59 protein-coding genes, 2 tRNA genes and 2 pseudogenes (1 of these 63 only partly in view) are annotated in these 56061 nt (G+C 49.6%); 21 read left to right on the top strand and 42 right to left on the bottom strand.

Annotated elements, in window-relative coordinates; translation table 11 throughout:
- Window positions 1–883, bottom strand: partial view of an alginate export family protein gene (locus NSMM_RS06305; RefSeq protein WP_090285714.1) — the 5' portion only. The gene continues 599 nt to the left of window position 1, outside the view; only the first 883 of its 1482 coding nucleotides appear in the window; it begins with the start codon at window positions 881–883; its stop codon lies off the left edge, out of view.
- A 393-nt stretch (window positions 884–1276) separates the two neighbouring features.
- On the opposite strand from NSMM_RS06305, the pseudogene NSMM_RS15585 reads away from it, so the two are divergent.
- Window positions 1277–1445, top strand: a pseudogene (locus NSMM_RS15585) (ISNCY family transposase); the annotation flags it as partial.
- Window positions 1446–1555: 110 nt separating this feature from the next.
- On the opposite strand, the gene NSMM_RS06300 reads toward NSMM_RS15585, so the two are convergent.
- The 9 genes from NSMM_RS06300 to NSMM_RS06260 are packed head-to-tail and all read right to left on the bottom strand — an operon-like array spanning window position 1556 to window position 8603.
- Window positions 1556–3310, bottom strand: a complete 1755-nt coding sequence (locus NSMM_RS06300) for a complex I subunit 5 family protein (protein ID WP_176753874.1) — start codon at window positions 3308–3310, stop codon at window positions 1556–1558.
- On the bottom strand, window positions 3310–4794 hold the full coding sequence (locus NSMM_RS06295) for a complex I subunit 5 family protein (RefSeq protein ID WP_090285710.1): 1485 nt from the start codon (window positions 4792–4794) through the stop codon (window positions 3310–3312). Before NSMM_RS06295 ends, NSMM_RS06300 begins: the two co-directional genes overlap by 1 nt.
- The gene (locus NSMM_RS06290) at window positions 4791–6278 is read right to left on the bottom strand and encodes a complex I subunit 5 family protein (protein WP_090285709.1); all 1488 of its coding nucleotides are present in this window, start codon (window positions 6276–6278) and stop codon (window positions 4791–4793) included. Before NSMM_RS06290 ends, NSMM_RS06295 begins: the two co-directional genes overlap by 4 nt.
- Window positions 6279–6284: 6 nt before the next feature.
- On the bottom strand, window positions 6285–6602 hold the full coding sequence (locus NSMM_RS06285; RefSeq protein ID WP_090285706.1) for an NADH-quinone oxidoreductase subunit K: 318 nt from the start codon (window positions 6600–6602) through the stop codon (window positions 6285–6287).
- Window positions 6599–7285, bottom strand: coding sequence for an MnhB domain-containing protein (locus NSMM_RS06280; RefSeq protein ID WP_090285703.1), 687 nt, complete (start codon window positions 7283–7285; stop codon window positions 6599–6601). The genes NSMM_RS06285 and NSMM_RS06280 overlap by 4 nt, the downstream gene beginning before the upstream one ends.
- Entirely contained in the window at window positions 7285–7563 is a 279-nt protein-coding gene (locus NSMM_RS06275; RefSeq protein WP_090285701.1) for a Na(+)/H(+) antiporter subunit B, read from the bottom strand. Before NSMM_RS06275 ends, NSMM_RS06280 begins: the two co-directional genes overlap by 1 nt.
- Window positions 7548–7850: a monovalent cation/H(+) antiporter subunit G gene (gene mnhG / locus NSMM_RS06270; protein ID WP_090285698.1), complete on the bottom strand. Its 303-nt coding sequence runs from the start codon at window positions 7848–7850 to the stop codon at window positions 7548–7550. Before mnhG ends, NSMM_RS06275 begins: the two co-directional genes overlap by 16 nt.
- A complete protein-coding gene (locus NSMM_RS06265) occupies window positions 7834–8124 on the bottom strand; it encodes an MrpF/PhaF family protein (protein ID WP_218121028.1) in 291 nt (96 codons plus the stop codon). Before NSMM_RS06265 ends, mnhG begins: the two co-directional genes overlap by 17 nt.
- A gap of 14 nt (window positions 8125–8138) precedes the next feature.
- The gene (locus tag NSMM_RS06260) at window positions 8139–8603 is read right to left on the bottom strand and encodes a Na+/H+ antiporter subunit E (protein ID WP_176753873.1); all 465 of its coding nucleotides are present in this window, start codon (window positions 8601–8603) and stop codon (window positions 8139–8141) included.
- Window positions 8604–8879: 276 nt separating this feature from the next.
- Here NSMM_RS06260 and NSMM_RS06255 point away from each other — a divergent pair, with 276 nt between their 5' ends.
- From NSMM_RS06255 to NSMM_RS06240, 4 genes are all read left to right on the top strand, one after another.
- Window positions 8880–9524, top strand: coding sequence for a peptidoglycan-binding domain-containing protein (locus tag NSMM_RS06255; protein WP_090285691.1), 645 nt, complete (start codon window positions 8880–8882; stop codon window positions 9522–9524).
- A gap of 75 nt (window positions 9525–9599) precedes the next feature.
- The gene (locus tag NSMM_RS06250) at window positions 9600–10829 is read left to right on the top strand and encodes an aspartate kinase (protein WP_090285688.1); all 1230 of its coding nucleotides are present in this window, start codon (window positions 9600–9602) and stop codon (window positions 10827–10829) included.
- Between the two features lie 67 nt (window positions 10830–10896).
- Window positions 10897–10988, top strand: a tRNA-Ser gene (locus NSMM_RS06245).
- A gap of 144 nt (window positions 10989–11132) precedes the next feature.
- Window positions 11133–11360, top strand: coding sequence for a sulfurtransferase TusA family protein (locus NSMM_RS06240; protein WP_090285685.1), 228 nt, complete (start codon window positions 11133–11135; stop codon window positions 11358–11360).
- 189 nt (window positions 11361–11549) lie between these two features.
- Here the strand turns inward: NSMM_RS06240 and NSMM_RS06235 are convergent, their stop codons facing one another.
- Entirely contained in the window at window positions 11550–12707 is a 1158-nt protein-coding gene (locus NSMM_RS06235) for a patatin-like phospholipase family protein (RefSeq protein WP_090285683.1), read from the bottom strand.
- A complete protein-coding gene (locus NSMM_RS06230) occupies window positions 12704–12955 on the bottom strand; it encodes a hypothetical protein (protein WP_090285681.1) in 252 nt (83 codons plus the stop codon). The genes NSMM_RS06235 and NSMM_RS06230 overlap by 4 nt, the downstream gene beginning before the upstream one ends.
- Window positions 12956–13364: 409 nt before the next feature.
- On the opposite strand from NSMM_RS06230, the gene pip reads away from it, so the two are divergent.
- Window positions 13365–14324 carry a prolyl aminopeptidase gene (pip, locus tag NSMM_RS06225; protein WP_090285679.1) on the top strand — a complete coding sequence of 320 codons (960 nt, stop codon included), beginning with the start codon at window positions 13365–13367 and terminating at the stop codon, window positions 14322–14324.
- Here pip and bioD read toward each other — a convergent pair.
- The 5 genes from bioD to bioB form a co-directional block, all read right to left on the bottom strand.
- Complete coding sequence (gene bioD, locus NSMM_RS06220) at window positions 14311–14982, bottom strand: dethiobiotin synthase (protein ID WP_176753872.1); 672 nt, start codon at window positions 14980–14982, stop codon at window positions 14311–14313. The two genes, pip and bioD, sit on opposite strands and share 14 nt — an antisense overlap.
- Window positions 14983–14985: 3 nt before the next feature.
- The gene (gene bioC / locus NSMM_RS06215) at window positions 14986–15885 is read right to left on the bottom strand and encodes a malonyl-ACP O-methyltransferase BioC (RefSeq protein ID WP_090285677.1); all 900 of its coding nucleotides are present in this window, start codon (window positions 15883–15885) and stop codon (window positions 14986–14988) included.
- On the bottom strand, window positions 15875–16660 hold the full coding sequence (gene bioH / locus NSMM_RS06210) for a pimeloyl-ACP methyl ester esterase BioH (protein WP_090285675.1): 786 nt from the start codon (window positions 16658–16660) through the stop codon (window positions 15875–15877). Before bioH ends, bioC begins: the two co-directional genes overlap by 11 nt.
- On the bottom strand, window positions 16657–17823 hold the full coding sequence (gene bioF, locus NSMM_RS06205; protein WP_090285673.1) for an 8-amino-7-oxononanoate synthase: 1167 nt from the start codon (window positions 17821–17823) through the stop codon (window positions 16657–16659). Before bioF ends, bioH begins: the two co-directional genes overlap by 4 nt.
- A gap of 159 nt (window positions 17824–17982) precedes the next feature.
- Window positions 17983–18930 (bottom strand): biotin synthase BioB, encoded by a 948-nt coding sequence (bioB, locus tag NSMM_RS06200; RefSeq protein WP_245654712.1) that lies wholly within the window; start codon window positions 18928–18930, stop codon window positions 17983–17985.
- 297 nt (window positions 18931–19227) lie between these two features.
- Between bioB and NSMM_RS06195 the strand changes: the two genes are divergently transcribed.
- On the top strand, window positions 19228–19788 hold the full coding sequence (locus NSMM_RS06195; protein ID WP_245654703.1) for a ComF family protein: 561 nt from the start codon (window positions 19228–19230) through the stop codon (window positions 19786–19788).
- Between the two features lie 16 nt (window positions 19789–19804).
- A complete protein-coding gene (locus NSMM_RS06190) occupies window positions 19805–20281 on the top strand; it encodes a tRNA (cytidine(34)-2'-O)-methyltransferase (protein WP_090285667.1) in 477 nt (158 codons plus the stop codon).
- 6 nt (window positions 20282–20287) lie between these two features.
- On the opposite strand, the gene NSMM_RS06185 is transcribed toward NSMM_RS06190, so the two are convergent.
- The 5 genes from NSMM_RS06185 to NSMM_RS06165 all read right to left on the bottom strand — a co-directional run bounded on the left by NSMM_RS06185 (window position 20288) and on the right by NSMM_RS06165 (window position 25319).
- Entirely contained in the window at window positions 20288–22294 is a 2007-nt protein-coding gene (locus NSMM_RS06185; protein ID WP_245654702.1) for a type IV pilus secretin PilQ, read from the bottom strand.
- 146 nt (window positions 22295–22440) lie between these two features.
- A complete protein-coding gene (locus NSMM_RS06180) occupies window positions 22441–22971 on the bottom strand; it encodes a pilus assembly protein PilP (protein ID WP_090285664.1) in 531 nt (176 codons plus the stop codon).
- On the bottom strand, window positions 22968–23585 hold the full coding sequence (locus NSMM_RS06175) for a type IV pilus inner membrane component PilO (RefSeq protein WP_090285662.1): 618 nt from the start codon (window positions 23583–23585) through the stop codon (window positions 22968–22970). The genes NSMM_RS06180 and NSMM_RS06175 overlap by 4 nt, the downstream gene beginning before the upstream one ends.
- Window positions 23585–24184, bottom strand: coding sequence for a PilN domain-containing protein (locus NSMM_RS06170; protein ID WP_090285659.1), 600 nt, complete (start codon window positions 24182–24184; stop codon window positions 23585–23587). The genes NSMM_RS06175 and NSMM_RS06170 overlap by 1 nt, the downstream gene beginning before the upstream one ends.
- A gap of 1 nt (window position 24185) precedes the next feature.
- On the bottom strand, window positions 24186–25319 hold the full coding sequence (locus NSMM_RS06165; protein ID WP_090285656.1) for a pilus assembly protein PilM: 1134 nt from the start codon (window positions 25317–25319) through the stop codon (window positions 24186–24188).
- Between the two features lie 220 nt (window positions 25320–25539).
- On the opposite strand from NSMM_RS06165, the gene NSMM_RS06160 reads away from it, so the two are divergent.
- Window positions 25540–27843: a penicillin-binding protein 1A gene (locus NSMM_RS06160; protein ID WP_090285653.1), complete on the top strand. Its 2304-nt coding sequence runs from the start codon at window positions 25540–25542 to the stop codon at window positions 27841–27843.
- A 429-nt stretch (window positions 27844–28272) separates the two neighbouring features.
- Here NSMM_RS06160 and hemB read toward each other — a convergent pair whose 3' ends face one another.
- The 4 genes from hemB to NSMM_RS06140 form a co-directional block, all read right to left on the bottom strand.
- The gene (gene hemB, locus NSMM_RS06155; RefSeq protein WP_090285650.1) at window positions 28273–29277 is read right to left on the bottom strand and encodes a porphobilinogen synthase; all 1005 of its coding nucleotides are present in this window, start codon (window positions 29275–29277) and stop codon (window positions 28273–28275) included.
- A gap of 163 nt (window positions 29278–29440) precedes the next feature.
- Window positions 29441–30106: a ribosome biogenesis GTP-binding protein YihA/YsxC gene (gene yihA / locus NSMM_RS06150; RefSeq protein ID WP_090285647.1), complete on the bottom strand. Its 666-nt coding sequence runs from the start codon at window positions 30104–30106 to the stop codon at window positions 29441–29443.
- Window positions 30107–30169: 63 nt separating this feature from the next.
- The gene (locus NSMM_RS06145) at window positions 30170–30937 is read right to left on the bottom strand and encodes a type III pantothenate kinase (RefSeq protein ID WP_245654701.1); all 768 of its coding nucleotides are present in this window, start codon (window positions 30935–30937) and stop codon (window positions 30170–30172) included.
- Window positions 30934–31965 (bottom strand): biotin--[acetyl-CoA-carboxylase] ligase, encoded by a 1032-nt coding sequence (locus NSMM_RS06140; protein ID WP_245654711.1) that lies wholly within the window; start codon window positions 31963–31965, stop codon window positions 30934–30936. Before NSMM_RS06140 ends, NSMM_RS06145 begins: the two co-directional genes overlap by 4 nt.
- Before the next feature lie 93 nt (window positions 31966–32058).
- Here NSMM_RS06140 and NSMM_RS06135 point away from each other — a divergent pair, with 93 nt between their 5' ends.
- A complete protein-coding gene (locus NSMM_RS06135) occupies window positions 32059–32481 on the top strand; it encodes a hypothetical protein (RefSeq protein ID WP_090285644.1) in 423 nt (140 codons plus the stop codon).
- Window positions 32482–32483: 2 nt separating this feature from the next.
- Here the strand turns inward: NSMM_RS06135 and dapE are convergent, their stop codons facing one another.
- Entirely contained in the window at window positions 32484–33623 is a 1140-nt protein-coding gene (dapE, locus tag NSMM_RS06130; RefSeq protein ID WP_090285641.1) for a succinyl-diaminopimelate desuccinylase, read from the bottom strand.
- A 21-nt stretch (window positions 33624–33644) separates the two neighbouring features.
- Complete coding sequence (locus NSMM_RS06125) at window positions 33645–34421, bottom strand: ABC transporter ATP-binding protein (protein ID WP_090285638.1); 777 nt, start codon at window positions 34419–34421, stop codon at window positions 33645–33647.
- A gap of 323 nt (window positions 34422–34744) precedes the next feature.
- Between NSMM_RS06125 and NSMM_RS06120 the strand changes: the two genes are divergently transcribed.
- Genes NSMM_RS06120 through NSMM_RS06110 form a run of 3 tightly spaced genes read left to right on the top strand, consistent with a single transcriptional unit; the run spans window position 34745 to window position 37027 of the window.
- Window positions 34745–35410, top strand: coding sequence for a dioxygenase family protein (locus NSMM_RS06120; RefSeq protein WP_090285635.1), 666 nt, complete (start codon window positions 34745–34747; stop codon window positions 35408–35410).
- Between the two features lie 30 nt (window positions 35411–35440).
- Window positions 35441–36394 (top strand): thioredoxin-disulfide reductase, encoded by a 954-nt coding sequence (gene trxB, locus NSMM_RS06115; protein WP_090285632.1) that lies wholly within the window; start codon window positions 35441–35443, stop codon window positions 36392–36394.
- Window positions 36395–36430: 36 nt separating this feature from the next.
- A complete protein-coding gene (locus NSMM_RS06110) occupies window positions 36431–37027 on the top strand; it encodes a Smr/MutS family protein (protein ID WP_090285630.1) in 597 nt (198 codons plus the stop codon).
- A 22-nt stretch (window positions 37028–37049) separates the two neighbouring features.
- Here the strand turns inward: NSMM_RS06110 and NSMM_RS06105 are convergent, their stop codons facing one another.
- The 4 genes from NSMM_RS06105 to NSMM_RS06090 form a co-directional block, all read right to left on the bottom strand.
- The gene (locus NSMM_RS06105) at window positions 37050–37346 is read right to left on the bottom strand and encodes a protein phosphatase CheZ (protein WP_090285628.1); all 297 of its coding nucleotides are present in this window, start codon (window positions 37344–37346) and stop codon (window positions 37050–37052) included.
- A gap of 79 nt (window positions 37347–37425) precedes the next feature.
- Window positions 37426–38379, bottom strand: coding sequence for an IS1595 family transposase (locus NSMM_RS06100; RefSeq protein WP_090285626.1), 954 nt, complete (start codon window positions 38377–38379; stop codon window positions 37426–37428).
- A 323-nt stretch (window positions 38380–38702) separates the two neighbouring features.
- Window positions 38703–39098 carry a chemotaxis response regulator CheY gene (cheY, locus tag NSMM_RS06095; RefSeq protein ID WP_090285624.1) on the bottom strand — a complete coding sequence of 132 codons (396 nt, stop codon included), beginning with the start codon at window positions 39096–39098 and terminating at the stop codon, window positions 38703–38705.
- 120 nt (window positions 39099–39218) lie between these two features.
- The gene (locus NSMM_RS06090; protein WP_090285855.1) at window positions 39219–40157 is read right to left on the bottom strand and encodes a LysR family transcriptional regulator; all 939 of its coding nucleotides are present in this window, start codon (window positions 40155–40157) and stop codon (window positions 39219–39221) included.
- A 176-nt stretch (window positions 40158–40333) separates the two neighbouring features.
- Between NSMM_RS06090 and NSMM_RS06085 the strand changes: the two genes are divergently transcribed.
- The 5 genes from NSMM_RS06085 to NSMM_RS06065 all read left to right on the top strand — a co-directional run bounded on the left by NSMM_RS06085 (window position 40334) and on the right by NSMM_RS06065 (window position 45798).
- A complete protein-coding gene (locus tag NSMM_RS06085; RefSeq protein ID WP_090285623.1) occupies window positions 40334–41758 on the top strand; it encodes a form I ribulose bisphosphate carboxylase large subunit in 1425 nt (474 codons plus the stop codon).
- Window positions 41759–41824: 66 nt separating this feature from the next.
- Window positions 41825–42181 carry a ribulose bisphosphate carboxylase small subunit gene (locus NSMM_RS06080; protein ID WP_090285621.1) on the top strand — a complete coding sequence of 119 codons (357 nt, stop codon included), beginning with the start codon at window positions 41825–41827 and terminating at the stop codon, window positions 42179–42181.
- A 110-nt stretch (window positions 42182–42291) separates the two neighbouring features.
- Complete coding sequence (locus NSMM_RS06075) at window positions 42292–43095, top strand: CbbQ/NirQ/NorQ/GpvN family protein (protein WP_090285619.1); 804 nt, start codon at window positions 42292–42294, stop codon at window positions 43093–43095.
- A gap of 42 nt (window positions 43096–43137) precedes the next feature.
- Complete coding sequence (locus NSMM_RS06070; protein ID WP_090285618.1) at window positions 43138–45471, top strand: nitric oxide reductase activation protein NorD; 2334 nt, start codon at window positions 43138–43140, stop codon at window positions 45469–45471.
- A gap of 24 nt (window positions 45472–45495) precedes the next feature.
- Window positions 45496–45798: a hypothetical protein gene (locus NSMM_RS06065; RefSeq protein WP_090285616.1), complete on the top strand. Its 303-nt coding sequence runs from the start codon at window positions 45496–45498 to the stop codon at window positions 45796–45798.
- Here NSMM_RS06065 and NSMM_RS06060 read toward each other — a convergent pair whose 3' ends face one another.
- The 6 genes from NSMM_RS06060 to NSMM_RS06035 all read right to left on the bottom strand — a co-directional run bounded on the left by NSMM_RS06060 (window position 45799) and on the right by NSMM_RS06035 (window position 49101).
- On the bottom strand, window positions 45799–46212 hold the full coding sequence (locus NSMM_RS06060; RefSeq protein ID WP_090285614.1) for a hypothetical protein: 414 nt from the start codon (window positions 46210–46212) through the stop codon (window positions 45799–45801).
- Window positions 46213–46268: 56 nt separating this feature from the next.
- Window positions 46269–46345 (bottom strand) — tRNA-Pro (locus NSMM_RS06055).
- A 145-nt stretch (window positions 46346–46490) separates the two neighbouring features.
- Entirely contained in the window at window positions 46491–46925 is a 435-nt protein-coding gene (locus tag NSMM_RS06050; RefSeq protein ID WP_090285612.1) for a ferritin-like domain-containing protein, read from the bottom strand.
- A gap of 37 nt (window positions 46926–46962) precedes the next feature.
- Window positions 46963–48300, bottom strand: coding sequence for a response regulator (locus NSMM_RS15580; protein WP_176753871.1), 1338 nt, complete (start codon window positions 48298–48300; stop codon window positions 46963–46965).
- A gap of 68 nt (window positions 48301–48368) precedes the next feature.
- Complete coding sequence (locus tag NSMM_RS06040; protein WP_090285610.1) at window positions 48369–48659, bottom strand: PepSY domain-containing protein; 291 nt, start codon at window positions 48657–48659, stop codon at window positions 48369–48371.
- 85 nt (window positions 48660–48744) lie between these two features.
- Entirely contained in the window at window positions 48745–49101 is a 357-nt protein-coding gene (locus NSMM_RS06035) for a hypothetical protein (protein ID WP_090285608.1), read from the bottom strand.
- 298 nt (window positions 49102–49399) lie between these two features.
- Here NSMM_RS06035 and NSMM_RS06030 point away from each other — a divergent pair, with 298 nt between their 5' ends.
- Window positions 49400–49945: a DUF924 family protein gene (locus NSMM_RS06030; protein WP_041353761.1), complete on the top strand. Its 546-nt coding sequence runs from the start codon at window positions 49400–49402 to the stop codon at window positions 49943–49945.
- Window positions 49946–50079: 134 nt separating this feature from the next.
- Here NSMM_RS06030 and NSMM_RS06025 read toward each other — a convergent pair whose 3' ends face one another.
- Window positions 50080–51069 (bottom strand): integron integrase, encoded by a 990-nt coding sequence (locus NSMM_RS06025; protein WP_090285606.1) that lies wholly within the window; start codon window positions 51067–51069, stop codon window positions 50080–50082.
- A 138-nt stretch (window positions 51070–51207) separates the two neighbouring features.
- On the opposite strand from NSMM_RS06025, the gene NSMM_RS06020 reads away from it, so the two are divergent.
- Together NSMM_RS06020 and NSMM_RS06015 are read left to right on the top strand one after the other, a co-directional pair.
- Window positions 51208–51936 (top strand): hypothetical protein, encoded by a 729-nt coding sequence (locus NSMM_RS06020; RefSeq protein WP_090285604.1) that lies wholly within the window; start codon window positions 51208–51210, stop codon window positions 51934–51936.
- A 108-nt stretch (window positions 51937–52044) separates the two neighbouring features.
- Entirely contained in the window at window positions 52045–52713 is a 669-nt protein-coding gene (locus NSMM_RS06015; RefSeq protein ID WP_090285602.1) for a hypothetical protein, read from the top strand.
- A 266-nt stretch (window positions 52714–52979) separates the two neighbouring features.
- Here the strand turns inward: NSMM_RS06015 and NSMM_RS06010 are convergent.
- The 3 genes and pseudogenes from NSMM_RS06010 to istA all read right to left on the bottom strand — a co-directional run.
- A pseudogene (locus NSMM_RS06010) lies at window positions 52980–53564 on the bottom strand (IS91 family transposase); the annotation flags it as partial.
- A gap of 78 nt (window positions 53565–53642) precedes the next feature.
- Window positions 53643–54398, bottom strand: a complete 756-nt coding sequence (gene istB / locus NSMM_RS06005; RefSeq protein WP_090285598.1) for an IS21-like element helper ATPase IstB — start codon at window positions 54396–54398, stop codon at window positions 53643–53645.
- A gap of 25 nt (window positions 54399–54423) precedes the next feature.
- Window positions 54424–55962: an IS21 family transposase gene (istA, locus tag NSMM_RS06000; RefSeq protein ID WP_090285596.1), complete on the bottom strand. Its 1539-nt coding sequence runs from the start codon at window positions 55960–55962 to the stop codon at window positions 54424–54426.
- Window positions 55963–56061 lie beyond the last annotated feature (99 nt).

Here is a 56061-nt window from a genome sequence, read left to right as displayed (position 1 = left end):
CCCTAAATCCAGTTGTGGAAATATCTCGTTTTCTGCCTTTATTTCCTTCATTCAGTTCAAAAAAATACAAGTCTGCATTTGCCCAAGCCAAATCACGGCTCGTGATGTGTATACCAGAAAAGTAAGTCTCAGGGGTATTCCAATCTAAATGCGTAGGCTCGCGATTAACTGGACGTGTTCCAAATGCTCTAAGCCCCCATCCCTCCTGGTCTGTACCCAATCTCACCTGTACCCCGTCAAATGTGGGCGTTAAGGTACCCCATCGATGACCCGCTACCAAGCGTCCTTCTCCAAAATCCATAACCATGCGGCCGACTTCAAGCTTCGCGGCGTGGCCTGTCCCAAAAAAATCCTTAGTCACTAGATCAAGATGAAGCTGGGTAAAATCAAAATGATTGGAAAACACATTTGAGCTTGCTTGACCGTGGTGCGACATTGGCGCCCGTATATCGGTCAGTTCAAGTGTGAACTGAAGCGGATCGAGAATATTCTTGATTTCAAACAAGAATCTTGTCCGCTGATGAATCTGCTCATTATCACCCGGAATCCCTCTTGTAAAACCATTATCATAGGCTTCGAAACGTGTTCGATGTTCAATACCTATATTTAGCCAATCAGGTGTTAAGGCTGAAAGCGCGGACTCGTGCGTTTCCATGATATGAGCTAGTTTGTCAAAGTCACCTGGAAAACGACCTACAGCTCCCGAATTTGAGTTGGCACCTGTTGCAGCAAGTAAAGTTTTGTTTTTTAAAACAAAGGATTTTTTAGAATTTTCTGTTTCTGATATTTGTGTTTCTGCAGCGAATGAGTTGTTTCCCCAATATAAGCAACCTATAAATAAAAATATTATCGAGTAATTTAAAGATAATTTTTTTAGCACCATGGTTTCCACTTTATTAACATCAAAAAAAATTCAAGAAAAACTCACTAATTTAATAGCTTAGTTAAGAGATTAGGTTTTAAAGTATCAAATCTTGAGAATCTAAATCAAATAAGCAAATTTAGATACAATTTCAATATAGTTTGGTTGTTATATTTCATCGCTCTGTTATTTTGCCTTTCCTCTTTCAAAATCACCACAGCATTAAAAATCAATTAATTTAATATAATTCAAATATCTGTAAATTTTTGCGCTGTCTCGCCAGTTACTGTTCTAAGTAATTCTAACGCTTGAAAAGTGAAAATTATGTGATGTTTTGGATAAATGATGACTCTTTTGCGATTTTTTTATGCAAAAAGGAGATATGTGGTGTTTTAGAAAATTAAATTAGCTTTTAGGGTATTAGGAAGTTTGCAGTACCTGCACCTGAATGAAGTGCTACGTGAGCAGGTATTTGTGTTGCTTGAGAACGAGATCGCACCTGGGGTGGGCAAGCGCAATGGTCATCCGGGTGTGGACCTGTGGCGTGCTGCACCTGGATTTGAATATTGACTATGACCGCCTGTCGCTGGTATGGCGATGCTCGTATTCCAGCTCGCCGAGTTTTTGTTGTGTTAAGTGGTAACGATTTAACATGGACTGATTATAAACAAGCCAGTCGGTTATCGCACACGCCTAAATCAGCTTTTGATTAGCGAGAGGTATCAACCTGGTGAGGATGATCCCCAACAGAATTAGTCCACACAGCGCGACCGGCCAGTGGCAGAGCAGCTTTTCTGCCCGGTCGAGGTGGGCTGACCACGCGGACAAATCCAGCTTACGCAGGAGCATGTGCCGGGTTTTCTGCAGCCAGCAAGGAAGCTTTCGATCAAGCAGATGGTGAAGACGGGCTGAAGTGATCCGGATGCTATGTTCATACCAGGCCAGCATATCGCCTGGTGGAATTGCTAAATTGGCAATTCGCTGATTCAGTGGTGTGTCTCTGATAGCTTGCCGGTAAAAAAAATGGAAGAGCAGTCCAGCGAACATGAGCGGCCAGAGGCTGTTGATGATCAGTGACAATGAAATTTCAAAATCGCCCAGCCAGTTGGTTGCCAGTGGCATGATGGCAACCAGTAGCAGCAGAATTGCCCATGGCACAGAATGGATGTGGGCAGGGATGGGCAGGGTCTCGTCCGGTTTCACCCTGATTGCCAGCAGCATGAATCTTGCCATCAGTAACGCGGTGGCAACCGCGCTGGCTGGCAGCAGATTTTGCCACAGTATTTCCCAGTGGTCTGGTGCGTGCATAGCTTGTGTTTTCAGGAGCGATTTGGCGAGCCAACCGCTTGTCAGCGGTGCGCCGACCAAGGATAACGCCGGTAACGCTACCCCTGCCAGTAGCCATTTCCGTGATATCGGATGAGTATGCATCAGCATGCTGGTTCCCAGAAACAGTGCGCCTTTGGCAAATCCGTGATGCAGGCTGTAGATCAGAATCGTGGTTAGGATTTGCGGCCAGGCATGGGGTAGAATCAGACCGAGACCGACAGCGGCGGTCAACAGTCCCATCTGGCTGATGCTGGAATAAGCGAGCAGTGTCTTGGCGTCTCGTTGCGTAAGCCCGATAAGAACAGCGCAGAAAGCTGCCAATAGACCCAATACCATCCACCATTCGCCCCAGCTCTCCAGCGTGGCTTCTCCCAAAGGGAGCAGCCGCAGCCAACCGAGTAATCCTGCCTTGAGCATAATGCCGGAGAGCACGGCGCTGGCGGGTGGCGGCGCGACCGGGTGAGCGAGTGGCAACCAGACATGCAGGCCGATTGTGCCGACCTTGATGCCGAACCCGATCCAGGCGAGTAGCAGGATGGTATCCAGCCATTCGGATTGTACAAGCAGCGGGCGTGCTGCCTCGAACGAGAGTGTGCTGCAGGTGGAGGCAACCAGGAGCAGCGCGGCGAACAGTGCTGCTTCACCAAGAATGACGAAGATCAGGTAGCACTTGCCGGCGTAACAGGCGCGTTCACTGCGTGTATGCACCACCAGACCGTAAGAAGCGAGGCTCATCAGCGTGAAGAACAAGTAAAAGCTGAGCATGTCGAGTGATACGATAAGTCCGATGTTGCCGGCGAGTGCGAGATGAAACCAGGAAAAAAAACTTGCCTGTTGTGTAGGGGGAAGATGGTAGCGGCTATGCCAGCAGGCTAGTCCCCATAGTAAACCTGTCAGCAGCAGGAGGGCGCGCCCGGTTAAATCCATACCCCACTCACTGCCGAGCAGCAGCCACGGCAATTTGATGACTTCATGGTGCGATGCAAACAGTGCTGTCAGTAACGCTGGAAAAGTCGCCCAGGGCGATAATCTCAAGGCGAGTGTGCGCAATCGGGGAGTCTGCAGCATGCCTGCAAGCAGTAAGGGCCAAATGACGATGTGCGGAATCAATGATCCCATCATCGTTGCAAAAATTCGAAGCTAACGATGAAGCGTGCCCATTCCAGCGGCGTGTAGGGCAGGGCGGCGAACAGGCCGGCAGCGAGTGACAGCAGTGCAGTTATAACCGGAGGCCAGAGCAGCAGGTGCGAGGTTTCCGGATGAGCGGTCTGTTCTGTATCTGGCTGGTCAAACCACGCCGTGTATAAAATGGGTAGGAAATAGGCGGCATTGAGTAACGTGCTGACGATCAGTACACCAATCACCCAAGCATGACCGCTTTGCAGTGCGCCCATGCCGAGGTACCATTTGCTGATGAAGCCTGCGATTGGTGGCACACCGATCATGCCAAGCGCAGTCAGTGTGAATGCCGTCATGGTGAGCGGCATACGCCGACCCACTCCCTTCATTTCACTGATCTTGTGGATGCCTAGCGTTTCGGCAATATTCCCCGCGCAAAAGAACAATGTGATTTTCATTAGTCCTTGATGTACCAAATGAACCAGTCCGCCGATTGCACTGATTGGTCCCGCGAGCGCCACGCCAAGGGTGATATACGATACTTGGCTGACCGTGGAAAAGGCGAGCCGCCGTTTGAGATCATCCTGCGTAAGCGCACGTAATGAACTATAGATAATGGTGATCGCCGCCAGTACCATCAGCGGGAATGTGATGCCAAGTGCTGCAGCGAAATCGATGCCATAGACATTGTAGAGCACGCGCACGATTCCAAATACGCCGGCCTTGACGACCGCGACGGCGTGCAACAGTGCGCTGACTGGTGCAGGTGCGACCATTGCCTGTGGCAACCAGCCATGCAGCGGCACCAGGGTGGCTTTCACGCCCACTCCCATGATCAATAGTATGAAAATGACGATCAATTGCGGATGCAATTCGGATGGCAATTGCTGCACAAAGCCTTGCGGGGTGAAATCCAGGGTACCGGTCAGCGTGTGTAGCCACGCCGTGCCGGTCAACAATAATACCCCACCACCAACCGTGTAGACGAGGTAGGTTTGACCGGCCTTGCGGGCCGCCTCGGTACCGCGGTGCACGATCAAGGGATAGGCCGTCAGCGTAAGTAGCTCATAGAAGATGAGGAATGTGAACAGGTTGCCTGCCATTGCAACACCAGCGGTTGCCGCAACGCACAGGCTGAAAAAACCAAAAAAACGGCTGCGATGCGGTGAGCCTTCCAGATAACCGATTGCGTAAAAAGTAGTGGTGAGCCACAGTACGGCAGACAGACCGACAAATAAAACAGCGAGCGGATCCATTTGCAGCACGAGATCGATATTGGGCAGAAAATGGATACGGATCTGATAATGCTGCCCCTGATAGATATGCCAGATCATCCAGCTCACCAGCCCGACCTTGCTGAATGCCGCCAGCAGGTTCAGGGTAGTGCGGGTGCGCACGCTCTTTTCCGGTAACGTAAAAATGATGAGCCCTGATAGCAGTGAGGTCAGCAGCACTAGAAGTGGTAGCCAGCTTTGCGTAATCATGGGCTGGGATGCAGAAAATGAAAAGGATCGCCGATTGCCAGCAATTCGAGTAGCGGAGCGGGATACCATCCGAGCAGAATCGAGCCGCTGGCAAGTGCCAGTGCAGCCCACTGCATCACGGTGGGAACAGGATGAGTTTCGGAAATACTGTCTTCCATCTGTCCCTGGGTGAAAGCATAGCCAATTACCTTGAAAATATAGCCAGCCGCCAGAAGCCCGCCGAGCAGGATGATCATCGCATATCCCCAGCGTCCCTGCGCAATGGCGACTTCCAGCAGCAGCCATTTGCCGATAAATCCGCCGCTTGGTGGCAGCCCCATGATGCTGATCCCTGCCAGAGAAAAAGCAGCAAGTGTCAACGGTAGGCGCTGCGCGATGTGGTCGAGTTCGATAATGCGGTCATGTCCGCCAAACAATTGAATATTGCCGGCTGCAAGGAACATGGCGCTTTTGGCAAGTGCGTGCGCGAGCAGCATGTAAAGTACGCCTTGCCAGGCGCTGCTGGACATCTCGCCAGATTGTCCGGCAGTAAGTGGAAATACCAGAAAAAAATAGCCAAGCTGGGCAACGGTGGAATAGGCAATGAGCAGTTTGAGGCGAATCTGGCGCAGTGCCTGTAGCGAACCCCAGATAATGGCAGCGGCACCGAGTATTCCCAGCAAATCCGGCATCAGGTTGTGGATGGGGTGAAACAGCTCCAACCAGAGGCGCAGCAGCAGATAGAACGAAGCCTTGACGACCAGTGCGGAGAGTAATGCGCTGACCGGAGCAGCCGCACTGCCGTGCGCAGGTGGGAGCCAGAAATGTAATGGGAACAGTGCGGATTTGAGCAGCAAGCCGACCGTTATCAAGGCCAGCGCGGCTTGCGTTGCGGGTTGTGCAGTGATGCGTCCGGCCAGCAGAGTGAGATCGACCGTTGCATAAGTGTGATATAGCAACGCTACGCCCAGCAGATAGCACAGTGAACCAAGCAGACTGATCAGCAGATAGCGCATGGCGCTGGTGAGCGCGGCTCGACTGCCAGCAAGTGCGGTCAACGCGACGGCGGCCAGACCGATCAGCTCGAGCGTGACATACAGGTTGAAAATATCCGCCGATAGAAACAGCGCGTTGATCCCTGTCCACAAAAACAGCCACAACGGCCAGAAAGCCGGAGAGTGGTCATTTTCCGTTGATTGCATACGAAAACAGGTAAAGGCATATAAACTAACACCCGATCCCGTCACGGCGCTCATCATGAGCATGAACGCACTCAACCCGTCCAGATGAAGTTCGATGCCGAGAGGCGCACCCCAGCTGCCTAAAGCATAGTGGTAACTTTGCGGTGAGGTGACGAGATCGGTGAGCAGCCAGGCCAGCACGATATTGATTGCCAGAGCAGTGCTTATTCCGATCCAGCGAGCATGCGGGTGAATCAGGAATGCCAGCAGCGCACCTGTCAACGGCAATATGACCAGCGCTATACCGAGATCAGGTGGGGTCATGCTAGGTTAGTCATCAAGCTGGTCATTGGCATCCGGCAGGCGTACCTTGCCGGTCAGTGCATGGATACGCAGCAGAATCGCAAGCCCCAGTGCGGTTGCGGCAACGGCGACGACGATGCCGGTAATAACCATCGCATGTGGAACGGGATCGACGCTACCTTCCGGGGTGCGTGCTGCCAGACTGGCGAGGACTAGAAAAACGCCACAGCTCATGACATTGATCGCCAGCAGCTTGTGCAGCAAGTGGGATTGTACGATCAATGCATGGAGACCCAGTGAAAACAGGCCGATACCGGTCAAGGCATATAGCAGGGTAGTGGTCATGGTGCTGAATGTGACCTTCCCAGCAAAAACAGGGTGGCGAGTGTCAGGCCGATCGAGAGCATGGCGCAAGTCTCGATCAGCAGTATCAACTCTCCTGCAAGGTGTTGCGGAAAGGTAAGAAAGGACGTATCACGTAACCACGCAGAAGCGCCGACGAGTAAAAATGCGGTAACACCGCAAATATGGAGTGTGCGCGGGAAATAATGAGTCAATTCAACCGGAATACGCCATCCTGTCAGGAGAATCATGACGCCCAGTGCAGCCAGCAGCGCACCTGCCTGAAAAGCGCCACCGGGCGCGTGTGCACCTGCCCACAGCAGATAACCCGCAACCAATACGATAACCGGTGTTAAAAGACGCGCCAGGCTGTCCAGCATTTCACCTGGCGAGTGTGATGTGGTGCTCGCACGAGTATCAATTGGTGCAAGCGACCATGTGCCTGCCAGCGCCAGCAGCAATACCGCCATTTCCAGCAGCGTATCATAGCCACGAAAATTGAGCAGTACCGCTGTCACCGGGTGGCTCACGCCGCTTTGGGTGAGATGGGCAGAAACGACCTGGGTCAGTCCAGCATCACGAACTGGCAAGGAAATAATAGCGATAACTAACCCAATAGTGACACAGATGACTAACAGTGCGCTGGATAGGTGCAAGGCGTATTTACGTAATCTCGTTAGCTGCATCACGTTTTTGGTGTGTGTGACGTTTTTTCTTTGCGGGCTAAAACAGCCCAGGTTGAGAGCAGCAGCGCGCCCGTGAGTCCGGCGCCAATTGCAATTTCAGCAAGCGCGACATCGGGTGCATCCAGTCTGATCCAGACAAGTCCCAGCAATAAGCCAAAGACGATATACAGGATAATTGCGCGAAAAAGATTGCGGCTGAACAGCGATAAAGCTGCCGTTAGCGTTAAGAGCGAAGCGAGCAGGTAATCTAACAGAATGGGCGTCAGCGTGATTTCCATGGCAGTAGATTTTTATGTAACGCGGCACGCGCGATCAGATGACAGGTAGTGCTGGAGGCGAACAACACCAGTAACCAGATTAACACCAGTTTGCCGACCACCGTCCATGACTCGGCCTGAATGCTCAAGGCTGCCACTATCAGACCCAGGCCAAGATTGTCCACCTTAGTGAGTGCATGCAGGCGCGTGAAGACATCCGGAAAGCGCAACAGTCCAATGGCGCCGGCCAGAAAGAAAAAAGCCCCCGTTGCAAGCAGCAGGATTGTGATGCTATTTGTCAGATTCATCGTCAGACTCCGTCGTTGCATGCCAGCTGCGGCGTACAAAAGCCGTTGCCATTACCGCTGCCAGCAGTGCGAGTACCAGAGCAGCGTCACGAAAGGCATGATTGCCGGATAACTGTGACAGGATGATCAACATAGCTACAGCCGTGGTGCCGAACAGCTGGGCCGCCAGCATTCGGTCGGCCGAGGTAGGGCCTTGAAAGATCCGCCACAGCCCTGCCGCCAGAGTGATCAGCAGGAAAGCGAGCACGAGTTCGTAGAATGAGATCATGTTCATGCATGTGTTTGCCACTAATCCGTGACTGGTAAAGTGATATTGGTCAGCCGTGCAATGCGGTTCTCCAACTGTTGCAATGCCTGCCAGTAGTGCGTCCTGCTATCGAGTATATGCACTACCAGACAGGACTCTTCCAGTTCTGCCGCCAATGTTCCAGGGAGCAAGCTGGTGACGCTGGTCATGAAAATGCGAGGAAAACCTGCCGGCAGGCGCATGGGGTACCTGATCAGAATTGGGGCAAGGTTTAAGTCTGGCCGCAAGGCGCGCCAAGCGACATCGAAACTGCTGCTAACGGAATGATAAATGAAATAAGGAAGAAAGCGTAGCCAACCAACCAGTGACCATGAGCATGGCGGGAGCAATCGCCAGCTTAAGAAGGTGGAAATCAGAACAAATAGACTGCCGAGCCACCATGCAGTCAAGTCCCCTTCAGTTAGCAGCCACCATAATCCAGCAAACAAGCTGGCACGCAAGAGCAAACTGAATGCTGCTTTGCATGTGGAATGGATTGTTTGGTTGCTATGACTGTCGATTTGCACAATGACAATTTACCTCAAGTTATCCGAAATTAACAGATTTGAATTGAACCCTGGCTCTCACGTAGTAGAATGTCATGGTAAGAATAAGGTAACGAGTTCTTACCATGAATTTTGAATGGTGTAATTGGTTCCGCCATACGTTGTTTTTAGATATGTGACTAACAATAAAATGGCTTTGGTAGATCCGTCAGATTTACTTCACAAGGAGAATGAGATATGAAAACTGGAAACCTGAATATTTTTGTAAAAAATGCATTGATATTACTGGTAGTTGGATTCTTGGCAGGTTGTGGAGAGGAACCGGAAAAATCAGCCAAGGTTGACCGGGATGCGGCTGACGTTCCAGCATATACCCAAAGTGATGAGTCGGTAATTATTGCTACTGAGCCTTCATTACATACAGATCATACAGATGCTGCGGAGATCGCAGAATCGGTCGAGAAGTCACTCGATGCCATTCTTGAAGAAGCAGACGCCGTGATTAAAAAAACCGAAGAAGCTATCAGTGAATACAATGGCGATACGGTTAAAACCGAACTGGGCGAAATGGCGGAAAGCATTGCTGAAGAATCAAAATCCTATGTTGCGGCAATAGAAGAAGCCGCCGATGAGTCTATTGAGAAGCCTGTTGAGACCGTACAGGAAACGGTCCATGATGGACATGAAATCGTTAAAGCTACTCCAGATCTGATTCGTAAGGTTCAGCAGGCTTTGAATGACGCAGGGTTTGATGCCGGTACTGCTGACGGCAAGTTGGGACCGCGCACTCTTACTGCATTACAAGCCTACCAGCAGCAAAACGGGTTAGAGGCTGGAAAATTTACCAAAGAGACATTGCGAGCATTGGATGTGTCATTTTAGTTTTCTGGAAATTTCTTAAAATGCGTATCTTGTCTTGCATATTCTAAATTCTGCAACTACCAATAAAGAATATCTGTGGTGTTTCTTGTTCAAAAATACGGCGGTACTTCGGTAGGCAGCACGGAGCGCATCAAGCAAGTTGCGCGGCGTGTTGCTAATTTTCAGGCACAAGGTCATGCGCTAGTTGTGGTGGTGTCTGCCATGAGCGGCGAAACAAACCGCCTAATTTCACTAGCCAGAGAAATTCAGGCTGAACCTGATGCACGCGAACTCGACACTATTCTATCGACGGGCGAACAGGTCTCGATTGCCTTGCTGGCCATGGCATTACACACGCTTGGTGTGAAAGCTAAAAGCTATACAGGTTCACAGGCCGGTATTACGACTGACAGCGCGCATAACAAGGCGCGTATTCTGAAGATCGATGAAAAATATATTCGTGCGGATCTTGCCGCAGGCTATGTTGTCATCGTAGCAGGATTTCAGGGCAGGGATGATGCGGGCAACATCACTACACTTGGGCGGGGCGGTTCCGATACTACGGCCGTGGCGCTTGCGGCAGCACTCAAGGCAGATGAATGCCAGATATATACAGATGTTGATGGTATTTATACTACGGACCCGCGCGTAGTGGCGAACGCGCGACGGCTAAAAACAATCACTTTTGAAGAAATGCTTGAAATGGCGAGTCTGGGGTCAAAGGTGCTGCAAATCCGTTCGGTGGAATTTGCCGGAAAATACCAAGTCAAGCTAAGAGTTCTTTCTAGCTTTGAGGAGCATGGCGAAGGAACATTGATTACCTTTGAGGAAAACAAGCAAATGGAGCAACCCATTATTTCTGGTATTGCATTTAATCGGGACGAATCAAAAATCACGATTGTGGGTGTGCCGGATCATCCTGGCATTGCCTATCAAATACTGGGTCCGGTTGCCGATGCCAACATCGATGTAGATATGATTATTCAAAATGTTGGACACGACGGCACTACCGATTTTTCGTTCACGGTTAACCGCAATGAGTACTCAAAAACCATGAGTATTCTCAAAGAACAGATTCTGCCGCATATTGGGGCGCGTGATGTTATTGGCGGTAACCAGATTGCAAAAGTTTCCGTGATAGGCGTGGGTATGCGATCATATGCTGGCGTTGCGAGTAACATGTTTCGTGTGCTGGCAGAAGAGGGGATCAATATCCAGATGATTGCCACATCTGAAATCAAGATTTCAGTGGTGGTGGATGAAAAATATATGGAATTGGCGGTACGTATATTGCACAAGGCTTTTGACTTGGATCAGGAGAAGTAATCTGTTTGCGCAAACTATGCTAATATAGCGGCCCGCATACCAGCGTGACGCTAAAAGTATTTCTATCGGAGAGATGGCCGAGTGGTCGAAGGCGCTCCCCTGCTAAGGGAGTATAGGCTCAAAAGCTTATCGAGGGTTCGAATCCCTCTCTCTCCGCCAAATCAAAAACCGGTTATAACAGTGCCGGTTTTTTTTTGGGTTGAAGAATTGCTGCGGTAAGCTTTTTTCTTTATACATTCACCTCGCACATTATTTTTTGTGGGCCAGATAAAATGCGCTTCTTGATCAGTTGAATATCAGCATATGAATTTTGATGAAGAGTTGGATGTTCGCGGGCTGGTTTGTCCGTTACCCATTTTGCGTACCAAAAAGCAACTGGTAAATATGAAATCCGGGAAAATACTGAAAATCATGGCGACCGATCCCGGTGCAGTGATAGATTTTCAGGTGTTTGCCGAACAAACCGGCCATCAGTTGCTAAATTCTGCCGAAACAGATGGCGAGTTTCTGTTTCTCCTACAGAAACGCTGAGAAGGAGATTTCATCTTTCATGCATTGACTCAGTGGTTTGTAGAGTGGAGTAGACTAAGCAATCACCAGCTAAACCCGATGGACTGAAAATCCGGATACGCATCGACTGCGTGGATCTTGTTGGGGGCGTTCTCATGTCTGTTGACATTTTGTGAGAGTGAGGGGGTCTGCTGTGGATATGTTTCCCTATTATTCGTTAAATAAGAATGTCAGTATTTCGTCGCGTTGGTGAAGTGTATCGTGATAACCCATATCTATCAGCGCCCGGCAGTAGGGTGCTTCAAACAGGAGATAACTCAGCATGGCCGCACCATTTGGCCCCATTGCGCCAACGGCACGATAAAGATAGCGTATGGTGCGCGGCAGACTATTGGCATGCAGTTGTGCAAGCTCGGCAATTTTCTGGCTGGGGCGAATGGTCATGGAGCGCACCATGCGCAGTGAGGACACGTTTTCCTTGTGGGCAGCAGGAATCAGATTGATGGTCTGGTTGATGCGCTGCAGACGTTCCAGATCCACGTCAAGGCTATCTACAAATATGCTGTTCAGGACGTGACCAGCTATCTGTGCCAGTGGCGGATAACTGGTTACTTTTTGGCGATCGCATGGCTGGTTTTCTTGTTCGTTTACCCCGATAACCAACACACGTTCCGCACCCAAGTGTAACGCTGGGCTTAACGGTGCAAGTTGCCGCATCGAACCATCTCCAAAATATTCGCGATTGACGCGAATAGCCGGAAAAACGAAAGGGATTGATGCGGACGCTACCAGATGTTGCAGCCCGATTCGTACCGGCACACCAATTCGTTGCGCGCGTTTCCATGGCAGAACTTCCGGACAACCTTGATAAAACGTGACTGATTGCCCAGAAGCATATCCCCAGGCGGTGATACCTAACGCATGCAGTGCACCGGCATGAATACTTCTACGAATACCCCGAAATGGGAGGCGGCATCCCAGCAGTCGTTTGAGTGGCAGGTTATCCAGCAGTGATACCGGTTTTCCTGCCATGTGTTTGAACGTTAAGGAACCGATACTGCGCAGAGTATTCTGAAGCACGCCCAACAGATCGGAACGATAGACCTGATCAGTATGCAGATTTCCCCACACGGATTCGAGTTGTTTTATTCCTTCTGAAAAGTGGGTGGCGGCCATGGCCACACCCGCTGCATTGATCGCGCCTGCAGAAGTACCGCAGATGACGGGAAAAGGGCTATAGGCATGTGCTGGCAGCATCTCTGCGATGGCGCGTAACGCCCCTACCTGGTAAGCCGCGCGCGCTCCACCACCCGTTAAAACCAAACCAAGCCGTGGTTTTTGCAAATTCTTATGAGTCAGTTCGCTCACAAATGAATAATTTTTCCTTGGCTTTTCAGAGCGTCGCGTAACGTTTCTTCAGGAAGCGCATTCAGGCAGGATGATAATTGACTGGCGGTCTCACGGATATGACCAGGGAGATTACCAAAATTCAGACTGGATACAAAAGAAGCCGTTGCGCCTACTGTTTTCAGAAGATACTGACGTTCCCTCATCAATATTTCAATTTCTGTGCGCAACATTGACATTTCCTGTTCTCCCATTGCTATATGCGGCATGATTTCTCCTTTATATTTGAAGGGTGCTTCTAAGAACCCATATTTCGTCACAATACTGTGTTGCTTATAAAAAGTTTCATTACATATTAATTATATGCTGCGTCAACATTTTTTATTCGCTCCTGGTCTTGTTTAGAACTCCGAGTTTTTAGAAGTGCCCTGAAGTTAATGCGGATCATCTCAAAGATCTCTATTTTTGAGACGCCCGTTATATGTATTGGAACTATAGCAATATTCACCAGGCGGCATACAATAAAACTCACTATTATTTGTGCCGCATTTCATTAGACCGCCTGAATATAATCCGGTAAGAAGCACCAGATCCGACAGCGTATAATTGCCACGCTGTTTGTCTTCAAAATATTTCCTGCTACCTCTGTTACGTTACAACCGAATCCAATTCAAGACAATGACAAAAAAAGAGCTTTTCCCGTCTATCGAACCCTTTGCAGATGGCATGTTGCCACTCGATTACCTTCACACCATGTACTGGGAGCAATCAGGCCGGCCTGATGGGTTGCCGGTTTTATTTCTCCACGGCGGACCGGGCGCGGGATCGTCACCAGCGCACCGTCGCTTTTTTGATCCGACGTATTACCGTATCATCATTTATGATCAACGTGGTGCAGGACGGTCTATGCCGCTTGGAGAAATTCGTGAGAATACGACACCACTTTTGATCGAAGATATTGAAACCTTGCGTGAGCATCTTGGTATAGATAAATGGCTGGTATTCGGTGGATCGTGGGGCAGCACACTTGCGTTGGCGTATGGCGAAGCACATCCGGAGAGGTGCTTAGGATTTATTCTGCGAGGTATTTTTCTTTGTCGGCAAAGCGAAATAAACTGGTTCCTGTATGGGTTGCGTAATTTCTTTCCGGAAGCCTGGCACGAGTTTGTGGATTCACTGTCTCCCATTGAACGCGCAGATATTCTTGCTATTTACTACCGGCGACTGCTAAATCCGGACCCCGCCATCCATATGCCTGCTGCCCGATCTTGGGGGCGCTATGAGGGCAGCTGTTCAACCTTGTTGCCTAGCGCGGAAACGGTAGAATATTTTACCAGTGATACTGTTGCTTTAGGGCTTGCCAGAATGGAAGCACATTACTTCAAGAATAATATCTTCCTGCCAAAAGATAGCCTGCTGGAGAATGTTTACAAGCTGCATGACCTGCCGGCGGTAATCGTACAAGGCCGTTACGATGCCGTTTGTCCGATTCTCAGCGCGTATGATTTGTATGAAGCCTGGCCGCAGGCAGAATTCAAAATCATTGCCGATGCGGGACATTCTGCCTGGGAACCTGGTATTCTGGCTGCATTGATAGAGGCGACGGAGGCATTCAAAATAAAATTCATGGAAGCTTGAGTAAGTCGGCAAATGATTCGGCATTGGTGAATGGCTGATATGGCAGAATACCAAGCAACGGACCGGGCAGCCGTGTGCGCAGGGTTTCGATATTTTCTGCCAGGTATGGCATATCCGGGTCAAGCTGGTTTGCTACCCAGCCTGCCAGTACCAAACCTCTGGCCTGGATGGCATGTGCGCTCAGCAATGCATGGTTGAGACAACCGAGCCGCATGCCTACCACCAGAATAACCGGCAGCCCCAGCAGCGTTGCAAGGTCGCCGGTATCATGCTCATTATTCAGCGGTACCAGAAAACCACCAGCACCTTCTACAATGACAATCTGCGCCTGTGCCCGCAATGCATTAAATGCCTGATGAATGACGGCCAGGTCAATATGGATACCGTCCTTGCTGGCTGATATGTGCGGTGCCACGGGTGCTGTCAGTGCATAGGGATTAATCAGTGCATGGGGAAGAGCAAGGTTACTGGCCTGTTGTAGGTTGAGGACATCTCGCCAAATCCCATTTTCGCTACCTGCGGCGACCGGTTTCATGCCAACAGCGGCATTACCTCGTCTGACAAACTCATGCAGTAATGCGCAGCTCACCGTAGTTTTGCCTATACCCGTATCGGTGCCGGTAACAAAATATCCGGTTATCTGACTCGCTGTCTCCACCGTTTATGTCAGACCCAGTTTCCGCCGGGTAGCGGCCTTCAGCGCGGGCTGGCGAGAATCCGGTTTCCACGCGTGCCCATAGATAATTTCATAGGTGGCGGGCAGTTTTCCTTGCTGGCGCAGGGTTTCGTAATGAGCGGCCACTCGTTGCCAGATGCCTTTCCCCATCAATCCACGCGGTCTGCCGTGTGTGACGTTATGTGCGCCGATCGCCTTGAGATCATGCATGATACTTTTGACATCTTCGTAGGTGAGGGTAACGTATTCCATATCCATGACCGGCAGAGAAAAACCGCAATGTACCAACAGATCCCCTATGTCATGCATATCGACAAATCGGTTGACATGATTGTATCGATCAGCAGCTTTGAAAGCCTGGCGCAGTTCCTTGAGCGTATCGGGGCCGAAGGTGCTGAACATCAGCAGTCCACCCGTATTGAGTATGCGATACGCTTGCGAGAAGGTCTCTTTGAGGTCGTTGCACCATTGAATCGCCAGGTTCGACCAGATCATGTCCACGCAGGCATCACGAAATGGTATTTTCTCAATATCCCCGCAAACAGAGAAATTTCGTGAATGCTTGCTAAACGGTAACCAACGCAGCCATTCAGATAAAAGACCCGATTCAGATTGATGCGCGCGCGCCTGAATATGCATCGGCAAAGCGATATCAAGCGGAATTAGATTTGCCTTCGGATAGTAAGCCTGTAATTGGCGGGTGCCAAAACCGGTACCGCTACCCGCATCGAGTATGAGGGCAGGGTCTCGTTTAATGTAGGCTAAGCGTGATAGCATGCGCTCACATACTTCCCGCTGCAGTACGGCAGAACCATCATAGCTGGTCGCGGCTCGCTCGAACGAGCGGCGCAGCAAGCGTTTATCGAGTGCGTGATCATAAATCATTGAAACATTCCACGAAAAATTCCGGATAGGAAAGAAAGGGAGCATGGCCACAATGCGCTACTGGTTTGAATTGAGTGCGAGGCAGTTGCTGCTGCATCCAGCGTGCTGCATTCACGGGGGTAATCACATCATTTTCACCATGAATCAGCATGACAGGTTGGGTAATGTGCGGCAATGCTGCTCTTAAATCACTGGTCAACAGAATGTGCAGTCCGGCCTGTAGTGCTTGAGGTGCTGGCTGTCCGCGCTGCAACAGGCGTTCATGCAGCTGTGCCAGAACGGGAGCCTGATCAATTCCTCCACGGACTTGCAAGGCGAGAAAGCGTTGCAGTGTCCGCAGATACTGGCGGTCGAGGTTCTCCTTGAAAAGCTGCAAGGTGGCGGCAGCCATTCCCCAGGACCAATCCGTTTTCCTGGTAAAACAGGGGGTAGTTGCAACCAGTACCAACTGACTGACACACGCTGGCCAGTCCCTTGCCAGCGTGAGGGCTATTTGCCCGCCCAGTGACCAACCGCAGACGATTGAGTTGGCAGGCACATGAAGAGCGATACTGGCGGTCAGGCTTTCCAGCGAATGCAGTGGCAATGCCTGACTAAAACCGTGGCCAGGCAGATCGATACGATGGAGACGAAAACGCTGCGCCAATTGTGGTGCAACGCTATCCCAGATTCCGCCATGCATACCCCAACCATGCAACATGACCAGATTCGGGCCGCCACCCTCACTCTGAATGAACAGTTTTTGTTCATCGGTCGACTGAAATTGCGTATTCATAGCGTATTTTTCAGATCACGCAGCGTAAGCGTTAGCTGGTCGATTTCTGCTAAAGTGTGTGCGGCAGATAAAGTGATCCGCAGTCGCGCCGTTCCTTTGGGAACTGTCGGTGGACGAATCGCCGGTACCCAGATGCCACGTTCGCGCAATGCCGCGCTCAACTGCAATGCTTGTTCATTATCGCGAACCAGTAATGGCTGAATCGCCGTTGTTGAGGGCAGCAATTGCCATGGCAGTGATACCAACCCTTGTCGTAATCGTTCAATTAACCGAACAAGCTGTTCTCGACGCCACGATTGCTGTGCAATAATTTGCAAACTGGTCAGCAAGGTATGGGCCAGCAAAGGTGGCGAAGCCGTGGTATAGCCGTACGTGCGGCCCTGCTGAATCAAGGTTTCAATCACTTCTGTCTGTGCGGCGACAAAAGCACCGGCAACGCCCGCGGCCTTGCCGAGTGTCGCCATGTAGATTAAGTGCGGCACATGATTCTCCGGAAAATGTGTCTGAAAAAGACTCCCGCGACCTTGCTCCCCCAGTACTCCAAACCCATGCGCATCATCGACCAGTAGCCAGGCACCGAAACGCTGACACAATACGAGCAGATCACCGATTGGTGCGCAATCACCATCCATACTGAATACTGCATCGGTCATCACCAGTTTGCATTTTGCCGGTGTTTGCGTCAGCTGGCTTTCGAGATGATCCAGATCAAGGTGGTGATAACGCCTTAAGCTTGCCTGCGAGAGTAATGCGGCATCGTTAAGCGAAGCATGGTTGAAACGATCGGCAAAAATGGCATCGTGCCGTCCCAGCAAGGCCGTAGCAACCGCCATGTTTGCCATATACCCAGTGGAAAAGAGTAGTGTGCGCGGAAATCTGGTGAAATCCGCCAGTGCTTTTTCGAGTTCGTGATGCGCCTGACTGTGTCCATTGATCAGATGTGATGCGCCAGCACCTATGCCATAGCGTTCCAGTCCCAGAGATGCTGCTGCCAGCAACTCCGGATCATTTGCCAGTGCCAGGTAATCGTTGCTGCAGAATGCAAGAAAGGTTTCCCCATCGATTGTCATTCGCGTAGATTGAGGGCCGTCCGATATCGTACGGGTACGATACAATCCAGCCGCACGGCGCTGCAGCAGCGCTTTACTCAGATCGGTCAGCATAATAATTTGGCTGTGGGGCGCTTCTAAAAATTCATATTTCGCAACAATACACCGTTACTCAAAAAACATTTACTTACATATCAATTATATGCTGCGTCAACATTTTTTATTCGCGCTGGTCTTGCTTAGAACTCTGAATTTTTAGAAGTGCCCCTGTGGTTACAATGCGTGCAGCCCCAATTTGTCAAATAATATCTGATCTTTTTCGGTATCAGGATTATCGGTCGTCAGCAGTTTTTCACCATAAAAAATCGAGTTGGCCCCGGCGAGAAAGCAGAGCGCCTGCACAGCTTCCGACATTTGCTGCCGACCAGCGGAGAGCCGAACCATTGCTTTTGGCATGGTGATGCGTGCTACTGCGACGGTACGCACAAATTCCAGTGGATCAAGTTCTGCCGTACCATGCAAAGGGGTGCCTTCCACCTGAACTAGGTTATTGATAGGTACGGATTCTGGGTAAGGATCGAGGTTGGCCAGCTGTGCGATCAATCCTGCACGAGCGATGCGTGATTCGCCCATGCCGACGATTCCGCCGCAACAAACATGAATATCTGCCTGGCGAACCGCTGCCAGGGTATTGAGACGATCTTGATAATCGCGTGTGGTGATAATTTCTGCGTAAAATTCAGGCGAAGTATCGAGATTGTGGTTGTAGTAATCGAGTCCGGCCTGTTTGAGCTGTTCCGCCTGACCTGGTTTGAGGATACCAAGCGTGGCGCACGTTTCCATATTCAAGGCTTTGACAGCCGTGATCATTGCGGTTACCTGTTCGATATCGCGTTGTTTAGGCCCCCGCCAGGCTGCCCCCATGCAAAACCGCGTGGCACCATTCGCCTTGGCTGCTGTTGCCGCCGCAACGACCTCTTCGCACGATAACATGGCCTGGTTTTCCACGCTGGTATGGTAACGTGCCGCTTGTGGGCAGTAGGCACAATCTTCCGAACACCCGCCGGTTTTGACCGATATCAGCGTCGATCGCTGCACCGCGTTGGCATCGTGATACGTGCGATGCACGGTCTGTGCTTGAAAGAGCAAGTCTGCAAATGGAAGATCCAACAGCTTTTGAATAGCTTCAACCTGCCATTTTATAGCAGGGGAAGATGGCATGGTGCGAGGATGACGCTGACCGGATTGTTCGGATAGTTTCTCAACAGTTGAGTTTGCGCCGGTTTCTATAATCATATTATTCAAATTGACGGTTATAATTTGTCGAGCTGAAGATCATCACGGATAGTGCTCAGGTTGTCAAATAATTTCCATAAAATAATAAACAAATGCCTGGAGTTTAAGCACAGCTTTCGATTCAGGCAATGCACGCTATGTCTTGCCCCCAGTAATAACGGGCTATGCGAGGCTTGTGACGTGAATTTGCCGAGGTTGCCTGCTCAACATTGTCCCTCGTGCTTGCTGCCGATTACTCCGGCGCATATTTGTGGCAGCTGTTTACACAATCCGCCCGTTTGGACAAACGCCATTGCCGCACTTCGCTATACTTTCCCGGTTGATGCCATGATTCAGGCACTAAAATATCGCCCCGATCTGACTCTGACGCCCATTCTTGCTGATTGCCTGCTTTCTGTTATTCCTTCTTCGGCCACTTTGCCGGATTATGTCATCCCGGTTCCAATCCATGCGGTTAGATTGCGTCAAAGAGGATTCAACCAAGCGCTTGAGATTGGCCGTTATCTGTGTAAACAGACCAGCATCACGCTGCTGCTGGATGCGTGTTCACGCAGTCGTGACACCGTATCGCAAACTGAATTACCGTGGAGGAAAAGACAGAAGAATGTGCGAGGTGCTTTTGCCTGTCAGCAGGACCTGACCGGTAAGCATGTCGCAATTGTAGATGATGTCATGACCAGCGGCGCGACCTTGAATGAGTTATCAAAGGTGTTGCGGCGCCAGGGAGCGGTTGCTATCAGCATCTGGGTAGTTGCCAGAGCCATTCCACGTAGACTGAGCTGAAATTTCTGGTAACTCTATGATCGAAGTTATCCTGCATCAACCCGAAATCCCACCCAATACTGGGAATATTATTCGTTTGTGCGCCAATAGCGGCACACGTCTGCACTTGATTAAGCCGTTGGGCTTCGCGCTTGATGATAAGCAATTAAAACGCGCTGGCTTAGATTACCATGAACAGACCTGTCTGGCGGTTCATGACAATCTTGCTGCTTGCCTGAATAAAATGGGCAGCCGGCGGATTTTTGCAGTTACCACCAAAGCCAGTCTGCCCTATAGCAAAGTTGTCTATGGGAGGGATGATGTATTTTTGTTTGGCTCGGAGAGTCGCGGTTTGCCGGTTGAAGTTCTGCAAGGTTTTGTCGCAACCCGGAAAATCCGTATTCCGATGTTACCCGCAAGCCGTAGCCTGAATCTTTCCAATGCGGTTGCCATCATCGTTTATGAAGCCTGGAGACAGACTGGCTTCAGTAACGACGATGGCGGTGGTGTGTAATAGTTGTTAATAATTCAATGCAGAGCGGATATTATCACCTAGTGTTTCATTCAGAATCCGCGGAGTGACAAAAATCAGCAGTTCACGCTTGTCATTACGTCTCGCCGTATTGCGGAACAGATGGCCGAATATTGGCACATCTGCCAGGAAAGGTACCCGGTTACGCTCATTTTTTTCTGTTTGTTCGAAAATACCGCCGATCACGACGGTGCCACCGTTTTCTACCAATACTTCAGTGATGATCTGTTTGGTATCGATCGCTGGACCTGCCGGAGTATTTTCACCACGAGTATCCTGATTGATTTTTAGTTTCATGATAATGTTGTCATCAGGTGTGATTTGCGGAGTAACTTTCAGTCCCAGTACTGCTTTCTTGAACTGAATCTGCGGGCGCGTCGCGCTGATGATTTGGAAAGGTATTTCGGTACCTTGCTCGATACTGGCCTCAACCCGATTGGCCGTCACCAGACGCGGGCTGGCAATGATACGTCCTTTGCTGTCGGATTCGAGTGCTGATAGTTCCAGATTGATCAGAGTGCCATTGTTGATTTTGATCAGACTCAGGCCAAGTGCTGCCGGGCCACCCGCCACTCCCGCCAGCGCGGCGGCGGGAAGATTGACATTGAGATTCTGCCCATCGAGGGTAGGGGAAGCGCCGGCTGCCAGTTCGCTGGAACTACCCAGGTTCCCGGATATGCCAAGTTTGCGATCATTGATACGGGTAGCATTTTGTACGCCAAAGCGGGCGCCAAGATTGCGGCTGAAGGTATCCGTTGCTTCGACGATACGCGTTTCAATCATGACCTGGCGTACCTGGGTATCGAGATTGGAGATATGTTTAGCCACTTCCGTCAGTCTGGCCGGAATATCAGTAATAGTCAGCGTGTTGCTGATGTCATCCACCTCAATCGTTCCCCTCTGGCTCATGATGCCTTTGAGCGCAATCGAACTGGCGGTGCGGTAATTGAGTTTAAGTGTTTCGGTTTGCAGAACTTCCAGTTCTGAAATTTGCTGCTGCTGCTCTAGTTGCAATTTTTCTCTGGCAGCCATCTCTTCCCTGGGAGCAACGAAAATGACATTTCCAGCTCTGCGCTTATCGAGATCATGATTTTGCAGCACGATATCCAATGCCTGATCCCAAGGTACATTTTTCAGCCGTATGGTCAGATTTCCTTTGACGGAATCACTGGCAATGATATTCAAATCCGTAAAATCGGCGATTACCTGTAAAACAGCACGAATCTCGACATCCTGAAAATTCAGTGACAGCTTTTCACCAGTGTAACCGCCGCTGGCGAGTTTTTTATGTACTGGCATGGCTTCGCCACTGACAACTGCGCGGATATCCAGCACAAAGCTTGTACCTGACTGAAAGGCAGAGTGTTCCCAGTTGCCTTGCGGTTCAACGAGCATGCTGACACGATCTTTATCCGCCCGTGTTTCTATGATGCGCACTGGTGTTCCAAAATCGGCGACATCAAGCCGCTGATTCAGATTGGACGGCAGGTAGGCTTTTATGAATTCAACATGAAGCTTGTTACCTTGCCGATGTACATCGATTACCGCGCCCGGTTGGGATAAATCGACCTTGATCTGTCCTTCTCCCTGTGTGCCACGGCGAAAATCGAGATCGACCAGGCTTAGCTGTGTTTGCTGCTGACTGGAATTCTGGCGAGCTGCCGGCGGTTGGCTGGGGCCATTCCTGGTTGAGCGCATAGAACTTGTAAGCGTGATCAACAGTTGATTGCCGTCTATCTGCACTTCATGACTGGCAACTTCATGCAAATTCATCACCAGGCGGGTACGACTGTCAGTTTTGGCAAGCTGAATATCGCGCAGCACGCCTTGACCCGCCATACTGCCAGGCTTGTCGATTGTGCTGTTTACTCCAGGTAAATCAAAGTAGAGTCGGGCAGGGTTATCCAGCATGACGCCTGTCGGTGCGAATGTTAGTGGTTGATCAAAGGCTATCTTTGCGATAATCGCACCATTGGCGCCGGCTACTATATCCATGCCACGAATGGTGTTCTGGGATGGGGTTTTAACAGCTGCATTGACCGGAAAGACCATTATCCCAATTAAGAATGGCCATAAATACATGCTAAATTGTTTGATTTTTGATTGATCGCACATAGACCACCTTGCTAAATTGATTCCAATCATTTTTTTGACTCCTGAGATTGCAGCCTGAGAGTGCCAGCCTGTTCGACCCAGGCTTGGCCGCTTTCCTGAATCATTTCTTTCAAAGTGATGTTTTCCTCGGAAATGGCTGTGATTAATCCAAAATTGTGCCCAAGATAATTACCGTTTTTAACGCGATGAACCGTGTTATCCGGTGCCTTGACCAAGGCATAAATGTGTTGACCGCGCTGCAAAGTCCCAACCATTGATAAATTCTCCAGTGCGTAATTTTCCAGAACTTCTTTTTGGCGCTTCAAATCTGGTTTTAGCTCATTCTGGCTGGTATTATCTTGCTTGTTTTTGCTGGCGCTGAAAGGATCCGGTATTTCAAAAGCCTGGTAAACGAACTGTTGCAGTGGCAGAATCTCGGGGAGAGGATCTACTTTTCCCTGCATCCCGGCTCCGGCATTTTTGACAAACTCCTGTAGATCTTCATGTTCACCATCGGCGCAGGCGGATACTAATCCGGCTAGCGCCATGGACAACCAGAATTGATGGATTTTGCTCATTTTGCTCCTTGCGACTGGTAGATATTGATTTCTTCTTCATCCAGATAGCGAAAAGTCTTGGCAACGGCATTCAGTACTAACTGGCGATCGGCTGTTGGTGTAATTTCCATGTTATGCAAAGTCACGATGCGCGGTAATTGAGCAACATCGCTAGCAAATGCGCCAATATCGTGATAACTACCGGTTACGCGCACCGAAACCGGCAACTCAGCATAAAATTCGCGTATGGTTTCGCTGGTGGCCGGTTTGAATAACTCAAACTGCAGGCCTCGTCCAAGACCGGCGCGGTTGATGTCCACCAGCAAGGCATCGAGTTCGGATTTATCCGGTAATTGTTTCAGTAGCGCACCTAATGATTGTTCAATTTCCGCAGATTGCTGACGCAAGGCGTCGAGATTGACAGCATCTGCTTTTTTAACCAGATAAGTTTGCTTGAGTGTGGCTTCTTCTGCCTGTGCCTGTTCCAGTGCTTCCCATTGTTCCTGCCAGTCCACAAAATAACCAACCGTCACGATTACCAGTAATAACAATGTCAGTGCACTTGCTTTAATCTGAACCGGCCAGCTACCGGGGTCATTGAGATTGATGTGACGCAATTCTTCCAATAGATTCATTATTGTTCTCCCACTCTATCGGCAACCGTGATGATTTCGGTTGTCTCCTCAACTTTTGGTAATTCCGAAAGCCTGACATTCAGGTCAAACTCATTGAGTCGCTTGCCATCGATGGTTACTGCCTTGATCTCTATTAACAGTGGCGACTCAAACCAGGGTGAAGCATCCAGATTACGCATCAGGGTGGATACCCAGGCATTGGATTGGGCATAACCGGAAAGATGGAGATGTTGTTCATCCTGCTTGAAGTTCTTGAGATTAACTCCATCTGGAATTCGCCGCGCCACCTGATCGAGCATATGCACGACCTTGACACGATCGGCCTGCAACGACTCAACGATCTGTTTGCGTGAAACCAGTTGCTGTATCTTTTCTCTGATCAATTTGATTTCAGCAATTTGCCGATCAAGTAACGCAATCTCGTTCTGCAAATACTGATTTCGAGCCTGTTGCTGGCTAATCTTTCCTACAACCATTTCATGCACACCCCAAATGATCAGTACACCGGCTGCGACTGTTAAACCTGACAGCACAGCAAATTGCTGTTGACGTGCTTTACGTTTCAGTTCCCGGTGTGGTAACAAATTGATACGCATCATGTTAGTCGAACCCCCGCATGGCGAGCCCACAGGCAATTAATAAAATTGGTGCGTCTTCTTGCAGCTGTCTGGATGAAATCCGCTTGGAGAGCGACATGTCGGCAAATGGATTGATAACCTGCGTGATGACTTCGGTTCGCCTCGAGACGATCTCTTCCAGGTCCGGGATGGAAGCACAGCCACCGGAAAGGAAAATATGATCTACTTGTGCAAACTGGGTAGAAGTGAAAAAGAATTGCAATGCTCGTGATACCTCGAGTGCCAGGGTTTCACGGAAGGGTTGCAGCACATCCGTTTGATAGCTTTCTGGCAAAGTACCTTTACGCTTGGCAGTTTCAGCTTCCTCCGCAGAGAGATTGAATTGATTCTGTATCTCCTGCGTCAGTTGATTGCCTCCGAATGACTGATCACGCATATAGATGGATTCGCCATTAAAAAGTACATTGATTCTGGTGTTGCTTGAACCAATATCTACGAGTGCCACTATCTTGTTCTTGCCGCCATCCGGTAACTGATTGCTAATGATTCGAGAGACAATGGCTTGCGCAACGAATTGCTCGACATCCATGACTGTTACCTTGAGGCCTGCGGTTGCGGCTGCGGCAACACGATCTTCAACCTTATCTTTTCGGGCTGCAGCAATCAATACTTCCGTTTCTTCGGGATGATCCTCAATTTCGCCGATGACCTGAAAATCAAGATTGACTTCGTCAATGGCAAACGGTAAATATTGATTGGCCTCGGTTTCCACCTGAAACACAAGATCCTCTTCGCGCAATCCTGTGGCGACACTGATCTTTTTGGTTACTACGGAAGCCGAGGGTAACGCCAATGCAATATTTTTCTGCCTGGTTCCCATCCTTTTCCAGGCACGCAATATGCATTCACCCACCTGTTCCAGGTGATTAATGTTGCCATCGATAATGGCTTCAACTGGCATCGGTTCGATCGCATAACTTTCCAGTCGCAGTTCATGCGAATCGTTGCCTAGTTTGGTAAGCTCTACCATTTTGATGGAAGAGGCGCTGATATCAACTCCTATCAATCGGGGGCCACTGGAAAATAGGTTAATATCAAAATTGATATTCGACCGCTTGAGCAGCGATTTGCTCATTAAAGCTATATTTGGACTCATTTTGCCGGGCCTCCATTTGCGCCCCCCAAGAAGGGGCACATCAATAAAATGATTTGCTTGCTTGTGACCCCTTCTTCTGTTGAGCCAAGTTCACCAGTAAGCTAATGAGGCCGAATTCTGACAGATGGCCAAGCAATTTAATTTGTCTAATAGCAGTTGATATACCCTTTATAATTCAGCAATAATTTTTTCTGACATTACTTAAATAATCTTTCTTTTAATGCTGCTACGCTGGTTTTTCCGTTCTGTTCTTGCCGTACTGGCCTTGGGCGTGATTGCCGCTTTATTGCTGGTTTTCGCCGCACTGGTGACGTTGCCAACCTTGCCGTCACTGGATACATTAACGAATTACCGTCCGCAGATGCCCTTGCGTATTTATAGTGCGGAAGGGCTGCTGATTGGTGAATTTGGTGAGGAGCGCCGTGATTTTGTCAAAATAGATACAGTACCCGCCTTTCTGAAGCAGGCCATTCTGGCGGCAGAAGATGATCGTTTTTACCAGCATTACGGGGTTGACTTTATCGGGGTGTTGCGCGCGATACGTTCCAACTTTACTGCAGGCGGTATCCGCCAGGGGGCCAGTACCATCACCATGCAGGTGGCGCGTAACTTTTTCCTGACCAAGGAAAAAACCATGACACGCAAGTTCAGCGAGGCTTTGCTTGCATTTAAAATAGAGCACTCTCTCGGAAAAGACCGCATTCTTGAGCTCTACCTCAACCAGATATATCTGGGCCAACGCAGCTACGGTTTTTCCGCTGCGGCCAAAATCTATTTCGGAAAAACGCTTTCGCAGATCAACCTGGCGGAAACAGCAATGCTCGCGGGTCTTCCTAAAGCTCCTTCTTTGTACAACCCGGTCACTGATTTCAAACGCGCACAGGGTCGGCAGCAATATGTGCTCAATCGGATGCATGAACTGGGGTATATCTCCGCCGGTGAACTGAAACTGGCAAAGCAGACCACGATTACCCTTTATCGCCCGGTAAAGGTTTATTCCATGCCAGCGGATTATGTTGCGGAAATGGCGCGCCGGGTCATTTATCAGCGTTATCAGGAGGAAGCCTATACGCGCGGCTTCAAGGTTTATACCACGATCACGAAGTTTGATCAGGAGGCGGCCTATCGTGCTTTACGTAAAGGTGTGCTCGAATATGATGAGCGTCATGGTTACCGCGGCGTGGAGGCATTTGTTGGCTTGCCCAAACCAGGTCAACGGCTAAAAACGATATTAGGCAGATTCAATGATCACGATGAATTGTTGGCTGCATTGGTAATTACCGCCAGCAGCAGTGCCATCGAAGCCATGCTCAGAAGCGGGGAAACAGTCAAACTGACTGGTAACAGCCTGAAATTTGTGCAGAGATATTTGAGTAATGATCCCAAAATTGCGGATAAGCGAATCCGTCCTGGCGCATTGATTCGGTTAAAAAAGACTGAAAAAGGCGAGTGGAAAATATCACAGCTACCTGAAGCTGAGGCTGCTCTGGTTGCAATGGATCCCAATGATGGAGCAATTCGCGCCTTGGTGGGAGGATTCGATTTCGGGTTGAACATGTTTAATCATGTGACGCAGGCCTGGCGTCAACCAGGTTCCAGTTTTAAGCCTTTCATTTACTCGGCATCGCTTGAAAAAGGATTTACCGTAGCCACCATTGTCAATGATGCGCCATTATTTTTGGGACGCGACCAGACTGGTGGCAAGTCCTGGGAACCCAAAAATTTTGATGGTAAATTCAGTGGGCCGATCAGAATGCGTACCGCGTTAACCCACTCAAAAAATCTGGTGTCTGTACGGATTTTGCAATCAATCAGCCCGCGCTATGCGCAGGACTATATCAAGCGTTTTGGTTTCGATGAATCCCGCCATGCACCAGTGTTGCCGATGGCGCTCGGTGCAGGTTCAGTAACACCGATGCAGATGGCCGCGGGATACGCAGTTTTTGCAAATGGCGGATATCAGGTGCATCCCTATTTTATTCAGAGAATCGAGGATAGCAATGGTAATGTATTACAGCGAGCAAAATCAGTTGTTGCTGGCAAAAACGCCAAGCGGGCAATTGACCAGCGTAATGCGTTTCTGATGACCAGCATGATGCAGGATGTCATCCAGCGCGGCACCGCCGCGCGCGCCAAAGTCATCGGTCGTCAGGATATAGCCGGTAAAACCGGAACCACCAGCAATTATGTAGATGCTTGGTTCTGTGGTTATCAGAGAAATCTGGTGGCGGCAGCCTGGATGGGTTATGACGACCCCCGTTCGATGGGGCGCAATGAAACGGGTGGGCGTGCTGCATTACCGATATGGATAGACTACATGGCGGTTGCGCTAAAGGACATCCCTGTCGAGAAAAACACTCCCCCGGAGGGGATCGTGGTTGCAAGAATCAATACTGAAACCGGCCTGAGAGACCGGGATGGCACACTAAACGAATATTTCTACCATGAACAGCTCCCGCCTGAAACCAACTATTTCTTCCGCGATTTTGAAATCGATGATCAGGTCGAAGATCAGCTCTTCTAATTGCCTGGTATTGACAGGTCATGAAAGAAAGGGGACGCTACCCTTTCTTAACGTAATTCATAAACGAGATGTTTCTGAAAAAACATTGTCCCTTTTGCAACCTTAGGTTTAAGCACCATCTAACTGTCTTCTATTAGTTAGCGCGGCCCGCCTGTAACCGGTCATTTCAACCTGTATCTCGAATTTTCCGATTGATGTATCGGCATATATGCCTGGTGCTCTGGGAAATGAAGCGTTTGACGAGATGATCGCAAATGATCGTTTCCAGAGAATCTGGCAGGTTGGAGGTGGGAGTTTGAGGGAACGCGTTCGGGAACGTTGTTCGAAAGAATCTATCTGTATGGAAGTATCTAAAATACACATCATCATTCCAACCGTTCAAACGACACAGTGATGTTTGCTCAAAACCATTGCTTCTCAACTTACTTGCTATTTCTGCTGCAGCCACGTTGCGGCTTCCAGTGCGAAGTAGGTCAGAATGGCATCTGCGCCCGCGCGCTTGAAAGAGAGTAATGCTTCCAGCACGCAGGCTTTCTCATCCAGCCAACCATTGTTTGCCGCTGCTTTTAGCATGGCGTATTCACCACTGACCTGATAGACGAAGGTCGGTACGCCGAATTCCTGCTTGATCCTGCGCACGATATCGAGATAAGGCATGCCGGGTTTGACCATGAACATGTCCGCACCTTCCTGGATATCGAGCGCCACTTCATGCAGGGCCTCATCGGAATTGGCCGGGTCCATCTGATAAGTGTATTTGTTGCCGGTACCCAATGTGGCGGATGAACCGACCGCATCGCGGAACGGGCCATAGAAACTGGACGCATATTTTGCTGAGTAGGCCAGTATGCGAGTATGGATGAACTGGTGTTGATCAAGCATGGCACGAATTGCACCCACGCGGCCATCCATCATATCGGAGGGAGCGACGATGTCCGCTCCTGCCTGGGCGTGCACCAGCGCCTGCTGTTCCAGGACATGCACGGTCTCGTCGTTCAACACGTATCCATGTTCATCGATCAGGCCATCCTGACCATGGCTGGTGTAGGGATCGAGCGCTACATCGGTAATGATGCCGAGCTCGGGAAAGCGCTGCTTGAGCGCGGTTACGACGCGCGGCACCAGACCGTCCGGGTTGAACGCCTCATCTGCGGTCAGGTTTTTCCTGGAGGCATCGATTACCGGAAAAATTGCCAGCGCTGGAATTCCGAGCTGCAAACATTGTTCTGCCTGAAAAAACAGCAGATCGAGGCTCTGACGAATAATACCTGGCATCGAGGCGACTTTTTCCTGCTGGTTGCCGCCTTCCAGGACGAATACCGGATAAATCAGATCACTGGCTTGTAGATGATGCTCACGTACCAGGCGACGGGAGAAGTCATCTCGCCGCAACCGGCGCATTCTTTTTTGCGGAAATTGAGAAAATAGTGTCATTTTATGTGGGTCAAAAAGGTCAAAAATATAAAAACAAAAATTCTTTGGAACTTTTTACGTATTCGTCTCTCTTATTAGGGAGTGTTAAATGTAGTGACGGTTTCTCGTCTTACCTCCCTGAGACGAGAACAAGGCTCTTTTGAGCAAGGCGATTTTCCCCGGTTTAATCCCCTTTGACCGGGGATTTTTTTTGCCCGGTTTCTGTATCGGCCATTTGTAACGCCTGTTCTCCGCTCTCCAGCCAGTTCGCCAGTAACAATATGGCTTCGTCTTTCCCCTCCGATGTCATGCTGGAAAAGATTTGTGCGCTTCCCGCAATTTGGTGCGCCGCCAGATAGTTTCTAACAAGACGCAGTGTTTCGGCAGCCTTGCTTCGATTAATTTTATCTGCCTTGCTCAACAGGATATGTACCGGTTTTTTAGTCAGTGCAAACCACTCAAGCATTTGCACGTCAAGTGGCATGATCGGATGGCGAATATCCATAATCAGAACCATGCCAAATAATGTCTCACGGGTTTGTAAATATCTGCTCAGTAACTCTGTCCAGTGTTGTCGGATAGCCAGCGGCACCTTCGCATAACCATAACCTGGTAAGTCAACGATAAAACGCCGTGTGCCCAGCTGGAAAAAATTAATATGCTGCGTTCGTCCTGGTGTTTTGCTGACAAAAGCAAAACGTCCTCTGCCAGCCAGTGTATTGATTGCGCTGGATTTACCTGCATTTGATCGGCCGGCAAAAGCAATTTCTACTCCCGGTTCCTTGGGCAAATCACGTAAATGATTTACTGTGGTATAGAATTCAGCTTTACTAAACAGTACGTTTGTCATGATTGGCAGCCATTGTCATTCGATTGATTCATTTATCCATATCAGCACTTATAACGGGTTAAGCTATTCTCTGGCAATGGCCAGCAAGCCTTCCAGTACGAGATTATCCATTATTTGATATGGCAGGTGAACATGATCACAAACCAGCGCTGCATCACCACCGCTGATTACGATCATGGGCGAGGGATTATCCATATTGAAGGCAATCAGGGCATACATTTTTTCGATTGCACCTGATAAAGCCTGAATCATGCCGCTAAAAATAGCATCTTCAGTGTTATCCGGAAAGGACTGAAATTTTCCGCAACCCGCCGTTCTGATACCGTCTGCCTGATTGGCCAGTGCCTGCTGCATCAATTTTGGTCCAGGTAAAATGATTCCTCCCCTGAATTCACCTGTATCTGACAAAACATCGACTGTCATGGCAGTGCCAATATTGACGACTAGACACCTTCGTTTCAAGTGGCGCCAGGCCGCAATTAGTGCCGCCCAGCGATCACAGCCCAATCGCTCTGGAAAAACATAACCGTTATGCACGCCGCACTGCCTGGTTTGGGTAGTTATCCATCGCTGATGTACTTGCCACGGATCAAGTAACTTCCTGAGATCGTCGTTGGCGGATCTGCCCGCGACATTGGAGATGATTACGCTGGTAAATGGGGATAATTGCTGCAGGGCATGCCGCAACATTTTACGCTCACCTTGCAATATCGAACCCTTTTCCACCCAGCGCAGGCCATCGTGCAGCCCCCATTTGATGGCGGTATTGCCGGAATCGATCGCCAGAAGAGAAGTGGAGTGATCCATTTGACAGGATGACGGAGCTGTCATGACAGACGCCGTAGACTCAATTCACCACCTCTCAATTGTAATTGCCCGTTTGACGTATCCAGCAGCAGCGCGCCATCTTCTGCTACACCGCCAACAATACCATCCAAGTGACTGCCATCTGGAAAATTGACTTGCGCGGACTGATGATGGTAGGCGTGATAGCGTATCCATTCGTCGCGCATTGGCGCAAAACCGTGCTGTGTAAACAGGTGCAATACTTTCATTAACTCCAGCAACAAAACCGCCAGCAACTGATTTCGGTCTGGAGGGAGGCGTACGATGCTTGCCAGATCAATAACTGCCTGATCAATTTGCTGTTTGACCGGATCTTTCATGTGGACGTTCAACCCTATTCCGATGACGACTTTGACTGGACTGAGCATATCCCCGTGCAGCTCGATCAGCACTCCTCCCAATTTGCGAGAATCGTACAGAATGTCATTTGGCCATTTCAGTAAGACATCAGGAATACCGATTGTGGTCAAGGCTTTTACGATGGCGATACCGACCGCCAAACTCAATCCCCCAAGTGCCTGCATGGTACAAGGTGATGACCATGACAACGAAAATGTCAGGCTGTCTCCCAAACCGGAAAACCAGGTACGTCCGCGCCGACCCCGTCCGCCGGTCTGAAGTTCGGTAGCCAGTACGGTATATTGATCGTGACCTGAAAATGCTGGTGTGGATGCTTGCTGCAGCAGAATGGAGTTGGTTGATTCAATACAATCTGCGATCGTTATCCGGAAGTTGTCGGCATGCTCACCCAAATGGCTGCGTATCTGATCGGACTCGAGCCATTGAACCGGGTTCAGCCAGCGATAGCCTTTGCCAGTGATGCGATGAATGACGAGCCCATATTGGTCCAGACCGTGTAATGTGTTGGAAATGGTAGCGCGGGATACCTGCAGTGCCTCTCCCAGTATTGTGCCGGAATGATAATTCCCATCACTGAGTCTGCGCAGGATTGAAAAAGTCAATGGTTTCATAATCTTGTCACAAATAGTATCGGTAATCCATCCCTGAATCATGGTCAATAGAATTTCCGGGGCGGCTTGTTATAATGAAATGGTAGTTGATGATGCAATTCCAATTTTATTCATTCACGATTAGGAGGTTTTTTAATGGATGTACTCAGTTTGGCAATCGGCTTTCTCGCGGGTGTTGCAGGAACCTATATTTTCAGGTTTTTCCTCTCGGACAATACACAAACGCAAAAATCAACACCCGCCGTCATCAAAAATGACGTGCTGTCGGAGCAATTATGGCGGATACACGAAAAATTACTGAAAGAGATGCAACAGGATCTGAGAAAACCTGAATTCCAGTTCCACCGCGAATTTTTTGTCGAAAAAAAAGGGTGGAACTGGAATCGGCTGGGATTGCACCGTCACGGCCCCTGTTTGGTCTATTTTATCGAAGATCATATTGATTTACCTCAACAGTTGGATGCATTGGCCAGAGAAGGTCTGGTCACGAAGGTCGATGAGAAAAAAGGACAGTTCCAGTTTGGTGAAAAATTTGCAGAGTGGTTGCGTCGCAAATAGCCTTACTTTCGATCTAATAGATTTTTCAAAGTTAGGCGATAAATATCGGATAGTCGTTCAATATCTGCAACCTCCACATGCTCGTTGAGCTTGTGGATGGTTGCGTTGCAAGGGCCAAACTCGACTAGCTGCGGACAGATGTCGGCAATGAAGCGTCCGTCGGATGTGCCGCCGGAAGTTGAGAGCGTCGCATTTACATCAGTAACCTCACGAATGGCTGAGCTTAGTGCGTCGGCCAGATCCCCTTTCGGAGTTAAATAGGGCTTGCCGGAAAGCTCCCATGAAAGTGTGTAATTGAGTTGATGCCGGTCGAGTATCGCATGGACACGTTCTTTGAGTGATTCCACGGTACTTGCGGTGGAAAAACGGAAATTGAACAGCAGGTTAACTTCGCCCGGAATGACGTTGGTCGCACCAGTGCCACCATTGATATTCGAGATATGCCAGGTGGTCGGGGGGAAATACTCGTTACCCGTATCCCAGGTTGCCTGTGCAAGCTCAGCAATGGCAGGCGCCACGAGATGAATCGGATTGCTGGCGAGATGCGGATAGGCAATATGACCCTGGATACCTTTCACTGTTAGGTTTCCGGAAAGACTGCCGCGTCGCCCATTCTTGATGGTATCGCCGAGCACATCCGTACAGGTAGGTTCCCCGACGATACAATAATCAATGGCCTCGCCGCGTGCTTTAAGCATTTCTACCACTTTTACTGTACCTTCTGTCGCTGGCCCTTCTTCATCCGATGTAATCAGTAGCGCAATCGAACCTTTATGGTCGGGATGGTCGGCAATAAAAGCTTCGATAGCTGTAATGAAAGCTGCGAGCGAGGTTTTCATATCAGCCGCTCCCCGGCCATATAATTTTCCATCGCGAACTACTGGCGTAAACGGATCACTCTCCCACTGCGCAAGCGGTCCAGTCGGCACGACGTCGGTATGTCCGGCAAAGCACACGAGCGGCGCAGTATTGCCGCGACGCGCCCATAAGTTGCATACGTTACCAAAACGCAAGTGTTCGTTATGAAAACCGGTGTTTGCCAGCCGGTTTGCCAGAATATTCTGGCAGCCGTCATCATCAGGCGTCAAGGAGCGGCGCGCAATCAGCATTTGAGCGAGTGTCAGAGTAGTAGCGTTAGGCATTTATAGTTTCCTTGGGAAATGTTATTGAAGTGCGCGTAATGCGTTCTGCCCGCGTACACCCAGAAAAAAATTCTCGATGAAAGGGTGCTGGACCGTGATAACTTGTGGAATAGGGCCAAGTGCAATCAGCTTTCGGTCCGCCAGGACGGCCACTCGATCAGAAATTGCGACGAGGGTATCCAGATCATGTGTAACCATGACAATGGTCAGAGTCAGTTCTTCTCGTAAGTCTTTTATGAGACTGACAAAGCTATCACTTAGTGATGGGTCCAGGCCAGCAGTTGGTTCGTCGAGAAACAGCAGCTCCGGGTCCAGCGCCAGCGCTCGGGCCAGCGCCACTCGTTTGATCATGCCTCCCGACAGCTCTGCTGGCATTTTATGGGCATGTTGGGACTGAACGCCCACCATATCGAGACGTAGCATCACAATATCGCGAACAACGCACTCCCGCAGTACTCGCAGCTCCCGTAGCGGCAAGGCAATATTGTCGAAAACCGTCAGCGCGCTGAAGAGCGCACCTTGTTGAAACAATACACCTATCCTTTGGCGAAGGCTTTTCTGAACATCGTGTCCACAATCATTTCTAGCGTATCCAAAAACCTTGACACTGCCTTGTGAGGGATTACCTAATCCGAGCATTTGCCGCAACAACGTGGTTTTACCACTGCCAGAACCACCGACCAGCGTCAATACTTCCGACCGATATGCCGTCAGGTTGATGTCTTCATGTACGATATTGTCACCGAAGCGAGTATGTAACCCGATCACTTCAATGACTGGTGAGGTGGTAGTTGTCATTTCGGCATTTTTTAAGAATTATGAATGGCAAGCGGTCATGTTGGACGTTTACAATGTCGTTAGCAAGATATTGGATTCAACAATATCTTTAGGGCACAGCTGATTTTACCTTATCTGCGCTATCTTCTTTATCTGCGAGGTCGTTCATTTCGAAGTAAATAAGTTACTTGCTAGCTGACTGTAAGGTTGTTGTATTATTGCCGGGTCATAATATTGAGTATGTGGGGTGGCATTATTGTCATCTTTCTATTTGAGGACGTTTCTGAAGATTCACATTTCGCCACAACACTTCGTTTCTCACAAAAGATTTCAGGATGCCCTGCATGAAAAATGAAGCTCGCAGAGGGTTGCTTAAAAACGGATTTCTGGTCGGGCTGGGCAGTTTTTTTGGCGTGACGTTCAAGCGGCTGGCTATGGCAAAGTCAGCTTTTAAGGCAACACCCGCTGAGGTGGAGGGGCCATTTTATCCGGTTAAACTGCCGCGTGATCAGGATTACGATTTAACGCATATAACCGGGCGCACAGGTGTCGCGCAAGGGAGTTCCATTCTGATTGCCGGGCGAGTGATGGATACAGAAGGGTGGGCGATAGAAGGTGCGCGGGTCGAAATCTGGCAGGCGAATGCGGCAGGGCGTTATCTGCATCCGAAAGATGCCAACCCGGCAAAGATTGATCCTGATTTTCAAGGTTTTGCTGCTGTGTTAACGGATGTATCGGGCGCATTTCTGTTCAAAACGGTGTTTCCTGGTGCCTATCCAGCGTCATTGTCTTGGGTACGTCCACCTCATATTCATTTCAAGATTACACACAAGCGCTATGCGACGCTGATTACACAGATGTATTTTCCGGATCATCCCCTTAATGCGGATGATCTGCTGTTGGGAGCCAAGAGCCCGGAGGAGCAGGCACTGATGATTGCTCGTAAGGAGGCATCATCCGGTACGCTCACAAAATACAAACATACTATTGTGCTTGAAAATAGATGGTGATTTCCAATACTAATTACAAGGCTGATGATCATGACAACAACGAAACATACTCGATTACTTATTCTGGGCTCAGGTCCGGCAGGTTATACAGCGGCGGTTTATGCCGCGCGTGCCAATCTCAAACCGGTGGTAATTACTGGCCTGGCGCAAGGAGGGCAATTGATGACGACTACCGATGTCGATAACTGGCCTGCCGATGCGATGGGTGTGCAGGGGCCGGAGCTGATGGAGCGTTTTCAGAAGCACGCCGAGCGCTTTCAGTCCGAGATTGTATTTGATCATATCCATACCGCACATTTACAGGAAAAACCGATTCGCTTGATTGGTGATCAGGCCGTGTATACCTGCGATGCATTGATCATTGCGACCGGCGCTTCTGCGAAGTATCTGGGCTTGCCTTCAGAGGAAGCTTTCATGGGTAGAGGGGTTTCTGCCTGCGCTACCTGTGATGGTTTCTTTTACAAGGAGCAGGATGTCGCAGTCATTGGCGGCGGGAATACCGCAGTGGAAGAAGCATTGTATCTTTCAAATATCGCACGAAAGGTGACGCTGGTGCATCGACGAGACAAATTTCGTTCGGAAAAAATCATGATCGACAAATTGATGGAAAAAGTCGAGAGTGGCAAAATCGAGCTGGCACTCAATCACGTGCTGGCAGAAGTTTTGGGGGATGACAGCGGCGTGACTGGCGTCCGGCTGCAACATGCACAGACGGGAGCTGAGCGTAAACTCGCCTTGCAGGGGGTGTTCATTGCTATAGGGCATCATCCCAATACCGAGATTTTTCAAGAGCAGCTGGAAATGAAGAATGGTTATATCGTCACCTTTGGTGGAAGAGACGGCAATCTGACCGCAACCAGCATCCCCGGAGTATTTGCTGCCGGGGATGTGCAGGATTATGTTTATCGTCAGGCGGTAACCAGCGCTGGAAGTGGTTGTATGGCGGCACTGGATGCGGAAAGGTATCTGGACGGGTTGGCTTGAAACCTGCCTTGGTTTTATTGTCCAGTTCTGAAAAATATGGATGATGATGAATTATCTCCAGAGAGTAAGAGGAGCGATGATGCTCAGATAGAGGAAGCTCTTTTTCGGGAGGCCGTACGTGACGTCAGGCCGCTGAAACAAGAGGAAAAGATTGGTCAGATAGCGTCACCTGCTTTGCATCCTGCAGTCAGTAAACGTAGAAGCAGGGCGATCGGCGCTGTTGTCATGCCAGACACGCTTTCCGATCACCCGATAACAGAAATAGCAGAAAATGCTGATGGATCATTTATACGACCTGGTTTGCAGCGGCAGACATTACGCAGGTTGCGTCGCGGTGACTGGCCTGTTCAGGCTCAATTGGATTTGCATGGGTTGACGCGCGATGCAGCTCGTCGCACCTTGGCTATTTTTCTGATGGAGAGCACTCAACAAAGATTGCGTTGCGTACGCATTATTCATGGAAAAGGATTCAGTTCCACCGATAGAGAGCCGGTACTAAAAAAACTGACTGGTAACTGGCTTGCGCAACATGAGTCGGTGCTCGCTTTTTGCCAGGCTCGGCCGGAGAATGGAGGGAGCGGTGCACTGGAAGTGTTGTTAAAGAAGCATCAATTGGATCATGAAATTTCATAGCCCCAGTTTTGCCGGCAGGCTGTCAACCTGATTCTAACTGGCCAGGGTATCTGTTTGTTTTGTATGACGAATGACCAATCCGTTTTATCAGCCAGGTTGCTTGTTTTGTGCCGCCAGTTTTTGTGCTGACAGATTTCTTTGTGGGTAGCTGCTGCAATTGCTGTCCCAGTGTTTCAAATGTTTGCAGCAATTTCTGCGTTACTTGCCCGACTAAATCCTGATGGCTTTGGGCAATTAAAACTTCAGTCAGGCATTGCCTGGTCAAACCTGACTTTTTGGATATTTCACTCAAAAAATCAATTATCTGTGTCAATGCCACCTACAGTGCCTGTTGGCCTGCATGTTTCACCGAACTGCTCTCAAGCAGCTAATTGCCATTGGGTCAATAATTTTCCTGATTAGCAACGAACGTCAGCCATTCGAATAGAGTGCAAGGGCTGCGGAGTGGTCGAAGCAGCGGCGATCAGCAATCGTTCGTGCAGTGAGCAAAGATCAAAACGCCGGTTGAATCGGTAACTGAAGGCGGCAAGATAGCGAGCGGCATACTTGCGGAAGTTGAAAGCATGGTAACAACCCGACAAGCTGGTCTTGAGATTGCCGAGGATAGTGTTGATCCACCGGAACTCGGGAGTCTCCTTTGGTTTGCGTCCGGCGATAACTGTAAAATGGTGGCTACAGCCAATTTTGGTGACGGCACCAAAGCAGGCCAAGGCATCCGAGAACACCGTGCTGCCGGGTGCCAGACAATCCTTTGCCCAGGCTGAAATTGCCTTTAGCGTAAATCCCGAGACTGGGGTAAGCCTCACGCGCAAAGGGTGATCATCCTCAGTCAGAGACACAGCGGCAACAGTGGCCACCTTATTCTCTGAACCTCTGCCCGCTTTTCCTCCCGCACGCTCTCCACCAAGATAAGCATCATCGACCTGGATTCTGCCATCAAGGACATAGCGCCCCTCACGATTAGCCATCGCCTGCATCAGTTTGTGATGTATCAACCATGCCGTAGGATAGCTCACTCCCAGCTGGCGCTTGAGCGCCAGGGACGACAAACCGGTCTTGGCCTGACTAACCAGATAAATTGCCAAAAACCAGACGGTCAACGGTAGTTTAGTGCCCTGAAAAACTGTCCCGGCAATCAATGAGGTCTGATGTCGGCAGGCTCTGCATTGAAAAACCTTGCGTATACCATCACGTATGACATAGTAAGCAGCACCGTTACAGCGTGGACAGTGAAACCCATCCGACCAACGGGCAACTTCCAGCGCTTGCTCGCACTGCGCCTCCGTACCAAAGCCCTTGAGAAATTCCAGTATCGACAGTCCAGATTGAAACTGAATTCGATTCATCGCCATGATCGATAACTCCTTGTATCATTTAACAGCCATGACTTTTATGTCGCAACAAACTCGTCAGACAAACCTTGCTGACGTTTGTTGCTAATCAGGATAATTTTTGAGCGTGGACAGCAAGTTCGCCCTGGAGTGGCTGTGCATTTTCAATAGCATGAAGTACGCAATCAGCCGCATGAGCAGTTTGCTGAATGACATAGACCAGAAATAATCATAGCTCTCCTTGCTGTCAGAAATCACGAAGCTGGCCTGCTGTAGAGAGGCATGACAATCATCTGTTCCAGGAAAATGGTTTGGTCATTTTACTAATAGAATTCTTGCTGGCATCATGCATGCACAGCCATGTTCTGCAGAATTTTGTTCAGTTTTTCGTCAAGCGTGGCAGAAGTAAAGGGTTTGACAATATAACCATTTGCACCTGCCTGTGCTGCGGCAATAATATTTGCTTTTTTTGCCTCAGCTGTGACCATCAGTACTGGAAGATGCTTCAGTGATTCATCGGCGCGCATGTTCTGCAGCATGGTTAATCCATCCATGTTGGGCATGTTCAAGTCGGATACCACGAAATCAAACCCCCCCTCCCTCAATTTTCTTAATGCCACTGCGCCATCCTCGGCTTCTTCTACATTCTGAAAGCCTAGGTCCTTGAGCAGACTACGTACAATTCTGCGCATGGTTGAAAAATCATCTACCACGAGGAATCTTAAATTTTTGTCTGACATGGCGCTCTCCTTAAAAATAGTTATCATCAGAATGTTGCTGACTGTGCATAGGGCACTTCATCGGTTGCTAGTACTCTATTTTGATTGCCAGACTGATAACGGATGTCGCGTCCAAAAAATTTAGTGGTTTCTGCGTGGCGCAGTGTCAATCATGTTTCCTGTCACCAAAATGGCGGCTTCTTGTAATAAAAATTGCTTGAATGCAATGGAAATACTGGAAAGCCTTTTGTTTTTGCGGTGAACGACGTACCAGTCACGTATGATAGGAAACCCTTGTACATCGAGTATTTTCAATCGACCGGTTTCAAGCTCCAGTCTGATCGTGTGTATCGACATGATGCCCAACCCCATGCCTGCCTGGATCCCCTGTTTAATAGCTTCGGTGGTGTCAGCTTCCATTCCCTTATGGATACGGATTTTGGCCTGTGCGAAGAAACGTTCCATGGCGCTGCGGGTGCCGGAGCCTGGCTCCCGGACGAGAAAAATCTCCTGCTCCAATCGCTTTTCCGGGATCTGTCGCTCGCCGCAGAGCGGGTGATCTGGCGGTGCAATGATGACCAGTGGATTTTCCAGAAATGTTTCGGAGCTGATATCGATACCACCAGGAGGTTGTCCCATGATAGCGAGATCAGTCAGGTTGTCAGCCAGCTGTCTGAGTACATTTTCCCGATTGGAGACATGCAGGCTGATGGTGATGTCTGGATAGCGCTGGGTGAATCTCGCCAGTAGACCAGGTACAAAATAATTAGCGGTGCTGACAACAGCGATATTCAGTTTGCCACGTTGCACACCTTTTAATTCCTCGAGCGCCAGTTCCATGTCTGCCAGCTGCTGGGAAATGCTGCGACTGTAGTTGAAGAGTTCCTGTCCGGCCTCAGTCAGGTAGATGCGTTTGCCCATTTGCTCAAATAACGGTAATGCGACTATGGCTTCCAGCTGCTTGATCTGAATCGATACGGCTGGCTGAGTCAAATGTAACTCTTCCGCTGCACGTGTGAAATTGAGCAGACGCGCCACTGATTCAAATACTTTCAGTTGACGTAATGTAATGTGTAGCATAGTCAAATAAAGTTTTATCATAAGTAAAAGTTTATTATAACCATCATAATTATTAATTTGTACTTATGATTGATGCGCGGTATAGTTTTGCCTGCAGTATCGTTTGATTTTTTAAACAGTAGCCCGCCTGGTGAATAGTTCACGGCTCGGGTGAGGCTTTTCAGGAGATTGCAAGCATGACCGCTAAAAAAACCTATAGTGCTGGTGTGAAGGAATACCGGCAGACTTATTGGACACCGGAATACACACCAAACGAAACCGATATTCTGGCCTGTTTCAAAATCACCCCGCAGCCAGGTGTCGATCGTGAGGAAGCAGCCGCAGCAGTCGCTGCCGAGTCGTCAACCGGTACGTGGACGACAGTTTGGACCGATCTGTTAACCGATCTCGATTACTACAAAGGTCGGGCTTACCGAATTGAAGACGTACCCGGTGACGATACCTGTTTTTTTGCTTTTATCGCTTATCCGATCGATCTGTTTGAAGAAGGCTCAGTCGTCAACGTTTTCACCTCGTTGGTTGGTAACGTATTCGGCTTCAAGGCTATCAGAGGGCTGCGCCTGGAAGACGTGCGTTTTCCCATAGCCTACGTCAAAACCTGCGGTGGCCCACCCCATGGGATTCAGGTCGAACGTGACATCCTCAACAAATATGGTAGAGCGCTGTTGGGATGTACGATCAAGCCAAAACTGGGTCTGTCTGCTAAAAACTATGGGCGTGCAGTTTACGAATGCCTGCGTGGTGGCCTAGATCTGACAAAGGATGATGAAAACGTTAATAGTCAGCCATTCATGCGCTGGCGGCAACGTTTTGATTTTGTCATGGAGGCGATCCATAAAGCGGAACGTGAGACTGGTGAGCGCAAAGGACACTATCTGAACGTGACCGCACCCACTCCAGAAGAAATGTACAAACGCGCTGAATACGCCAAGGAAATTGGCGCGCCGATCATCATGCACGATTACATTACGGGTGGATTCTGCGCCAATACCGGGTTGGCTAACTGGTGCCGTGATAATGGAATTTTACTTCACATTCACCGTGCGATGCATGCAGTACTTGACCGTAATCCGCATCATGGCATTCACTTCCGTGTGCTGGCTAAAATCCTTCGTCTGTCGGGTGGGGATCATCTGCACTCAGGTACCGTTGTCGGAAAACTGGAAGGTGACCGCGAAGCGACATTGGGTTGGATTGATATTATGCGCGAATCCTTTATCAAGGAAGATCGTAGTCGGGGTATTTTCTTTGATCAGGACTGGGGTTCCATGCCAGGAGTATTCCCGGTAGCTTCTGGAGGTATCCATGTCTGGCATATGCCCGCGCTGGTTGCCATTTTTGGTGATGATGCCTGTTTGCAGTTTGGTGGCGGTACATTAGGGCACCCTTGGGGAAATGCGGCTGGTGCCGCTGCCAACCGTGTTGCGTTGGAAGCCTGTGTGGAAGCGCGTAACCGTGGCGTACAAATCGAGAAAGAAGGGAAAGCTATTCTGACTGATGCCGCGAAAAGCAGTCCTGAGCTCAAAATTGCCATGGAAACCTGGAAAGAAATTAAATTTGAGTTTGATACTGTGGACAAGCTGGATGTCGCGCATAAATAAACAAACAAAGCATTCTCGGTAAATATTAATTTTCGGGAATAACTTACTTTTTATCAGGAGTAGTAAATGTCTGAAATGATTGATTACAGTAGCCGTCTGAGCGATCCAGCCAGCCGTAAATTTGAAACCTTTTCCTATTTGCCGGCTTTGAGCAAGGATCAGATCAAAAAGCAGGTCGAATATATTGTGAAAAAAGGCTGGAATCCAGCAGTAGAACATACCGAACCAGAATATCTGATGAGTAATTACTGGTATATGTGGAAACTGCCGATGTTTGGTGAAACCGATGTGGATCATATTCTGAAGGAAGCGGAAGCTTGCCATAAAGCCAATCCAAACAATCATGTCCGTCTGATTGGCTACGACAACTTAGCGCAAAGCCAGGGAACGTCGATGGTGATTTACCGCGGTAAAACAGTTTAAGCACGCAACGCGGGACATATGAATCAACCCCCGTTGCTGGAAGGTGGCGGGGGTTTTATTTTGCCTGTCAATAAGGTTGCGAGTGTTGTGGTTAAATGCGGGAGAAAATAATGAGCGATGCAATCAAACAGTTTTTTATTAAAAATGAGCCTTATTACCGCCAAGTTGCGGATGAAGTCACGTTATACGAGGCAGCCTATTCGGTGCGTATGCCCATGATGCTGAAAGGCCCGACGGGTTGTGGTAAAACTCGTTTTGTTGAATACATGGCGTGGAAACTGAAAAAACCGCTGATCACAGTTGCCTGTAACGAGGATATGACCGCCTCCGATCTGGTTGGGCGGTTTTTGTTGGATGCAGAAGGAACGCGCTGGCAGGATGGTCCGTTGACGACAGCGGCACGTTTTGGCGCAATCTGCTACTTGGATGAAGTGGTAGAGGCGAGGCAAGATACGACTGTCGTGATCCATCCGCTGACCGATAATCGCAGAATACTGCCTCTGGAGAAAAAAGGAGAACTGGTGCATGCGCACGCTGATTTTCAGCTGGTGATTTCCTACAACCCTGGTTATCAGAGCCTGATGAAAGATTTGAAGCAATCTACCAAACAACGTTTTGGCGCGCTCGATTTCAATTATCCGCAAGCAGATATCGAAACTGAAATCGTCATGCATGAAACAGGTATTAAAGCTGACGTGGCTGGCAAGCTGGTGGCGATTGCCGAGCGCGCGCGTAATCTGAAAGGGCATGGCCTTGATGAAGGTATTTCAACGCGGATGTTGATCTATGCGGGCAGCCTGATTGCCAAAGGTGTGGATGTGCATGCCGCTTGTCACATGGCATTGGTGCGACCCATTACGGATGACCCGGATATGCGCGATGCGCTTGATGCTGCGGTAACAACTTTCTTCTGATCTCGGCCTATGAGGTCGGAATAACATTTTTCGGAGGGAAGTATGAGTGTAAAACTGACAGACTACGATGAATTATTAGAATCGTTGCCACCCGAATCCAGGGCACTGCTGGAGAATACTTGGCATGATGCAACGCGGATCCTCTCACCACGCGGATTGGATAACTACCTGAAGGGAATATCTGCGCTCCAGGGGCTTGGGCGAGGCCGTGGCCTGGTTGAAGCCTGGATTGACGAAGTGCCATTGGTGGCCAGAGAGGTGGGCGAGGATGTGATCAGTGAGCTTGCTACCACTTGTCTGACGCTGGCATCAAAAACTTCGGGTGCAGTAGTGGAGCTCATCATTGCAACGGCAGCAACGGCAGCCAGCAGACTGGGTGATACAAGCCTGTTTCTCAATTATTTGCAGTTTATCGGGCATTTAATCGCTCAGGCACCGCGTGGTGTAAGGCCAATGTTGGATAAACTGGATTTCCTGTTCAGTCAATTAACGTTGGGCGGACTGCGGCGCTGGGCATTGTGGGGTGCACACGCGCATCGCACAGATTACGAGGAGCAGATCGAGTACTTCAGTCTCAGCTCCAAAGAATCACTTGCCATGTTGCAGAAGGAGCGCAAAGGGACACTGTTCGTCGATATCCAGCGTCGAATCAATATGTATCTGCGAGCACTGTGGGCACGAGATTTTTACATGCGCCCGACTTCCGGGGATTTTGAAACCCGCGAAGGTTATCGCCCTTTTATAGACGACTATATTATTCATTTACCGGATGCGTTTGATACGTGTGGCGATGTGTCAGCCACTGAAGTATATCGCGCGGCGGCAACTCATGCAGCAGCTCATTTGGTTGAAACCAGAGCACCCATTTCCGCGGAATCATTGAATCCATTGCAGATGGCAATTATTGCCGTCATTGAAGATGCTCGTGTCGAGGCATTGACCATCCGACGGTTTCCAAAGCTGCGCGAGCTCTGGGCAGTGTTGCATACTGCAACTCCTGAGATGCAGGAAAGTATCGGTGACTATTTGAATCGCCTGGCGCGTGCGTTGCTTGACCCGGATTACCACGATTCCGATGAGTGGGTCAGCCAGGGGCGTTTGCTATTCGCACAGGCACAGGAACAGGAACGCTTGCTTGATAATCAGATCAGTTGGGATATCGGTGTGCAGCTGGCGCACGAAATCACAGCCAAGCGGCTGGCATTCAATCCACGAACGGATATATTGACTGCACCGTATCGTGATGACAATCGTTATTTCTGGGAATTTGAGGAATTCGATTTTGAACGTTCAATTGCTGCGGGTTATGAAGCACCCAAGCAAGTGCGCAAAAACGTCAGTATTATGGAATTCATCAATGAACTGGATGTTGAGACTGCGGGTGACGACGCACAGGAAATCTGGGTGCTTGGAACAGAATTGTTCCCGTATGAAGACCACGGAGTTTCCTACAATACGCTGGAAGGCAAGGAGCCACTGGCGTCACCGTTTCACTATGCTGAATGGGATTATCAGATTCAGCTGGAGCGTCCGTCCTGGGTAACTGTCCAGGAAAAGCGACCAAAATTGGGTGATATGGAGCTGGTCAATGAAATTACCACTCAATACAAACGTGAAATTCACCGGATGAAATTTCTGCTGGACGCGATGCAGCCGCAAGGTGTGCAGCGTATTCGCAAACTGGAAGATGGCGATGAGATCGATATCAATGCTGCCGTTGCGTCCTTAATCGATATCCGGATGGGGCTACAGCCCGATCCGCGGGTGATGATGCGCTCAGTGCGCAAAGTACGGGATATCGCGGTATTGGTTCTGCTGGATCTGTCTGAATCTACTAATGATGTTGTTGCAGGGCAGGATTTCTCGGTACTCGATTTGACTCGGCAAGCGACGGTACTGCTGGCGGATGCCATCAACCGCATTGGTGACCCGTTTGCGATACACGGTTTTTGCTCGGATGGCCGACACGATGTTGAATATTACCGTTTCAAGGATTTCGATCAACCTTATAATGAGTTGCCCAAAACTAGACTGGCCGGGATGAAGGGCCAGCTCTCCACTCGCATGGGCGCGGCTATTCGGCATGCCAATCATTACCTAAAACTACAGACGGCGTCCAAAAAATTGCTGCTGGTGATCACGGATGGAGAGCCTGCTGATGTAGATGTGCGTGATCCGCAATACCTCCGTTTCGATACCAAGAAGGCTGTGGAGGAGGCCGCACGTAACGGTGTCGTTACCTATTGCATGAGCCTTGACCCGCGCGGGGATCAATATGTTTCAAGAATATTCGGTGAACGCAATTATATGGTGGTCGATCATGTGCAACGGTTGCCAGAAAAATTACCATTGCTGTATGCTGGCCTGACACGTTAAATACATAATAAATGGGATGAGAGGATGAATGAACAGCACTATTGCGGAATTGACCACGATAAGGATGGCGGTTTGACACATCTTGGACGGATTGTTATCGATGCCTGGCTATTCGGTATTTTGCCCGAAACTGAAACTTGTCAAGGCTGGAGTTCATCACAAATGCAGAATCTGTATGAGAAGGTACATGCGGCATGGGAAGATTCTGCGCATTTGCCCAGTCGATTGCCGCCGGAATTGCAGCAACGGCATTCATTTTTATATGAACAACGGATTCTGATAGCAAAACGTAGTGGTTGGAACACCGAATTGGGGGATGATGATTGATCAGTCTCCGATTTTTTTTGCTGGAAATTTGATGATCTTTGCAGGGCTGTCAGGGTGTTCCTTTGCCATCATCGCGCGCAGCGCCAGCGGGAATTCCTGTTGCAGGCGCAACATAACCGATGTCTGGTTTTCTCTGTAAAAAACTGCATCATAGGTAACTGCCTGATTCAGCGCATTTCGCTCCCACGAATGGAAGCGCTGCCAGGAAATATCGATCCAGCATTTGCGTTCGCCATCTATGAAAATAAATTCTTCTGCATCAATGATAGCTAGAAACTGCATACTGCGAATAGGGACAAACAGATTTCCGGATGGACATCTGGCAAGCAGACTGACCGCCATATTATAAGTGGCAGCAGGTAGTGTCCGTCGCTCGCGGCTAATCTCAGTTTCGCGGTAACAGCTGATTTCCATATTCGGTCTCAACAGTTTGTAATCAGAAGACTGAAAGAGTCTAGTAAACGATAGGGTGGTCGGGGTGAGAGGATTTGAACCTCCGGCTCCTGCGTCCCGAACGCAGTACTCTACCAGGCTGAGCTACACCCCGAATAAAAAGGGGATGCCACCCTATATTATTCTTTCTCGCCGATTTCCTCGCTGCGTGATGTGATGCGGCATCCCGGCAAATACAGTGCGCTTGGTCTCGGCATTCATGGATTGTAACTGAATCCAATAAGTAGCGTCCCCTTTTTTCATTGGCAGCGTTGCCGTCCTTGACCTTGACTTCCTTCTCTCTCAACACATCGCTGAAAAGCAGGAAGATGGTTTTCTGTTGACGCTCTTTGCAATTGCATAAGCACATGTTGAACGTCAGGATAATCTGATGTCAACCTGAGCAGCCTGTCATACATTTTACCATTTCCAATTTCTGCTTCTACTCCCACCCGACAGGCTTCCAAAATGGATTGAGGTGTTTCAATGTGTGAAGCCCAGTCATCCTCTGGAATAGCAATGTCATATTTATCAAATAGGGGCAATAAGGCATTGATGTGCCGGCTCTCCGCATCTACGATATTAATGAATGGGCGTATGTCACCAAACTTTTGAATGACAGCGCGATATGTTGCGCGTGCCTTATATTCATCGTTGATAGCTTCTATAAGAATATTACTTAAAGTTTCTGACATTATTCTCTTCTCTGGGAAAAGGGAACGCTACTCTATATTATTCTTTCTTCGGGCGTCCTGATGGACGGTAGTGTAATGGCCTGCCAACAATTTTCTCCAACCCGTGAATAAATTTATCCGCTCCGCAAGGCAATCCTTTTTCAGTATTTCTTCGTAACACCTCCAGTTCATGAGGATCATCGTCTTCAGTCAACCATGTTGACCAATCCGAAATTGATTCGCATTGTTGCTTCCACTCTGGCTTTTGGCTTAATAATTCATCATCTTTCAATCTGCAATGCGCTGCGGCACTCGACCAGAGGTATTCTTCCGCTTTGACAACTATTCCTACCCTCACCGGATTACGTTCTACATAACGAATAGCTGCCCATAAATAAGCATCCCCCAAAGGGGATGAGAAAAATCGCCCTTGCCATAAGTGACCTTTCCATCCATGATTCCGGTTTATTTTCTGTGCATAGCGCATATGCAATGGTTTTAAAACCTTTTGCAATCCTGCCTCTGTTTCAGGAACTGCAACAAGGTGTATGTGATTTGTCATCAGACAGTAAGCCAAAATGTCCACACCGTGTTTGCCGCAATACTCTTTTAACCAATCGAGATAGGTTTTCCGATCTTCATCGGAGAAAAATACATCATCTCGCCGATTTCCTCGCTGTGCGATGTGATGTGGTATCCCGGCGAATACAGTTCTGCTTAGTCTTGGCATTTGTGGATTGTAGCTGAATCCAATAAGAAAGGGTAGCGTCCCCTTTTTTATGCCAGCGGGATCAAGTTTGCGCCGCAACCTGCCAATCATGACCTCAAGCACATTGCTGTCTCGATCTTCGTCATGTGGATAAAGGGCGTATGCAAGTATTTGTTTAGAAAACACTTCACCACGATGACGCACCAGTTCTTCCAGCAAGCGGTATTCAAATGAGGTTAATTCGATATTTACACCATTGATGGAAACCTGTTGTGCTGTCATATCCACCGCGATAGGGCCGCATTCCAGCAAGGTCTGCGGGATGCCGTTGGCACGGCGCAATAATGCTTTGACCCGGGCTTGCAGTTCTTCCATTTGAAATGGCTTGGTCAGGTAATCATCCGCACCCATTTCCAGGCCGCGCACCTTGTCTTGCCAACTGCTGCGCGCGGTCAGAATCAAAATTGGCAGGAGACTGCCCCGCTGTCGCAGTGCCTTGATTACATCCAGACCGGATTTACCGGACAGGCCAATATCGATAATGGCGGCATTCAAACGGTATTCCGTAGCGAGAAACAACCCTTCTTCGCCATTGTTGCAAGTATCAACCATGTAACCTGCTGCTTCCAGTTGCTGACGAATCTGGTTTTGCAAAAGGAATTCATCTTCGATAACCAGAATGCGCATTCAAGCCTCTTGTCTCACAGGGTGACAATAAAATGCGTTGAATTGAATCATGAAATTTACTTTGAAGATTAATGCGTGGATACAACCGCGCCATTCTGTGCATTGATCAGAACGGTATGCACTATGCCCTGGTCACTCAGTATTTTAATGCGGTAGAGATTATCAGTTCGGTTGATTGCCAGCACACGTCCCCTGAAATGTTGTTGTGCGATGGCGATTGCCCGCTGTTCCGAAATGCCGTTTGCTGAACTGCCTGCTTTGCTGCGCTCACTGGCTGTACTATGTCGGCTGGCGGTGGTGTCGGATATTGCAGCGATCATGATTAGCACAACCAATAACGCTTGCTGCCATCCATTCATAAGCCCTTATCCTTGCACGCCGATAATTAAAATCAGGCGGAAGCAGAATAAGTTTTTAATTTAGATCTGCCTCTCGCTTTTCGCATCAGAAACGTAACATAAAATCCACATTCCCGGCACTGATCCCCATATTCATTCGGGGTGGTACAACATATACCGGAGCCGGGGGGTAATAGTTGTAATTGTAATTATATTGTGATTGCGGGTAGTGTTGCTGATAATAGACAGGCGGCTGACTATAGATGTGTACATGCCCGTTAGAGTGGCGATGATGATCATGATGGTGATGATGATCGTGGTGCTTATGCTTATGGCGCTTATGCTTATGATGGGAATGGCCATGATGTCCTCTATCAGCGTGCGCCAAGGAGGGTGTTGCCAGACTGGCAGTCAATAATGTGGTTAGTGCCAGACCAATCAGTTTTTTGGTTTTGACGTTCATGATATTTCTCCTTGGTATTATTCTTTTCAGGTTGATTCCTGATGCTGCCAATGTTATGGCACCCAGCCTGAACCCAAGCTGAATAGGAAAACCCACTACCCGACCATCGTTCAATTAGTGTAATTTCTATCGTTTTAAGCATGGCACCCCACTGGAATCACAATCTGGTTTTTCCCGGTTTTTGAGGACACCGTGAACCGGATCACACATCTGAGAGGCGTTAAAACCAGGTGTAATAATTTAGTGATTCGAGATATCAGGTTTGAACGTTAACTTTTCGAAGCTCGATAGCATGGTAATGAAAATATACACAGAGGTTCTGTCATTCTGGTTCCAGGAAATCAAGGAAAAACTCTGGTTTTCTGCTGATGCAAACTTTGATGAACTGATTCGTCAGCGTTTCTCCGGTTTAATTCAGCAGGCCGCCGCTGCCGAATTGTTTTCATGGCGGACGACTGCGACAGGCCGTCTTGCTGAAATCATCGTGCTGGATCAATTTTCGCGTAATGTCTATCGTGATACCCCACAGGCATTTGCCCAGGATCCCATGGCATTGGCGCTTGCCCAGGAAGCTGTCGCTTCCGGCGCACTGCAGTCATTGAATCAGAAGCAACGCGGTTTCCTGTTGCTGCCTTATATGCACAGTGAATCGCGGCAGATACATGTCGTGGCAGCAGCACTCCATAAGGATTTTGCCTCGGCAAAAAGCTATTACTACGAACAGCGACACAAAGCCATCATTGACCATTTTGGCCGCTACCCGCACAGAAATAAAATTCTGGGACGAATTTCCACGCCGGAAGAACAAGCGTTTCTGAAGCAGCCACTCTCACATTTCCATTAAGGAGCCTGTAAAAAACTACCTGTGCTGCCATTTCTGCGTTTAAAGTTTGCTCAAAAGCTTCCATTCTTTTGCTAACTTTGTCCTTGAACTGCCTATAAGTGTTAGGCAATTGGAAACATTCTGATTAATCAGTTTTACAGATGATCCAGCGGGCTGATCACACCTTTGCCACCTTTGTTCAGTACATGGGTATAAATCATTGTGGTGGCAACATCACTATGCCCTAATAGCTCTTGCACTGTACGAATATCATAGCCAGCTTGTAAAAGATGCGTGGCAAAGGAATGGCGCAGGGTATGTGGTGTAGCTGGCTTGGTCACTCCCGCTGCCAGCACTGCCTTCTTCATCGCACGCTGCAGCAATTTTTCATCCATATGATGATGTCGCTCTACACCACTGCGCGGATCAACTGAATAGCTCTTGGCAACAAAAATATACTGCCAAATCCAGTCAGTCGCCGCCTTTGGATATTTTCGCTCCAGTGCATCCGGTAAATACACTGCGGCCATATCTTTGGCCAGATCATCCTCGTAGAGCAATCGCCGGTGTCGTATATGCTCATTCAAAATCGGGATCAAACTTTGCGGCAACATTGTTACCCGATCTTTTGCCCCCTTGCCATCGCGCACCAGTATTTCAGCTCGCTCAAAATCCACATCTTTAACCCGCAAACGTACACATTCCATTAACCGCATACCGGTGCCATACAGCAAGCGCGCCATTAAGCCATGTGCTCCTGTCATCCGACCCAACACCGCCTGTACCTCATTATGCGTCAGCACCACTGGCAAACGTGCCGGCCGCTTTGCTCGCACCACGTTGTCAAGCCAGGGCAAATCGATTTCCAGCACTTCCCGATATAAAAACAGCAAAGCTGAAAGTGCCTGATTCTGCGTTGATGCCGCCACCCTGCCCGATACAGCAAGATGTGTCAAAAAAGCCTCCACCTCCCCGGCCCCCATCTCCTGTGGATGCCGTTTATCATGAAATAAAATGAAGCGCCGTACCCACTGGACATATTGCACCTCAGTCCTTATGCTGTAATGCTTTAAACGCAGCTTGTCACGAAGCTGATCAAGTAACTTGGGTGAAGTCGGCGCATGAGATGGTGGCATTTTATTCATATTTCTTTTAAATTCATTGTGTTATCAAATAATAGATTTGTTATACACCTTCTTGTTAAGAAGTATACACCGCTTGCGGTGTATACTGAACGTTATGCCGCAGAAAAAGTGGTGGGGTAATTGGTGGGGAAATTAATAATGAAGGGCTTGATAGTGAAAGAAATTTTGCCGCAATCTGAAATTCAATGGCTAAAGCTTGCTGGAGCGCTTTTGCTCATTTTTGCAGCGGTCTATCTTCCAGCTGTGGCCGCCGAATCAGCTGGTTCCGTAATTGCCGTGAGCGCTGCACTTTCTGCGGTTGGCGGAGCACTTCTTGCAGATTCATTCGTTACTGCAAGAAGATTTATGAAGACTATTTCGCCTCGGCTAAATTCGATCAATCGTCTATTGGCAACAATAACTTCGCAAATCAGCTCAATCATCGTTCAAGAGAAGGGGGCGACAGGTGAGCACTTGGTTATAAGTAGACTCTCGGAGATCGTTCCTAGTCTGAGAGCGATTATTGCTGATATAAATGATCTCGCCGGGGAAAAGTTTGACCCGAAAATAATCAACGAAACTATTGATTCAATTGGAGAAGTCATCACGCAGCTGGAACGAGGAAAGATAAAGCCAAACTCCGAAACTCTGACAGTTTTCCTCAAAACCTTACGCGACAATCTCAAGCAAGAAAGTCCTGCTGGGATACGCACATCAGTCGATTGTCCGTACACAGACTGTGATGGGAAAACGGAAGTGGAATTGGGAGAATACCCCTCAACAAGTCGGGTTGTTGGCTGCGATAAATGTCACAACAAATTCCACGCACACAGAACGAGCGATGGCGCAGTAGAAACGAAGGAATGGGGTGCAAATAAAGCGGCATAACAAATCGTTGCAGCGGACATTTGACCCGCCACCCATTTTTGCTATCGCAAAAACAGGCGTCGCCTCAAATGCCGCTGAACTCAGGCGTTAGGCGCCGCAAACACACTCATGGCACATCCCCCGCAGAGTGAAGCTGTCGAAGCGCTCCTGCTTCAAGTTGAAGCGGACGCAGAGCGCATGCGCGAGGTCATGACTGAGGTCGTGGTTCCGGCTGGTAGTCCCATGTTTCCGCTCGACTTTCTTGCCTTTGCCGCTGCAAAGCGACATGCCAGCACAACGAGCGCCTTCGGTGCCATGGTGAGATCTTGGAACATGGTCATCGCCCGTGCACTTCTCAGAATGCATATTGACACGTCGCTTCGCTTCTCGGCGGCATGGCATGTGGCCGATCCGCATGCCTTCGCTACTTCGGTCCTGAAGGGTGAGCGGATCGACAAGCTGAAAACTCGGACCGGCACGCGTTTGACCGATTCGCACCTCGTACAACTGCATAGGGATGAGCATCCTTGGCTGCCCGCGGTCTACAAGCACTTATCGGGGTACGTACACTTTTCCGGCGCACACATTGCGGATGCGATCGAGGGACTTGGCGACGCAGACCGTACAGTCCAGTTCCTGGTCTCAGACCAGGACCTTAAGTTTCCGGAGTTCAGTTGGGTAGAAGTCCTTGACTGCTTTCGCGAGGCCACATCGATCCTTGGAACGTTCCTTCAGGGCTGGGGAGCAACCAAGAAGTTGTCCGATGCACAACTTGAAGCGTTGCGCGGCGGCGCCTAACGAGTAAGGTTAGGTCGTGCTAGCCACGACCTGAACCGTTTGTTGGACGAACCCGGCAGGGCTACCGACAACACGATGCAAATATATCTTCATCCCCTCCTGCAAATCTAGCTATTTTCCCCTCAACTACCCAAAACCACCCCATTTAAACTGAGTTTCAAACCATTTTTCAATGTAAACGTGGCGATTTTGCTGTGGTTTTGGCCATTTTTAGAATGAGTTTAGCCGCACCTGCCGGTTTGGGCAGGTTGGCGGAGTGTGAAGGGTTACATGGCCGTCTCCCGAGCTTTATCTTGTTGCATGATGTGAGCCCATACAGTGTTAACCCGAGTACGTAAGATACGCATGGGCTGTTGGCAGCACGCACACTTTATCGTTGGGCGTGGTGTAGGTGGCGGTGTAGCAATGCGTTTGATTAACTGCACCCATTTGACCAGCTTGCAGTTGGGATGTAAAAAACCGTAGTTGCGGGCGCGGCGGAAGCCTTTGGGCAGGATGTGTTTCAAGATAAGTTTCAGAAACGACACGCCGTCCAGTATGCGGGTTTGCCATTGTTTGGTTTGTCCGTTTTGATAGCGGAAAGTCACTTGCCCGTTTTCATTGGACAAGATGTGCTTCTCCGGCAACACGCCACGGTATAAATAACGTCCCAGATACACCAAGGCCTTATCACCCGCGCCCACAGCCTGACAATCGACCACCCAATCGGCCGGATAATTGGCAGGCAAGGCAATCCCCGCTTGGCGCAATCCATCCAGTATCTTGGCGCGAAACACTTTGGCCAAGGCTTTGTGGCAGAACAAATACTTCACCTCCTTTTGTCGCCACAAACGCTGTTTGTTATCAAATGCTTGCGTATTCCACGGAAACTGGACACTCAGTCCACGGCAAACTGGACAGTCGGAGCGTAGCGACGCGGGGGTTGTTTTTTACTCCTGATTTGAGGGTTTAGTCAAATCTCTTTTGCTCTTTCTGATCGACTCGCCGGACAGATCCAGTTTATGTGCGTTATGCACGAGCCGATCCAGAATGGCATCCGCCAGGATGGGATCGCCGATTGATTCATGCCAGTCGTCCACCTTCAACTGACTGGTGACGATGGTCGAGCGCTGGTTATAGCGGTCATCCAGTATTTCCAACAAATCGCGCCGCGCGGAATCCGTCAGCATCGCCACGCCCCAATCGTCCAGCAGCAGAACATCGACCTTGGCGAGCTGCGTGATGAATTTCACATAACGCCCGTCGCCATGCGCAACGGCCAATTCCTCGAACAGACGCGGCACGCGCACATACAGAGACGAATAGCCCAGCCGGCACGCCTGATTGGTCAAAGCACAGGCCAGCCAGGTTTTACCCAGTCCGGTCAGCCCCGTGATCAACACGTTCTGGTGCTCTTTGATCCATGAGCCTGCCAGCAGCCGGTTGAACAAGATTCGATCCAGGCCGCGCGCCACGCGGTAATCGACATCTTCCGGCGTGGCCGCATGTTTCAGCCTGGCGCGGCGCAATCGTGCCGTGGTCTGCATGGATGCGCGTTCGCTGGCCTCGCGTTCGACCAACAGGCCGAGACGTTCCTCGAACGACATGCGGTCAAGTTCGGGCAATCGCTGCTGTTCGTTCAGCGCCTTTGCCATGCCGAACAGGCGCAGTTGGTTGAGTTGCTGGTAGGTGGGGTGATTCAACATGCCGTTTCTCCTTGGTGGGTTGTGGTTAGTGGTAATACTCGGGGCCGCGCACCGTGCTGTGCGTGAGCGGCAAGGTGGTTTGCGCGGCTTCCGTCTGGATTTGTTTATCCAGCCCATTCTTGAGGATGGAGCTGACACTGCGGTAGTTGGCCGCGTTCAGGGCAAGCGCGCGAGTGCAGGCGGCTTCCAACCTCTGATTGCTGTAATCGCGACCCATGCGCAGCACGCCCAGACAGGCGCGGTAACTTTGTTGCGGGTGCTTGCGCTGCCCCAACATGATCTCCACCGTCGCGCGTGTGTCAGGCCCTACCTTCTGCGCCCAGTCGAGCAGGCGTTTGGCATTCCAACCCGCCACTTGCTGATGCGCCGGTGTCATATGCGCATCGATGGTGGTGTGCCGCCCTTTGAGCAAACTTCTGGCATGTGCGGCGATGCGGCTGCCGCGATGGAATATTTCAACCGTCGTTGCAGTGAAGCGCACATCCACTTCCTGACGAGCGAACCGGTACGGCGCCGAGTAATAGTGGCCTGCGATCTCAACGTGATAGTCAATGCCGACACGAGCGATCTTCCATTCGGCGAATTGGTAGCGATCCGCCGGCAATGCTTTGAGTGCCGGGCAGTCGAACTCGACGAACGCGCGGTGGCGGCAACCGGGCAGTTTCTTGAATGGGCGCTGGTTCAAGTCGGCCAGCAATGCCGATATGGCGCGGTTGGCCTCTTCCAGACTGAAGAAATGCTGGTTGCGCAGCCGTGCCAGTATCCAGCGTTCGACCACCAGCACGCCATTCTCCACCTTGGCCTTGTCGCGCGGACGGCGAGCGCGTGCCGGTAGAACCGTCACGCCATAGTGCGTGGCCAAGTCGCGGTAAGTCGGGTTCAACTCCGGATCGTAATAGGAGGGATGCTTGACGCCTGACTTGAGGTTGTCTGGCACCAGGATGTCCGGCACGCCCCCGATGAACTCGAAGGCGCGCACATGGGAGCCGATCCAATCGGGCAGCTGCTGTGTCCAGGTGGCTTCAGCAAAGGTGTAGTTGGATGCGCCGAGTACGGCAACAAAGAGTTGCGCATACCTGACTTCCCCCGTCAGCCCGTCAATAATCTGCAAGGTCTGCCCGGCATAATCGACGAACAGCTTATCGCCTGGCGTGTGCGTTTGCCGCATGGTGACCGACAGCTTGCCCACCCATTGCCGGTAGCGTTCGCAGAACCAGCTGTATTGGTAACCGTCAGGGTGTGCCGCTTTATATTCCTGCCACAGCAACTCCAGCGTAACGCTCTTCTTGCGCATTTCGCGATGCGCCCAGACCCAGTCCGGCTCGGACCGAACAATATCAGAAGGCACAACTGGCGGGAACAGCCGCCGTTCGAGTGCCAGATCACCCATACCTTCGGGTAGCGGATAGCTCAGGCCAGCGGCCTTGGCACGGCGAAGATAATCGCAAACAGTGGTCGGCGACGCGCCGATGGCGCGGGAAATTTCCCGGTTAGAGCGACCGCATTCGAAATGCAGCCGGAGTGTTTCTGTAATTTTGCGCATGGATAACCTGTTGTTGGCCATGTGGTCCCCCGGAAAAAATCTCCGAGGTTGCCACGGTTATCCCGCGTACCGCTACGTCTCTAATTTCACTGTCCAGTTTGACGTGGAATCAGTGTCCAG

Origin of the sequence: Nitrosomonas mobilis (genome assembly GCF_900103035.1) — a bacterium.
Classification (GTDB): Bacteria; Pseudomonadota; Gammaproteobacteria; order Burkholderiales; family Nitrosomonadaceae; genus Nitrosomonas; species Nitrosomonas mobilis.
The sequence above is the reverse complement of the archived record's forward strand: the minus strand, read 5'-3'. Positions and strand labels throughout refer to the sequence as shown.

What these genes read in the sequence shown, in the direction of transcription:
- hemB (WP_090285650.1), bottom strand. Translation starts at nt 29,277, where the DNA reads ATGACACTATTTTCTCAATTTCCGCAAAAAAGAATGCGCCGGTTGCGG.
- NSMM_RS06295 (WP_090285710.1), bottom strand. Translation starts at nt 4,794, where the DNA reads ATGATTACGCAAAGCTGGCTACCACTTCTAGTGCTGCTGACCTCACTG.
- trxB (WP_090285632.1), top strand. Translation starts at nt 35,441, where the DNA reads ATGACAACAACGAAACATACTCGATTACTTATTCTGGGCTCAGGTCCG.
- NSMM_RS06170 (WP_090285659.1), bottom strand. Translation starts at nt 24,184, where the DNA reads ATGATGCGTATCAATTTGTTACCACACCGGGAACTGAAACGTAAAGCA.
- NSMM_RS06070 (WP_090285618.1), top strand. Translation starts at nt 43,138, where the DNA reads ATGAGTGTAAAACTGACAGACTACGATGAATTATTAGAATCGTTGCCA.
- NSMM_RS06050 (WP_090285612.1), bottom strand. Translation starts at nt 46,925, where the DNA reads ATGTCAGAAACTTTAAGTAATATTCTTATAGAAGCTATCAACGATGAA.
- NSMM_RS06280 (WP_090285703.1), bottom strand. Translation starts at nt 7,285, where the DNA reads ATGCAGCTAACGAGATTACGTAAATACGCCTTGCACCTATCCAGCGCA.
- NSMM_RS06240 (WP_090285685.1), top strand. Translation starts at nt 11,133, where the DNA reads ATGAATTTTGATGAAGAGTTGGATGTTCGCGGGCTGGTTTGTCCGTTA.
- NSMM_RS06060 (WP_090285614.1), bottom strand. Translation starts at nt 46,212, where the DNA reads ATGGAAATCAGCTGTTACCGCGAAACTGAGATTAGCCGCGAGCGACGG.
- NSMM_RS06300 (WP_176753874.1), bottom strand. Translation starts at nt 3,310, where the DNA reads ATGGGATCATTGATTCCGCACATCGTCATTTGGCCCTTACTGCTTGCA.
- NSMM_RS06020 (WP_090285604.1), top strand. Translation starts at nt 51,208, where the DNA reads ATGAAGGGCTTGATAGTGAAAGAAATTTTGCCGCAATCTGAAATTCAA.
- NSMM_RS06080 (WP_090285621.1), top strand. Translation starts at nt 41,825, where the DNA reads ATGTCTGAAATGATTGATTACAGTAGCCGTCTGAGCGATCCAGCCAGC.
- NSMM_RS06180 (WP_090285664.1), bottom strand. Translation starts at nt 22,971, where the DNA reads ATGAGCAAAATCCATCAATTCTGGTTGTCCATGGCGCTAGCCGGATTA.
- dapE (WP_090285641.1), bottom strand. Translation starts at nt 33,623, where the DNA reads ATGCCTAACGCTACTACTCTGACACTCGCTCAAATGCTGATTGCGCGC.
- bioC (WP_090285677.1), bottom strand. Translation starts at nt 15,885, where the DNA reads ATGATTTATGATCACGCACTCGATAAACGCTTGCTGCGCCGCTCGTTC.
- NSMM_RS06190 (WP_090285667.1), top strand. Translation starts at nt 19,805, where the DNA reads ATGATCGAAGTTATCCTGCATCAACCCGAAATCCCACCCAATACTGGG.
- NSMM_RS06185 (WP_245654702.1), bottom strand. Translation starts at nt 22,294, where the DNA reads ATGGATATAGTAGCCGGCGCCAATGGTGCGATTATCGCAAAGATAGCC.
- NSMM_RS06140 (WP_245654711.1), bottom strand. Translation starts at nt 31,965, where the DNA reads ATGATTCAGGGATGGATTACCGATACTATTTGTGACAAGATTATGAAA.
- bioH (WP_090285675.1), bottom strand. Translation starts at nt 16,660, where the DNA reads ATGAATACGCAATTTCAGTCGACCGATGAACAAAAACTGTTCATTCAG.
- cheY (WP_090285624.1), bottom strand. Translation starts at nt 39,098, where the DNA reads ATGTCAGACAAAAATTTAAGATTCCTCGTGGTAGATGATTTTTCAACC.
- NSMM_RS06015 (WP_090285602.1), top strand. Translation starts at nt 52,045, where the DNA reads ATGGCACATCCCCCGCAGAGTGAAGCTGTCGAAGCGCTCCTGCTTCAA.
- NSMM_RS06290 (WP_090285709.1), bottom strand. Translation starts at nt 6,278, where the DNA reads ATGACCCCACCTGATCTCGGTATAGCGCTGGTCATATTGCCGTTGACA.
- yihA (WP_090285647.1), bottom strand. Translation starts at nt 30,106, where the DNA reads ATGACAAACGTACTGTTTAGTAAAGCTGAATTCTATACCACAGTAAAT.
- istB (WP_090285598.1), bottom strand. Translation starts at nt 54,398, where the DNA reads ATGTTGAATCACCCCACCTACCAGCAACTCAACCAACTGCGCCTGTTC.
- NSMM_RS06025 (WP_090285606.1), bottom strand. Translation starts at nt 51,069, where the DNA reads ATGAATAAAATGCCACCATCTCATGCGCCGACTTCACCCAAGTTACTT.
- NSMM_RS06035 (WP_090285608.1), bottom strand. Translation starts at nt 49,101, where the DNA reads ATGAACGTCAAAACCAAAAAACTGATTGGTCTGGCACTAACCACATTA.
- istA (WP_090285596.1), bottom strand. Translation starts at nt 55,962, where the DNA reads ATGGCCAACAACAGGTTATCCATGCGCAAAATTACAGAAACACTCCGG.
- NSMM_RS06090 (WP_090285855.1), bottom strand. Translation starts at nt 40,157, where the DNA reads ATGCTACACATTACATTACGTCAACTGAAAGTATTTGAATCAGTGGCG.
- NSMM_RS06165 (WP_090285656.1), bottom strand. Translation starts at nt 25,319, where the DNA reads ATGAGTCCAAATATAGCTTTAATGAGCAAATCGCTGCTCAAGCGGTCG.
- NSMM_RS15580 (WP_176753871.1), bottom strand. Translation starts at nt 48,300, where the DNA reads ATGCGCATTCTGGTTATCGAAGATGAATTCCTTTTGCAAAACCAGATT.
- NSMM_RS06275 (WP_090285701.1), bottom strand. Translation starts at nt 7,563, where the DNA reads ATGGAAATCACGCTGACGCCCATTCTGTTAGATTACCTGCTCGCTTCG.
- NSMM_RS06285 (WP_090285706.1), bottom strand. Translation starts at nt 6,602, where the DNA reads ATGACCACTACCCTGCTATATGCCTTGACCGGTATCGGCCTGTTTTCA.
- NSMM_RS06120 (WP_090285635.1), top strand. Translation starts at nt 34,745, where the DNA reads ATGAAAAATGAAGCTCGCAGAGGGTTGCTTAAAAACGGATTTCTGGTC.
- bioF (WP_090285673.1), bottom strand. Translation starts at nt 17,823, where the DNA reads ATGCTGACCGATCTGAGTAAAGCGCTGCTGCAGCGCCGTGCGGCTGGA.
- NSMM_RS06075 (WP_090285619.1), top strand. Translation starts at nt 42,292, where the DNA reads ATGAGCGATGCAATCAAACAGTTTTTTATTAAAAATGAGCCTTATTAC.
- NSMM_RS06125 (WP_090285638.1), bottom strand. Translation starts at nt 34,421, where the DNA reads ATGACAACTACCACCTCACCAGTCATTGAAGTGATCGGGTTACATACT.
- NSMM_RS06065 (WP_090285616.1), top strand. Translation starts at nt 45,496, where the DNA reads ATGAATGAACAGCACTATTGCGGAATTGACCACGATAAGGATGGCGGT.
- NSMM_RS06100 (WP_090285626.1), bottom strand. Translation starts at nt 38,379, where the DNA reads ATGGCGATGAATCGAATTCAGTTTCAATCTGGACTGTCGATACTGGAA.
- NSMM_RS06265 (WP_218121028.1), bottom strand. Translation starts at nt 8,124, where the DNA reads ATGAACATGATCTCATTCTACGAACTCGTGCTCGCTTTCCTGCTGATC.
- NSMM_RS06085 (WP_090285623.1), top strand. Translation starts at nt 40,334, where the DNA reads ATGACCGCTAAAAAAACCTATAGTGCTGGTGTGAAGGAATACCGGCAG.
- NSMM_RS06110 (WP_090285630.1), top strand. Translation starts at nt 36,431, where the DNA reads ATGGATGATGATGAATTATCTCCAGAGAGTAAGAGGAGCGATGATGCT.
- NSMM_RS06030 (WP_041353761.1), top strand. Translation starts at nt 49,400, where the DNA reads ATGAAAATATACACAGAGGTTCTGTCATTCTGGTTCCAGGAAATCAAG.
- bioB (WP_245654712.1), bottom strand. Translation starts at nt 18,930, where the DNA reads ATGCCATCTTCCCCTGCTATAAAATGGCAGGTTGAAGCTATTCAAAAG.
- NSMM_RS06230 (WP_090285681.1), bottom strand. Translation starts at nt 12,955, where the DNA reads ATGCCGCATATAGCAATGGGAGAACAGGAAATGTCAATGTTGCGCACA.
- NSMM_RS06255 (WP_090285691.1), top strand. Translation starts at nt 8,880, where the DNA reads ATGAAAACTGGAAACCTGAATATTTTTGTAAAAAATGCATTGATATTA.
- mnhG (WP_090285698.1), bottom strand. Translation starts at nt 7,850, where the DNA reads ATGAATCTGACAAATAGCATCACAATCCTGCTGCTTGCAACGGGGGCT.
- NSMM_RS06160 (WP_090285653.1), top strand. Translation starts at nt 25,540, where the DNA reads ATGCTGCTACGCTGGTTTTTCCGTTCTGTTCTTGCCGTACTGGCCTTG.
- NSMM_RS06145 (WP_245654701.1), bottom strand. Translation starts at nt 30,937, where the DNA reads ATGACAGCTCCGTCATCCTGTCAAATGGATCACTCCACTTCTCTTCTG.
- NSMM_RS06175 (WP_090285662.1), bottom strand. Translation starts at nt 23,585, where the DNA reads ATGAATCTATTGGAAGAATTGCGTCACATCAATCTCAATGACCCCGGT.
- NSMM_RS06040 (WP_090285610.1), bottom strand. Translation starts at nt 48,659, where the DNA reads ATGAATGGATGGCAGCAAGCGTTATTGGTTGTGCTAATCATGATCGCT.
- NSMM_RS06135 (WP_090285644.1), top strand. Translation starts at nt 32,059, where the DNA reads ATGGATGTACTCAGTTTGGCAATCGGCTTTCTCGCGGGTGTTGCAGGA.
- pip (WP_090285679.1), top strand. Translation starts at nt 13,365, where the DNA reads ATGACAAAAAAAGAGCTTTTCCCGTCTATCGAACCCTTTGCAGATGGC.